Below are 57,671 nucleotides of genomic sequence, written 5' to 3'. Positions count from 1 at the left end.
CTGGTTGGGCTGCGGCAGGTATTGGTTTTACACTTGAAAACAACATGTTGATCGTTGCGGGTTCTCTCGTGGGCTCATCTGGTGCGATTCTGTCGTACATCATGTGTAAAGCAATGAACCGTTCGATCATCAATGTATTGTTTGGTGGTGCAATGGGTGGTGCAGCGGTTGCTACTGCTGCCAAAGGTGAGCAAGTTCAACGTAACCATCGTTCTGGTTCTGCTGATGATGCTGGCTTCTTGATGTCAAATGCTGACAGCGTTGTGATTGTACCAGGTTATGGTATGGCGCAAGGCCGTGCACAAAATGCTGTAAAAGAATTGTGTGAAATTCTAAAAGAGCAAGGTGTTCGCGTTCGTTTCGCAATCCATCCTGTTGCTGGTCGTATGCCTGGTCACATGAACGTATTGCTTGCAGAAGCAGACGTGGCTTATGAAGACATCTTGGAAATGGATGAGATTAACTCAGATTTCCCTGCAACAGATGTAGTGCTTGTAATTGGTGCAAACGACGTTGTAAACCCTGCTGCGAAAGATGATCCAAGCTCGCCGATTTATGGTATGCCGATTCTTGAAGCTCATAAAGCGCGTACAATCATGGTGATTAAGCGTTCTATGGCAACAGGTTATGCTGGTCTAGACAACGATTTGTTCTATAACGAAAAAACAATGATGATCTTTGGTGATGCTAAGAAAGTTGTTGAAGATATGACAAAAGCAATCAATGGTGGTGGTCACTAATTTGACCTCAATCAGAATTGTAAAAGCCACCCTCGGGTGGCTTTTTTATTTGGCTTATTTGTTTAAAGAAATTTTTCTACAAGGTTTAGAGATTGTTGATAGAGGTCGCGTGCTAATTGCTGATTTTTAGCATGTGATGATTTCCAGTCTGGCATATGTGCGCTGACATATTCGCCATTACGGTTTTGCCATGAGTCTCCAATCGCCATCTCTGTTATGAGATTTGCAGGAACTGAAGTTGGTACTAATCCTAATTTCATCGCTGCATAAACCGGTTTTGGTAAGTCACGATAAATATCGGAAGCAACCCCACCGGGGTGTAATGCATTATTGGTAATTGAACTTCCAGCTAGCTGTTCTGCTAATGCATTGCTGAATAATAAATTTGCAAGCTTCGATTGCCCATAATAGAACAGGGGATTGTAAAAACCTTCTGCACGAAACTTGTTGGGTTTAATTGAACCCACCCAGTGGGCAATAGATGCAAGGTGGATAATACGTGCTTTCGGAGATTGTTTTAAAACTGGAAGTAATTTTTGAGTAAGTAAAAAATGACCTAAATAGTTAACCCCAAATTGTTGCTCAAAGCCTTCATTAGTCAATTTTTTGGTTTTGGCAAATAAGCCTGCATTATTAATAAGTACGTCAAGGCTGCCATAGCGATCAGCAATTGCAACTGCTGCTTTTCGGGTTAACTCAAGACTGTTTAAATCAAGAGAAACGATATCGACTTGGCCTTGATTAAGTGAACGGAGTTTGTTCTGCGCATCTTGGGCTTTTTGTGGATTTCGGCACGCTAGAATGACATGTTGCCCTTGTTTAACGAGTTGTTCTGCTGTAGCAAAGCCAATGCCCGTATTGGCGCCTGTAATTAATATCTTCACTTTCTGTACTCCGGTTATGCTATTTATTGGTGAGAACTTTCAGAAAATATATAGTGCTGCAAATCTGACAATTTGTCATGTCAAATTTGGTTGTAAGTGATGATTGGTATTTGTGGGGGAGATGATGGGATATTTGAAATAGTTAAAATCTTTGTTTAGTAAATAAAAAAGCGGCTCAAAAGAGCCGCTTTTTTTAAAAGCAAAATTTTAAGCAACCGACTCTGGAGCGGTACGCCATAAGCTTTCTAAATCATAGAATTTACGAGCTGTTGGTAGCATCACATGTACTACAACAAAGCCGAGATCAATTAAGATCCATTCTGCATCTCGTTCACCTTCAACGCCAATCGGGCGGAAACCGGCTTTTCGAGCTTCTTCTGCAACATTGTCTGCAAGTGCTTTCACATGACGAGTAGAAGTACCGCTCGCAATTACAATAGCATCAGCGACATTGCTAATTGAGCTAACATCTAACTGGAGAATATCTTTTGCTTTTACATCAACTAAAGCGTCGTGGACGACTTTGAGACAAGTTTGTACGTCTTTATTTGAGGTATTCATTGCGAAATCGTGAGAATTAGACACGCTGGGCGATGGTTCTAAATTCATATAGGGTATATTTTCCTGACAATTACTCACTATCTAATATAGTGGTTTTCGCGCTAAATTTCAAACAAAACTCGTAACAGTTTATATATTTACATCATCCGAAAAATACTTTTTCTTCCATGTAAATGACTGATTTGAAGTGTTTTCAGGCTTATATTCCGCTGCAATATAGTTTTGATAAGAACTTTGTTTTAACCAAGAAAAAATTTGTTCATAAGGAATTTCAGCTGTATCTGGTTCATGACGGCCCGGACAGTCCGCAAACTGAATGTGTCCAATTGAGTTAATATTCTCTTGTAAACCCTCAAGAACGTCTTCGCCCATCATTGCCATGTGATAGCAGTCATATTGCATTTTTAGAGTAGGGTCGTTGACCGCTTCTAACATTTCTTGTGCCTGCGCAATATTTTGTACTAAAAAGCGGGGCATATCTGTACCGTTAATCATTTCAAAAACGGGTTCTATATCGTGTTCACTGAGTAAGTTACACGCAAGTTTTAAATTAGCTGCTAAGGTTTTTAAACAAGGTAGTAAGTCAGCATCGAGCGGTTGTTTACCCGCTAAAATATTAACACGAGGAACCTTTAAAGCTGTGGCATAGCTAATGGCTAACTCTAATGCCTCATGGAAAGCTATTTCTTGGCCGGGAATGCCTGCTAAACCGTTTCCGCCTTGCATAAGGTCACCCGCAGGCACATTAATTAGACAGAGACTAAGATTATAGCGTTCGAGTTGAGTTTGAATATCTGCAATAGTTAATTCATAAGGGAATTGAATTTCTACATATTCAAAGCCCTGTGCATGGGCCAGAGCGAAGCGTTCAATTAAAGGAACTTCGGTAAAAATCATGGATAAATTGACTGCAAGACGACCCATACTCAAACTCCGTTTATTTTTGCTCTACTAATTGAATCATAGTAGCTAAATCTTTCTCAGCAAAGCCATTTTTTTGGTGAGTTTGTAGCTGTAATAGAGCTTTTTGTGCAACTGGGATGTCTAAATTAACATTGTTAGCCAATGTTACTGCGTTATTAAGATCCTTAGATAATGTTTGAACTTTCCACTGAACTGGCTCAAAGGTATGAGTTGCCATACGTGGAGTTAGAATTTGAAAGGGTTTAGAGTCCGCAAATCCGCCTGCTAAAGCTGGAGCGAGTAAAGTCGTATCTACACCAGCTCGGTCTGCAAGCGCGACAGCTTCAGCAATAAGGGCGCTGTTGGCTGCAACAATCAGTTGATTACAAATTTTGGTAGCTTGGCCAGTTCCAGTATTGCCCATTCGGGTTACACGTTGAGATAAAACATTATAAACAGGCGTTAGTTCTGTAATCGTTTGAGCATTACCGCCTGCAAAAATGACAAGTGTGCCTTGTTCTGCTCCAGCTGTTCCACCTGATACAGGTGAATCAATCCAAATAACGTCATGTGTGGCAGCTGCTTGAGCAAGCGTTTTTGTTGCAGCAACAGATAAGCTTGAGAAATCCACAATAACTTGCTCAGCTTTTAAGTTAGGCTGAATTTTTTCAAATACTGCCTCTACGGCTTTGTCATCTGCCAGACAGATTAAAATAATAGGATAGTCACCAATATTTGAAAGTTCTAAAGGTTGGGCGCCGATATCAATCAGTTCTTCACATGCAGAGAAGGTTCGATTCCAAACCGCAACTTGAAAGCCGGCTTGAATAAGGCGGGTTGCCATCCGACTTCCCATAAGCCCCATACCTAAAAAAGCAATAGGGGTATTACGATCAAAATTCATAATCTAAGCTCTTTATTTATATTGGCGTGGTAAAAAGTTAACTTCCGGATGTTTGTCTTTTTTACGAGCAAGTTTGCTATTTTTACCAAGTAATAATTTAAGTTGCCAGATTTTTTCTAGACGCAATGATTTTTCTGGTTGATGCTCCATTGCATCAAGTACACGTTTTGCCGCTGTGAGGGCATCAGGTGAGCGTTGTAACATTTCAGCTGCAATCTCATGTGCTCTCTCTAGAGGCGAGTCACTTAAATGAGTCACAAGACCGATTTCTTTTGCATAATTTCCGTCAAAAACACGGGCAGTTAAGGTGAGTTCTTTTGCAAGGTCAACGCTAATTAAACCTTTTAATGAGCGAGTAAGACCCATATCAGGAACTAAACCCCAACGGCTTTCCATAATCGACATTTTTGTTTCTGGGTGAGAAATTCGGATGTCGGAAGCCAAGGCAAGTTGCATACCTGCGCCGAAACAATATCCTTCTAATGCAGCAATAACTGGGACAGGTAAATTCTGCCAAGTCAGAAATGCTTTTTGAAAAAGACTTTGTCCGGGTTTTACAAGTTCCCAAATGGCAAAAGCAGAGTTTTTCGGATTGTTTAGGTCGGATAAATCAATTCCAGCACTAAACACATTTCCTTCGCCTGTCAAAATAACACAGCGAATATCTCTATCCTTTTTAATTGCTTTCGCAGTTGAAACTAACTCTTTTAATAAGGCAAAACTCATTGCATTGCGTTTGTCTGGACGGTTTAAATATACCGTTGCAATGCCATTATTTTTTTCAATACGTAAGAGTGCCATGAGATTCCCGCTTCTTTTTTTATAGATGAACGGAGCATAACATGGCTGTAATTTGGAAACATGACAGCTCAGTCATGCCTCTTTGATAGAGATGTTAGTCAGGAATCACCAAGATTTGATGGGCTGCACTTTCTACTTCTTTAACGACAAGACCTAGTTCATCAAAGCGCTGCATAACTTCTTCAATGAAGCCTTCATCTGCTATACGACGTTCTTTACGCAGCGTTGAAATAAATTGCTCAAAGTCACCAGTCACTTGTTGTAGTTTTGGGGCGCCTACATAGCGAGTAGCCCCATAGAGGCGATGTAAAACATGCTCAAGTTGAGGGAAGTCTTCAAGCTCAATGAGCTGTTGCATTTCATCTAGCTCAGTCGGAAAACTATCTACTAACATTTTAAGTAGATCTTGTGCTAAGTCTTCTTTATTCGCTGCAAGCTGCAAACTTTGTTGCCAATTTAAAATTTGTGGGTCTAAAGCTTCCGCGACTACATGGTGGTCTTTGTTTAAGGCTTTTGCTGTGAAGTTGTTTTTAGTCCATTGCGTTAAGATCTGGATGATTTGTTCCATTTGAATTGGCTTGGTGACATAGTCATTCATGCCTACTTTAAGGAGTTTTTGTTTTTCATCGGCAAGTGCGTGGGCGGTGAGTGCAATAATTGGAAGTTGCATTTCTCCGTCTAGTGTCGACTCTAAAGAACGAATAGCACGAGTGGTATCAATGCCTGACATGACAGGCATTTGAATGTCCATAAACACTAAATCAAATGGTTTAAGTTTCTGGTCAATTCGTTCTTGGATCAGGTTAAGAGCTTCTTGGCCACTGAGAGCTTTAGTTGTTTTAACATTAAGTTCGCCGAGTAAGGCTTCTAAAACAATTAAGTTAGGGAGATGGTCATCCACTGCCAGAATGTGTAGCCCCTGACCATTAAAGTCTTGTTGTTCCTCTTCAAAAATAGGTTGATCATTTAATAATTGAATGAGTCCACTTCGACTTAATGGTTGATAGAGAGGGCGAGCACGGTATTCATTGAGCATGTTTGGCTCAAGTGTCATTTGATAGCCATAGACGGCTAAATTACCTTGATAACGACTGCGAATTTCTTTTAATAACGCTTCAGTGTCGCCACTATGGTCAACAATGAGCCATGTATTATCTTTCTGATCAAGATGTTTTAATCGGCTAAACAAGTCCAGAATCGATTGTGTTTCGATATGAGGAACATGGTAGTTTTCAAGGTAGTAACGTAAAACACTTGCTGTAGCAGGATGAGCAAGATACGACACCACTTGTAAATGTTCAAAGTGTGGATGTTCGATTTCGTAATCTTCATCTACCACAAATTGTGCGGTAAACCAGAAGGTTGAACCTTTTTCAGTTGGCGCACGTTCTTGGTTATCTTCAAAACCAATTTGACCATGCATGAGATGAACAAGCTGTTTGGAAATAGCTAAACCTAAACCTGTACCACCAAATTGACGTGTAACTGAGGCATCGCCTTGCGAGAATGATTCAAATAGTTTTTTACGGTCTGTGCCACTTAAACCAATACCACTATCTTGAACACTGAAATGAAGCAGACATTGCCCAATATCATCATGTTCCATACGAACACGAACAATAATTTCACCATCTGGAGTGAACTTGATCGCATTAGAAATCAAGTTAGTCAAGATTTGCTTGAAGCGTAAAGCATCGCCAATCACTTCTTGTGGAATGTTGTCGGCATAGTAAAAAGCCATGGCGATATGTTTTTGAGCAGCCAATGGAGATAGCATATCCATGACATCAAAAATAGCTTCTTCTAAATCAAAGGGTGCTGTTTCAAGTTCTAACTTACCTGCATCAATTTTCGAGAAATCTAATACATCGTTAATTAATGCTAATAAATGGGCAGATGACTTGCGAATGGTTTGCAAATAAAGATTTTGTTCATTATTTAAATTTTGTTGACGAAGCAATAAATGAATAAAGCCATCAATACTGTTGAGAGGTGTTCGAAGCTCATGACTAATATTTGCCAAGAAAACTGACTTCGCTTGGTTTGATGAAATCGCTTGGTCACGTGCTTGACGATAAGTAATGTTTTGGACTTCTAAGGTATCTAGTGTTCTGCGTAAGTCTTCTTCTGTTTGTTCAGTGTGTTCTTTTAATTCTAAAAAGCTAAAGTGTAATCGCTTAACAACATTTGCAATATCACGCTGTAGTAAGCGTAGCTCCCCAGTACTGTTAATAACTAGGTGCTGATCTAAAGTATCTGCATTGAGGCGTTGTAACTGCATGCGAATTTCATACATCGGCGCAATCCAGCGACGAGAGTAAAAATTCAAGCAAAGTAAAAGTAATAGTAAGGTCATTAATCCAGTAATGACGAGGGCAATCATAATGCGATAGCGTGCCAACTCTAGAGGCTGGTTATCCATTTCAATCATTAACCAAACTGGGGCTTTTCCAGCTTTATTGCTAATTTGCAGTCCATAAATATTATTGTGGTTATAAGAGATGGGACCAAAAAAACTATTATTACTAGGAAAGCTAGGCCAATAACGATTATCACGATAACCAATGCTTAAATAAGTCTGTCCATTGTTATCAATTAATACCGCGCGTTTAAGATTTTTTTCGCTAAACATGCTTTGCATAATGTGCTGAGCATGATCGTATTCATCGGGCTCTAATTCGACTAGCGTATATAAATCTTTCGCAATTTGATTGTAGCGAGCTAAAATTGCTGAGGCGTGATGTAGCTGTTGTTGTTTTACCGAATGTGACGTTTCAGTTAAAACCAGAAAAGCACCGACCCCTGTTAAAATCATAATCGGCACAAAAATTAGAGCAATCAATTGCCCATATGCATGATTCAGACGTAAGCGTTTCGATAAGGTTTTATTGAAATTAGACATGGCTACATCAGATTTATCTCTCTGTACGGCATCTTATCACGCTTTATTTTAAAACAGACGGCATTTTATAAATGACCGAGCTTTAATCGCTTTCATGAAAAAGCATATTGAAATGGGTGCAGTAGCGAGCATTTTTTCATACAATAGGCGCACCTCGATATAGGTATTGATCATGAGTAATACACAACCTGACTTTTTAGCCGACGAATTTTTGTTAGATCACTATGTAGGTAAGACACCTCTAGTTCGTTTGCAGCGATTAGCTTCTCATACGCAAGCGACGGTTTTAGCAAAATTAGAAGGTAATAATCCGGCAGGTTCTGTAAAAGACCGTCCTGCATATAACATGATTATGCAGGCAGAAAAACGTGGTCAAATTAAGCCAGGCGACACCTTGATTGAGGCAACCAGTGGAAACACAGGTATTGCTTTGGCAATGGTTGCTGCAATGCGTGGCTATAAAATGAAACTTATTATGCCGAACAACATGAGTCAGGAGCGTAAAGATGCGATGCTGGCTTATGGCGCAGAGCTGATTGAAGTAACGCCGCAGCAAGGTATGGAAGGTGCACGTGATTTAGCCTTGCAAATGGAAAAAGAAGGTAAGGGGCACGTTTTAAATCAGTTTGGTAATCCTGATAATGTTGAAGCTCATTACTTAACAACTGGTCCTGAAATTTGGAAACAAACAGGTGGGAAAATCACCCATTTTGTAAGCTCAATGGGTACGACTGGTACCATCATGGGTGTTTCTAAATATTTAAAAGAACAAAACCCAGATATTCAAATTGTTGGTTTGCAACCAGCAGATGGATCAAGTATTGCTGGTATTCGCCGTTGGCCAAAAGAATATTTACCTACTATTTTTGATAGTAGCCGTGTAGATCGTACTATTGATATTCCACAAATTGATGCTGAAAAAACCATGCGTAAATTAGCGCGTATGGAAGGCATTAGTGCAGGTACATCTTCAGGCGGTGCGGTATGGGCATCTATCAAGATTGCAGAAGAAAATCCAGATGCTGTTATTGTTTGCATTATCTGTGACCGTGGCGACCGCTACTTGTCTACAGGATTGTTTTCAGTACAGGACGATAACTCATAATTGAGAGAAATAATGCGTTTCCCTACCTTAGTTTTTGATATTGAAACTTTAACTGATTTAAAAGCGGGAGCGCATTTATATCATCTTGATTTGCCAGAGGCTGATGTAGAGCAAGCATTGACTAAACTCCGTCGTCAAGAATCAGGCATGGATTTTCAGCGCTTACCTTTGCATGAAATTGTTTGTATTTCTGGTCTATGGCTTGATGAGTCTGGTTTCAGATTGTTTTCTTTTAGTCGTGAACAATATTCTGAAGCTGAGATTTTGCAAAAGTTCTTGTCAATTTTTGATAAGCGTCATCCGACTTTAGTGAGTTGGAACGGCTCACAATTTGATTTACCCGTTATTCTGTTTCGCGCGATGTATCATGGGCTTTCTGCACCGGGCTTGTTTGATCAAGGTGAGATTGATAGCCAGAAGCGTTTTAATAATTACCAAAACCGTTATCACCATCGCCACATTGATTTAATGGACGTGATGGCAATGTTTAATGGGCGTAATTTTCAAAAGCTTGATGATATTGCCTGCATTTTAGGTTTGCCGGGTAAACGCGGTGAATCGGGTTATCATGTGCCTGAATATGTTCGTAATCAACAATGGTTAAAATTGACTAGCTATTGTGAAGGGGATGTACTCAATACATGGTTTATTTATTTGCGTTGGCTGATACTAAAAGGCCAGTTGAGCGTAGATGAACATAACCACTGGATTAGTTCGAGTATTGAATATTTACAGACTATGCCGCAGCAGTCTGACTTTCTTGAAGTATGGGAACGTACTTCGAAACATACTGAATTTACTTCTCACTATTTTAATCCTTCAGATTTTTAGGTTCATCCTTTGAAACAACAAGCCAAATCTCGTAAGCCTCAACAACCTGAATATATTTTTCAAGTTGAAACACTTTCTCATGAGGGGCGAGGAATTGCGCATTATGGTTCTCATCCTGATCATCCAGCAGATAAGCATGGCAAGAAAGTTTTTATTCGCTATGCATTGCCTGGAGAAATTGTAAAGGCTCAGATTACCCATCAAGCAAAGCGTCTTGAAGAAGCTGAGATGGTGCAGTTGTTAGGAGAGCCTTCAACTCATCGCATAGATGCAATTTGTCCTCATTATGGTATTTGCGGTGGCTGTAGCATGCAGCATATCCATCCTGATGAACAAATCCGGTTAAAGCAAAGTGTGCTCCAATCGCATTTACAACATTTTGCAGGAATTCAGCCTGAACAGTGGCTTGAGCCAATTCGATCTTTACAAACAGATTATCGTCGTCGTGCTCGAATAGGGGTGCGCTATCTGCCAAAGCCAGATCGCTTAATTATGGGGTTTCGTGAACATCATAGTAATCGGCTAACTTCTATCCACACTTGTAGTGTTTTGGATAAAAAACTATCAGATAGCTTGCCTGAGCTGCGTACTTTACTCCAAAGTCTAAAAGGCAAAGCGCATATAGGTCATGTAGAATTAGCAAAAGGTGATCATGAAATTTCTTTGTTGGTTCGTCATGTAGAAAAATTAAACAATTCTGATGTCAACCAATTAAAGCAATTTGCGTTAGACAAAGGGTGGCAGTTGTATTTACAGCCTAAAGGGCCTGAAAGTATTCATCGTATTGATGATGAAAAAGGTGCTTTACGTTTACACTATGCTTTAGAGCGGTTTGATGTAAATTTTGCTTTTTCGCCATTGGATTTTACTCAGGTCAATGCCACAGTAAATGAACAAATGGTTCAATTGGCATGTGAATTGCTTCAATTGCAACAAGGTGAAAAGGTACTTGATCTATTTTGCGGTTTAGGCAATTTCTCACTCCCGTTAGCACGATGTATTGGTGAGAGTGGTCAGGTTGTCGGTGTGGAAGGGAGTGAAGAAATGGTGCAACGGGCAACAGCTAATGCAAAATGCAATAGTTTGGTGCAAGCAACCTTCTTTTCACAAGATTTAACAAAAGATTTTTCGCATCATTCTTGGGCAAATCAAGGATTTGATGCATTATTGATTGATCCTCCTCGTGCTGGTGCATATGAAATTATGCAGTATGTATCAAATTTTGGAGCAAAAAGAATCGTTTATGTATCATGTAATCCAGCTACACTGGCAAGGGATGCGGGTGTTTTGGTCCAATATGGTTACCAGTTAAAAAAAGCAGCTGTAATGGACATGTTTACGCACACAGAACATGTTGAATCCATTGCACTATTTGAAAAAATTCAAGAGATAAACGATTAAAAACATGAGTTACATATTGAGGAGAATGGTATGGTCACAGTACGTGAACAGTTACCTGAACAACTAACTGAGTTGTCCGAGGAAACGACTGTAGAGCATGCCGCCGAAACGCAAATCGGTTTAGCCTCATGGTTGGATCGGGTGCGTGAAATATTAGATGGGGCGAAGCTTGAACAGCTTGAGCAGGTTGCTCATTTAACCCTGCAAAAAGAGTTGGACTCAACGGTTAATCATCGTTCAAATACTTTCGCTACAGGCGTTGGAATGGCTGACATTCTGGCGCATCTCCATGTAGATGAAGATACTCTATCGGCAGCAATGCTCTATCGTAGTGTGCGTGAAGACATTACTGATATAGAAGAAGTAAAACAGAAATTTGGGGAGCAGGTCTATAACCTTGTCAAAGGTACTTTGGCAATGGGTAAGCTCTCGGAACTCATTGAGAAAAATAAACGGTTAGAAGATCATTTTAATAATAATCAACGAGAACATTTAAGTGGCATTTATAAAATGCTGATTTCGGTTACCGAAGATGTTCGTGTTGTTTTAATTAAACTTGCTGAACGTACCTATTCTTTACGAGAACTAGCAAATTCATCTCGTGAACGTCAAGAACGCGTAGCACGCGAAATTCTTACTATTTATTCGCCATTGGCGCATCGACTCGGTATTGCTCAGCTTAAATGGGAACTTGAAGATCTCGCTTTTCGCTATTTAGCTCCAGATCGTTATAAAGAAATTGCGTCATTACTGAATGAAAAACGATTAGAGCGCGAACACTATATTCAGTTCGTGATTGATCGTTTAAAAAATGAGTTAGCATCTTACGGAATTGAGTCAGAAATCACAGGTCGAGCGAAGCACATTTATTCGATTTATCGAAAAATGAAAAGCAAAAACCTGAGTTTTGATCAGCTTTATGATATTCGTGCCTTACGTGTATTGGTCAATAGTGTTCCTGAGTGTTACCATTCTTTAGGTATTGTTCATCAAATCTGGCGTCATATTCCGCATCAGTTTGATGATTATATTACCAACCCGAAAGCAAATGGTTATCGCTCTTTGCATACTGCTGTAATTGCCGAGAATAAATCGCTTGAAGTACAAATTCGTACTCATGAGATGCATGACGAAGCAGAATTAGGCGTATGTTCGCACTTTAACTATAAAGAAGGTTCAAAGAATACTGACCATTCCTTTAATCATCGTTTGCATTCATTGCGTGCTGTTTTAGAACACTATCAAGAGCGCAATGAAACGACGGTACATCAAAACGAAGATGAAACTGAAGGCTTTGAACAGTTACAAGACTTTGAAGGCTTTGAGAAGATTTACGTTTTTAGTCGTGATGGTGATATTAAGGAATTGCCACGTGGCTCAACAGTTTTAGATTTTGCTTACCATGTGCATACGGAAGTAGGCAATAAGTGTTATGCAGCGCGAGTTAACCAGCGCTATGTGCCACTTACCTATACTTTAAAAACTGGTGAGCAGGTTGAGATTTTAACTAAAAAAGATCGTGATCCAAACCGAGATTGGTTGGTCAATTCTTTAGGTTATATTAAAACCTCTCGTGCTCGTGACAAGCTGCGTCATTGGTTTAGACAGCAAGATCGTAGTAAAAATCTTGAAGTTGGCCGTGAACTTCTTAATAAAGAGTTAGCTCGTCTAGCGATTCACCCAAAAAGTATCGACCTAAATGATTACTCATCACATTTTAACGTGAAAACGGGTGATGACATTTTGGTGAGTCTAGTAAGCGGTGATATTAGCTTACATGCCTTGATTAATCAGGTGAATCGTCAAATGCATCTAGATCAGGATGAACCTGAACTAGTGCTTAAACCAGCATTAAATCCACGTGCTAGCCATACGTTGTCGGCTCATGGAATCTTAATTGATGGTTTAGACAATGTAGAGCTGCACATCGCGCAGTGCTGTCAGCCCGTACATGGTGAGTCAATCGCTGGATATATTACTTTGAACCGTGGTGTTAGCATCCACAAAGTCATTTGTTCAGACTACCAACGTATGATTAAGCAAGAACCAGAGCGTGCTGTTGAAGCCGATTGGGAAATGCAACCAACACGTGGTCAAAGCGTTCAAATTGTGGTGGAAGCTTATGATCGTCGTGGTCTGCTTAAAGACTTAACTCAAGTGATTTTCTCTGACCAAATCAATATTCGTCAGGTCAATACAATTTCTGAAGCAGATGGTATTGCCAATATGAAGTTGTTAATTGAGGTTAAGGGTTTAGCGCAGCTTTCTCGCTTATTGGCTCGCTTAGAGCAACAGCCTGGAATTATTAGTGCGCGACGCATGATTCAAGGTGTTTAAATAAATTGAGTAAAAAGGCTGTCAAATGACAGCCTTTTTTATATTGGATTATTTTCTCGATAAATAAATGTTAGTGAGCCGATTTAAAAACTGAGGGCTTAAAGTTGAGAGTTGATAAAGCAGTTTGGTTTTTATGCCAACTGGAGTGTGAGTAGGTGTCCAGAAATGAGCTTTTTTCTCTACAAGCGCAAGCACCTGCTGAGCAATATCATTTGGAGTTAAATCTATCCCCATATTTTGAATAGTGCCTGCATCCATATTGTTAACCATTGCAGTTTGCACAAACAGCGGCATCACATCTAAAACGCGAATACCATATTTTTTCCATTCCACATCTAAACCTTCAGTAATTCCGCGAACAGCAAATTTACTGGCTGAGTAAGAAATAAGGTCAGCTTGCCCGTAAATTGCAGAAGCTGAAGATAGATTGATAACACGTGCAAAAGACGCTTGCTTCAAATAAGGTAGGGCAGCATGACAGCCATTGATGACACCGTTTACATTAATATTTATTGTTCTTTGGTGAGCTTTAATATCAGTTGTTTCAAATGCACCAGAATATAAAATACCGGCATTATTTACCAAAATATTGAGTTCGCCAGCCCATTCAGTAAATTCTTTTAATATGTGTTGCCATTGGTCGTAATCACTTACATCTAGATAGCCGGCACGGGCATTTGGCCCTAAGTCGTTTGCCAATTCTTGAGCAAGCGATTCATTAATATCATAAATGCCTACTTTATATCCTTGTTTGTAGAATATGCGTGCAATTTCAGCCCCAATACCTTGAGCGGCACCACTAATCAGAATACTGTATCTCATCTTTTTTCTCTTTGTCAGTACAATAGTGCGACTGATTTAATCGCTTTGATTTTGATCATAACAAATTAAAATCTTAGTTTTACTGACCGACTTTTTAAACTTGAGGGTTACCATGGATAAATTGCTTAACATCATGCAAGAGTTACGAGAAAAATGTCCATGGGATCAACAACAAACCCCAATGTCACTGACTAAATATGCGATTGAAGAAGCATATGAAGTTGAGGCTGCTGTTCGTCAGGGGGATATCAATGAAATCAGAAATGAGCTAGGCGATTTGTTATTACAAGTTGTGTTTCAATCACAAATGTTTAGTGAGCAAGGTGCTTTTAACTTTCAAGATGTTGTTGAGGCAATAAGTGAAAAGTTAATTCGCCGCCATCCACATGTTTTTCAGGCAGATCAATTTAATAACTTAACGCCAGAGCAAGTAAGTGAGCTTTGGAAACAAATTAAACAGCAAGAAAAACAAGGCAAGCCGCAATCAAGGTTGGACGAAATTAAGCATGGACCAGCTCTATTGCAGGCACAAGAAATTCAAGAAAATGTCGCAAAAGTTGGGTTTGACTTTGAAACCGTAGAAGATGCTTATGGAAAACTAGAAGAAGAGCTAGATGAGTTTAAGCAAGCACTAAAAAATCAAAATATTGATGAAATTCAAGATGAATTTGGAGATTGCCTGTTTTCATTAGTCAATGTAGGACGTAAACTTGCGATTTCAAGTGAAACATCACTTTTATCAACAATACATAAATTTAGAAGCCGTTTTGCTTTTATTGAAGATCAAGCACGAAAACAGCAAAGAACATTAGAAGATATGACCTTGTCTGAAATGGATGAATTGTGGAATCAGGCAAAGCGGCAGTTAAGATTAGGGGAAAAAACACATGCATCTCAGCATGAATCTTTGGAAGAGTAAGTCTTATATTTTTATTGTTTTATTTTGGAGCCTGATTTCTTCAACCTTTGTTCAGGCTCAATCTTTTGATCAAAATTTTAAGGAGTGGAAGGCTAAACAGCAGATGTATGATCAGAAGTTGAGCATGCAACACGCCTCGCATTCTAGCGTTCCAAAAAGCTCAGCCATGACTGACTCTTCGGGACAAGTTCACTTGAATCAAGCCAATATTGATGAGCTTCAAAAGCTAAAAGGTATTGGTGAGAAAAAGGCTCAAGCGATTGTAGAATACCGTCAAAAGAATGGTGGCTTTAAAAATATTGATGAATTTAAAAGCGTAAAGGGCATTGGTCCAGCCATTTTTGAAAAGAATAAAGCGCGTTTGACTTTATAAATCATCTGTTTGTCAATTGTCATTTCATGCGCAAACTACAGAGAATCAAATTGCCCTTTGTGTGCGTTAGAGCTATGATTAGCGACAACTTGTTATTTACGTCCTGACGTAGGAGACAGCGTCTTTTGCAAACCTTGCGAGCGTCAAAATGTGGTTTGTCCACAGCCCAACTTCCTTCTTCGATTTTAGATGTGATCGATAGCCTGACTAAAGCTGGCTATGAAGCTTATATTGTTGGGGGTGGTGTCCGTGATTTAATGCTAGGGTTTAATCCTAAAGATTTCGATGCAGTGACCAATGCGACACCTTCTCAAATTAAAGAAGTTTTTGGCAGACGTTGCCGAATCATTGGTCGTCGATTTGAATTAGCACATGTCTATTCAGGGCGTGAGCTTATTGAAGTTGCTACATTCCGTGCTCCTCCTAAAAAAGCAGTCACTAGTGCTTCAGGCATGATTTTACGTGACAATAATTGGGGTACTATCGAACAAGACTTTGCTCGACGTGATTTTTCAATCAATACGCTATATTACCAACCGCGTAAGAGTATTGTGCTCGATTTCTGCAAAGCAATTGACGATGTAAAAAATAAAACTCTACGTTTATTGGGCGATCCTGCACAGCGCTTCGAAGAAGACCCAGTGCGTATGCTGCGAACTCTACGTTTTGCAGCCAAGTTAAATTTCAAAATTGATTCAAATATTCTCGATATCTTTGATGCTGAAATGACGCAATTACTGCGTGATGTCTCTCCGCATCGTTTATACGATGAATCTCAGAAGCTGTTCACAATGGGGCATTTGGCGCGTGTTTTGCCAATGTTGATTGAGTTTGGTGTTTGGAAGCAACTCTTTGCAGATATTCAGCCTAACCTCACTCCATTTATTTTAAGAGCAGCAAAGAATACAGATCAACGTATTCAGGTTGGGAAAACAATTAACCCAGCATTTTTCTATGCTGTGTTATTGTGGCAACCATTTTTAGAGCGTTGTGAGTTTTATTTATCTAAAGGTATTGTGCCGGCTGAAGCCCGTGCACAGGCTGGTTTAGATGTCTTAAAACGTCAAGCAACACGTACAGTTATTCCTCGCTTTGCAGAAACTTTTATTCGTGAAGTTTGGGAAATGCAGACCCGTTTGCTCAATCCAAAACCACAGCAAATAGAAGCATTGGCTGGACATGCTCGTTTCCGTGCAGGTTTTGACTTCTTATTACTTCGTGAAAAGTCAGGTGATGACACAACACAAGGAATGGGAAGCTGGTGGGAAGCCTACCAAGAAATGTCAAATGACGAAAAAGAAGCTGCGATTAGCCAATATAATCGTCAGAAAGCTAGAAACCGTCGTAAAGCTGCTGCTGAACCTATTGAAAATAATAAAGTTGACACGGAAATTGAACCTTTGGTTGATATTCCGGAACCACGTACTCGCCGTGGGAAAAAAGAACGTACTAGACAAGATCAGGCAGTTGGCCGATTTGTTGAAAAAGCGACTACTTCTGAAGCAGGCGTGATGGGCGATCATCCAATTTTAAAACGTAAGCGAGTACAACGTGATTTAAGCCAAGTCGTCTTTGGGCCAACGCAATGACAATAACCACTTATATTGGTTTAGGAAGTAATTTAGGCGATTCACGTCAAATTTTATCTGAAGCCATTGCTAAGCTTAAGACGTTAGGAATGGTTAAAGTCTCTAGACTTTATCAAAGTCCGCCTATGGGACCTCAAGATCAGCCAAATTATTTAAATGCAGTTGCAGAATTAAATACCGATCTTGCGCCTTTAGATTTGCTGGATCATTTACAACGTTTTGAGCAAGAAGCTGGTCGTGTACGGCTTCGTCGTTGGGGTGAGCGAACCTTAGATCTGGATTTGCTTATTTATGGCAATGAAAAAATTCACAATGAGCGCTTAACTGTGCCGCACATAGGCATTCTACAACGAGATTTCGTTGTGATTCCTTTATTAGATTTAGATGCTGATTTACAGATTAATGATCAGCCACTTAAAAATTTAGAACTGATACAGCAGCCAACGCTGACTGTACTTGCGGATGAGTCTTGGGCTTAAGCTCTCGATTCATTATGTTCTGCAAACTCCTGTAGAGGATATCATCATGATTAGTCTAAGTGACTTAAGAAAATTTAAAGCCGAAGGACGTAAGTTCTCTTGTCTAACTTGTTACGATGCAAGCATGGCAAAAGCAATGGAACTTGCTGAAATTGATACAATCTTAATTGGTGATTCTCTTGGAATGGCAATTCAAGGGCGAGATTCAACTTTGCCAGTAACCGTTGAAGATATGGCTTATCATACGGCAGCGGTACGCCGTGGTAATCAACATGCCTTGATTATGACAGACTTGCCATTTATGAGTTATGCAACCTTGAATGATGCTTTGCAAAATGCAAGAACAGTCATGCAAGCTGGTGCTCAAATGGTGAAAATCGAAGGCGGTGCATGGTTAAGTGAAATCGTGCAGGTTTTAACCCGTAATGGTGTACCTGTTTGTGTACATTTAGGCTTAACACCTCAATCTGTACATGTATTCGGTGGCTATAAATTACAAGCTAGAACACGTGAAGCAGCAGATCAGCTTATTGCCGATTGTACAGCAGTGGTTGAGGCGGGTGCAGCGGTATTATTACTTGAATGTGTTCCTGCTCAATTGGGTCAAGAAATTGCTGAATTATTCCCAAATACGCCTGTAATTGGTATTGGCGCAGGTAATGCAACTGATGGTCAAGTATTGGTTGTACAAGATATGTTGGGGTTAACTTTTGGTCGAGTTGCGCGTTTTGTACGTAACTTTATGAAAGAGCAATCAGGTGAAACTGCCATTTTAGATGCCTTTAAATCTTTTCATGCTGCTGTGCAGGATCAGTCATTCCCTGCCAAAGAACATACTTTTCACGTTGAGCTGTAATTCATGAAAACAGAAACCACCATACAAGGTCTTGCAGCTTCTTTAAATCCTGCTAGAGCTGCACGTAAAATTATTGGTTTTGTCCCAACAATGGGAAATCTACATGAAGGGCATCTCACACTTGTTCGTGAAGCGAAAAAGCTATGTGATGTTGTGGTTGTAAGCATCTTCGTAAATCCGACGCAATTTGGTCCAGGTGAAGATTTTGACAGCTATCCTCGTACTTTAGAGCAAGATAGTCGCCTACTTGCTGATGTTGGCTGTGACATTATTTTTGCACCATCAGTTGAGCAAATGTACGGTACACAACCACGTTTAACGAACATCAGTGTCAGTCAGATTACAGATGCTTTATGTGGTAGTTCACGTCCAGGACACTTTGATGGTGTAGCTTTGGTTGTAACTAAGCTCTTTAATATTGTGCAACCGAATTACGCTTTCTTTGGACAAAAAGATTACCAACAGTTAGCCGTTATTCGTCAGTTTGTACAAGATTTAAATATTCCTTTAGAAGTGATTGGCGTGCCAATTGTTCGTGCAGCAGATGGTTTGGCACTTAGCTCAAGAAATGGTTATTTAAGCGCTGAGCACCGTCAGATCGCTCCGGTTATTTATCAAAGTTTGAAGCAGGCTGAGCAACAGTTACATCAAGGCAAAGATTTGCAACAAGTTGTAGAAGATATCAAAACTCAGTTGACAGATAATGGTTTTGTTGTTGATTATGTCGAAGCTCGTCAGACAAATCTGTTACCTGCTACTCAATTTGATCGTGATATTGTGTTGTTTGTCGCGGCAAAACTAGGTGCAACTCGTTTGATTGACAATTTAGAAGTTGCCTTTACACCCCAATAAAAGAGATCAAAGGACAGCCATGCCATGAAGCGTATACTTATCGTGACAGGACAGTCTGGTTCAGGAAAATCTTCGGCCCTTCAAGTATTAGAAGATTTGGGCTATTACTGTATTGATAATTTGCCTTTGGCATTGCTGCCTGAAATTGTGGCAAAGCTAGATCATGAAAACAATCTAGAGCAATTAGCTTTAGGTGTGGATGTAAGAAGTACTCGGGCAGATATGCAAGAGTTCGATCATGTGTTTGAGCAATTACAAAGACATGGAACTGTTGATGTTATTTACTTGACGACACAAGATCAGGATCTGATTGCGCGTTTTAGTGCATCGCGTCGCCCGCATCCATTAGCTAATCGTTTTAAAAGTCTGTTGCAATGTATTCATGAAGAAAAGCAGTTACTGCTTCCGATTCAGTTTCGCGCTACGGTTCATATTGATACAACGGATAAAAGCGTTCATGATTTAAAGCATATTTTACTGTCTAAATTGGGGCAGTCAGATAAGCTTATTGTCATATTGCAGTCATTTGGATATAAACATGGCATTCCTTTGGATGCCGATTATGTTTTTGATGTACGGCATTTACCAAATCCGCATTGGGATTTAGAATTAAGACGTTTTTCTGGTTTGGATGAGCCAGTAAGACTATTTTTAGAAGCAAGTCCGCAAGCAAACGAAATGTTTGATGATATTCTTCACTTCTTAAAAAAATGGCTTCCCGCATTTGCTGAAGGACATCGTCACTATATGACGATTTCTATTGGTTGCACTGGGGGGCAACATCGTTCGGTTTATATCGTAGATAGACTAAAACAAGCACTTGAGGCAGAATGGTCTGTTCAGGTCTTACACAGAGAAATGAAGCACTGGTCATGATAGACACAACTGTTGATGTAATTAATAAACTCGGTTTACATGCTCGTGCATCAGGAAAACTGATCGAGGTCACTACAAAGTTTCGTTCGTCGATCCAGATTGGAAAAGGCGATCATTTGGTAGATGCAAAAAATATTATGTCTTTGCTGATGTTAGGTGCAGGTAAAGGGACCACTTTGCGATTGGTCATTGATGGTACCGACGAAGAGCAGGCATTAAATGAAGTACTGGCGTTATTCGCAGCAAAATTTTATGAGGCAGATTAATCGTGGCACGTGGTTCCCAACGTTATACTGAAGAAGATTTCGGTTCTTTAGAAGGACGTGCAAGTAAAACCGAACAGAAAAAAGCAGTGCAACGCATGGCTGCTTTAGGTGAGCAACTTGCGCAACTTTCTATTAAACAAATTCAGAAACTTCCAGTTGATGAGCGTTTAATTGATGCTTTAATGGAAGTGCAGAACATTAGTTCTTTTGAAGCACGTCGTCGCCAATTTCAACGTATTGGTAAGTTATTGCGCAATGAAGATGAGACGATTATTTTGTCTTATTTAACTCCGCAACAAGGCGCAAAAAGACAGGCTCAATTAATGCGTTGGGTTGACCGTATGATTGAGCAGGGTGATCCTGCAATTAATGAATTTAGTAAAATTTATAATGCATCGGAACGTCACACCTTGCGTCAGCATGTGTTGAGAATCAACCGCGATAAAACTCAACAGGCGAGTGAAGCAGATATTGAGGCATCAAAAGTTAAATTTGTTAACTATGTGCAGCAAATCGCATTATTGTCTGATCAAGGCTAAATGCGCTTAAATAAAAAAAGCGACGCTCGAGGCGTCGCTTTTTTTATTTATATATTCTCAGCACGTTCTTTTGCCCATTCCCGCAAAATAAACTTCTGTAATTTGCCGGTCGATGTTTTTGGAATTTCTGTAATAACCACATCTTTAGGAACTTTAAAGCGGGCTAACTCTTTTTGGCAATGTTCAATAATTTCTTCCGGTGTTGCTGTAGCACCCATTTTTAATTCAATAAATGCGCAGGGTACTTCTTGCCAACGAGCATCGGGTTTAGCGACGACGGCAGCAGTTAAAACAGCTGGGTGTCTATACAACACATCTTCTACTTCTAAAGATGAAATATTTTCTCCACCTGAAATAATAATGTCTTTTGATCGGTCAGTAATTTTTGCATAACCATCTGGATGGCAAACGGCTAAGTCTCCCGTGTGGAACCATCCGCCAGCAAAAGCTTCTTGAGTTGCTTGAGGGTTCTTTAAATAGCCTTTCATGACAATATTGCCACGAAACATAATTTCTCCCATGGTTTGTCCATCATTTGGTACAGGCTGCATTGTTTCGGGGTCTAACACACGCATACTGTCTTGTAATGGGTAGGGTACACCTTGACGGGAATGAAGCTGAGCTTGTTCAGCAATTGAAAGCTCATTCCATCCAGATTGTGAAGCACATAAGGCAGAAGGACCATATGTTTCTGTTAAGCCATAAACATGGTTGACGTTAATTCCCATGTTTCGCATACCTTCAATAATAGCAACTGGAGGAGCTGCTCCAGCAACCATAACTTCAACATGGTGATCAAAGTTGGTTTGTTTTTCTTTAGGTAAGTTAATAATCATTGAAAGAACAATCGGTGCACCACAGAAATAATCAACTTTATGTTCTGCAATGAGTTGCATGACTAATTCTGGGTCGACTTTGCGCAAACAAATATTCGTTCCACCGCTTGCTGCGATACTCCATGCGAAACACCAGCCATTACAATGGAAAAGCGGTAATGTCCATAAATACACAGCACGAGGTTTCATGCCACAGGCTAAGATATTGCTTGCAGCATTGAGATAAGCCCCACGATGATGATAAACAACGCCTTTAGGATTACCCGTTGTTCCAGATGTGTAATTTAAGCTAATTGCATCCCATTCATCTTCTGGTAAATGCCATACAAAGTTAATATCGCCTTGGGCTATCCATTCTTCATATTCAAAAGAACCGATAAACTGATTTTCACCTTCATATTCATCATCAGCTACATCAATCACAATAATGTGTTGGTCAGGAATAAGAGAGAGGGCTTCTCTTGCCAAATTAACAAATTCAGGGTCAACCAACAGCACTTTACTTTCAGCATGTTCAAGCATGAAAGCTATGGTTTTTGCATCTAAGCGAGTATTGAGTGTATTAAGTACGGCACCAGCCATTGGAACTGCGAAATGTGCTTCAACCATGGCAGGAATATTTGGTAATAAGACCGACACCGTATCATTTTTTTTAATTCCCAGTTGTTTGAGCTGAGAAGCAAACTGGCAACAACGTTGGTAAGTTTCTTTCCATGAAATTTGGCGCTTACCATGAATAATTGAAGCTTGATTTGGATAAATATAAGCTGCACGCTCTAAGTAGCGTAGAGGTGACAATGCAACAAAGTTTGCGGGTGTGCGTGGTAACTCATCATAAGCACTAACCATGGTAAACAACTCCGTGTTCTATTTTTAATTCATTCTTTGAAAATATGACTTAATACGCATCAAAGCATCTATGCTTTAGTCTTAAACAGAAATACCCTTCAGTCAGAAAATGAGCAAAAATGCTATTTTCTTCATCTTAAACCACTTGCGCTGAGTGTGTTTAAAAAATCTTCCCAATATATTTTTAAGTCATTTATTGCTGTTTACCTGATAAGCAAAATGTATTTATGATTTTGTGGGCTCAAAGGTTTTCACTTTGCTTGAACAAGTGTAAAATCTTTCAGGTTTTTTAATTTTGATTTACACCGTTTTTATATTTTGAGGTTCGCCTCGATCATAATCTCGCGGTGAAATGCTCCTTCGTATAGGGCATCACTCCTTAAGGATTTTTTTATGCCAATTATCACATTGCCAAATGGCGATCAAAAAAGTTTTGATCACGCTGTATCTGTTATGGAAGTTGCCCAAAGTATCGGGCCTGGTCTAGCAAAAAATACTGTTGCTGGCCGTGTAAATGATCGCTTAGTTGATGCATGTGACTTAATTACCGAAGATTCGACCTTACAAATTATCACTCCAAAAGATGAAGAAGGTCTTGAAATTATTCGCCATTCTTGTGCACACCTTGTAGGACATGCTGTTAAACAGCTATTCCCTGAAGCCAAGATGGTGATTGGTCCAGTCATTGAAGAAGGTTTTTACTACGACATCTGGATGCCTCGTCCGTTTACATTAGACGATATGGCAGCGATCGAAGAGCGCATGAAAAAGCTCATCGATCAAGATTACGATGTCGTTAAAAAAATGACACCGCGTGATGAAGTAATTGCTGAATTTACTACACGTGGCGAAGAATACAAATTACGCTTGATTGCAGACATGCCTGAAGAAACACAAATGGGCTTGTACTACCATCAAGATTATTTGGATATGTGTCGTGGTCCACACGTACCAAACACCAAATTCTTAAAATCATTCAAGCTGACAAAAATCTCTGGCGCTTACTGGCGTGGCGATGCGAAGAATGAACAACTTCAACGTATTTATGGTACAGCATGGGCTGATAAGAAACAGCTTGCTGCGTACATTAAGCGTATTGAAGAAGCTGAAAAGCGCGACCACCGTAAAATTGGTAAAGCCTTAGACTTGTTCCATATGCAAGAAGAAGCACCGGGTATGGTGTTCTGGCATCCAAATGGTTGGACGATTTACCAAGTTCTTGAACAATACATGCGTAAAGTTCAGCAAGACAATGGTTACCTCGAGATTAAAACTCCACAAATCGTAGACTTTACGCTTTGGGAAAAATCAGGTCATGCGGCAAACTACGCTGACAACATGTTTACGACTCATTCTGAAAGTCGTAATTATGCGGTTAAACCAATGAACTGCCCATGTCACGTGCAAGTTTTCAACCAAGGTTTGAAGTCTTACCGTGATTTACCAATTCGTTTAGCCGAGTTCGGTTCTTGCCATCGTAACGAACCATCTGGTTCTTTACACGGTATTATGCGTGTACGCGGTTTTACACAAGATGATGCTCATATCTTCTGTACTAAAGAACAAATTGGTCAAGAAGTGGCAGATTTTATCAAGCTCACTTTAGATGTTTATAAAGATTTTGGCTTTGAAGAAGTGCAAATGAAATTGTCTACACGTCCAGAAAAACGTGTGGGTGATGACGCGCTTTGGGATATGGCTGAGAAATCTTTAGCAGATGCTTTAGATGCTGCGGGTCTTGAGTGGGAATTACAGCCAGGTGAAGGCGCGTTCTACGGTCCGAAAATTGAATTCTCATTGAAAGACTGTCTCGGACGTGTATGGCAATGTGGTACTATTCAATGTGACTTCAACTTACCAGAGCGTTTAGATGCGTCTTACGTAACTGAAGACAATGATCGTGATCAGCCTGTTATGTTGCATCGTGCAATTCTTGGCAGTTTTGAACGTTTTATTGGTATACTAATTGAACACTACGCTGGTTTCATGCCACCTTGGTTGTCGCCGTTACAAGCATGTGTTATGAATATTACTGACTCACAAGCTGAAGCTTGTGAGAAAGTCGTAGCAAAACTCAAAGAAAATGGTCTTCGTGCTATTTCTGACTTGAGAAACGAAAAAATCGGATTTAAGATTCGTGAGCGTACTTTAGAGCGTATTCCTTACCTGTTAGTTCTTGGTGATCGAGAAGTTGAAGAAGGTACAGTGAATGTACGTACGCGCTCAGGAAAAAATTTAGGTACTATGTCAGTAGATGCATTCATTGACTTAGTGAAGTCTGCCGTCGCCGAACGCGGCCGGTATATTGTGGAGTAAGAAAGATTAAACAGCCTGACCGTAACCAACAACAAGGTGCAAAAAGCAACCGTCCAGCAATTAACGATGAGATCCGTGCAAAAGAAGTACGCCTCGTCGGTGCTGAAGGTGAGCAAAAAGGAATTGTTTCATTAAGTGAAGCACTGCGTGCTGCTGAAGAGGTTGAACTTGATCTTGTTGAGATCGTTGCAAACGCCGAGCCGCCTGTTTGTAAAATTATGGATTACAACAAGCACTTGTTTGACCTTAAGCAGAAGCAAAAAGATGCGAAGAAAAAACAGCATCAAGTGCAAGTGAAGGAAATCAAACTGCGCCCTGCAACTGATGTTGGTGATTATCAAGTTAAGCTTCGTGCTATTTTGAAATTCCTTGAAGAAGGAAACAAAGTGAAGATCACTTTACGTTTCCGTGGTCGTGAAATGGCTCATCAACAACTTGGCTTAGCTCAATTGCAAAAAATTGAAGCAGACGTGGCTGAGTATGGGGTTGTGGAACAAGCACCAAAAATGGAAGGCCGTCAAATGGGTATGTTACTTGGACCGAAAAAGAAAAAGTAATACTCAAAAAAAAGCACTGCAAAAGCAGTGCTTTTTTTTACTCTAATATTAATAAAAAATATCACTTAACTTTTCTTTGTTCAGTTTTATTTAAGACAATTGCTATATTTTTTTAAGAAATTCAATTCACGAATTTTATGTGTTTTTTAGTGTTGGAAATCTCATCGCTCCTCTTAAAACATGATATAACGCAAGACGCAGTCATGATAACGATGAATAGGAAAATAGAATGATTGATCTATATTATTGGGGCACTCCCAATGGACATAAAATCACAATTGCCTTAGAAGAAATGGGATTGGATTACACCCTTTACCCAATTAATATTTTAGAAAATGATCAATTTCAACCAGATTTCCTGAGAATTTCTCCAAATAACAAAATTCCTGCGATTGTTGATCAAAATGGACCTCGTGGTGAGCCGATATCTATATTTGAATCGGGTGCTATCTTGCAATATCTAGGTCGAAAAACTGGATTATTTTATCCAGATGATGAACAAGAGCGAGTTGAGGTTGAGCAGTGGCTCATGTGGCAAATGGGCGGGTTAGGACCTATGCTTGGGCAAAATCATCATTTTAATCGTTTCGCCCCAGAAAAAATTCCCTATGCCATAGATCGCTATGTAAATGAAACTAAACGTTTATATGGTGTACTTAATAAACAATTAATTGGTCAGAAGTTTGTTGCTGGTGAGTACTCGATTGCTGACATGGCAATTTTACCTTGGATCTTGCGTTATGAATGGCAAGGTATTCAACTTGAAGACTATCCATATGTACAAGAATATATTGTGCGCTTAACAGCACGTCCAGCAGTTCAGAAAGCACTATCAATTAAAGTAGCTTAATTTCTTGCCTAGATTTAATAAATGCTTAAAGCAAAAAGTCATTTGGTATAATTGCTTATGCTGAGTTACTTTTTGCTTTTTATCAGTGCTTTTGGTGCTGCCACATTATTACCTCTACAGTCTGAAGCGGTGTTGGTAACTTTATTATTAAAGGGACAATATTCAGCTTTGCTTTTAATCGGTACTGCTACTTTGGGTAATGTCTTAGGTTCTTGTGTCAATTGGTGGTTAGGCCTAAAGATAGAGCAGTTTAAACATCGAAAGTGGTTTCCAGTTTCTGAAAAGCGTTTAGAACAAGCCCAGCGCTTTTATCATAAGTATGGCTTTTACTCTTTACTTTTAAGTTGGGCGCCTATCATTGGTGATCCAATTACTTTGGTTGCTGGACTCTTCAAAGAAAATTTTTGGCGCTTCCTTAGTATTGTTATTATTGCTAAAGCAGGGCGCTATTTGTTTATTTACTGGGTGGTGATGGGTTTTATTTAAAATAAAAAAGCATCCGAAGATGCTTTGATTTATAACTATTTAAATTAATCTTCTGAGCTTCTGGTGATATCAACTTTAAATAGATCGTTCGTTTTGATCCAACAGAAAGTCACAACAACCAGCGTCATGCAGCCTCCAAAAATTGTAGCGGTAATCGTGCCTAAATATTTAGCCGCTAAACCTGATTCAAAGGCTCCTAATTCATTACTTGAAGATACAAACATACCATTTACGGCAGCAACGCGGCCTCGCATATTTTCTGGTGGGAAAATTTGCAAAATGGTTTGTCTTACAACAACAGAAATACTGTCACAAGCGCCTGTCATAGCAAGAGCGAAAAGAGATAACCACATATTGTTTGAGAAGGCGAACAGAATAGTAAATATTCCAAAACCTGCTACAGCAAGTAGCATGTTACGCCATGCATGCTGAGTTGGTGGAAAGCGAGTCAAAGCAATCATCGTGATAAGTGCGCCAATAGACGGAGCAGCTCGTAAATATCCAAGCCCTTCCGGACCGACTTTTAATATATCTTCTGCGAAAATTGGTAATAACGCGATAACCCCACCAAATAAAACAGAAGCTAAATCAAGAGAAATCGCCCAAAGAACAATTTTGGTTTTCCAGATAAAACGGAAACCGTCTCCTAGGCTTTCTAAAATATTGTCCGTTTCAATTTTGGGGAAATCACGTTTATGCAATAAGTTAATTAAAATAAAGCAAATACCAAGCAAAACAGCAACGCTAAATAAGCTGGTTTCTCTACCTAAATAAGCAAGCATAAAACCACCCAGCATTGGTCCAATAATTACACCACTTTGCCAGCCGATGGTTGTCCATGTCGCACCATTTGCATAAAGTTCGCGTGGAATTAAAAATGGTTTTAAAGATGTTGCAGAAGGATTGTAGAAACCGCGGATTGTTCCTAAGCCAAAAATAACAGCATAAATGCCCCAAGAAAGGAAGCTTACACTGATATGCCCTAAACCATGTAAGTGGAAAAGTAGCCATAAAACCAGGGGAAGGGGAACCGAGAAAAATAAACAGATTTTCATAATAATCTGTTTATTAAACCTATCTGCAAAATAGCCTCCCCAAAGAGAAAGGGCAATAAAAGGAATGGCTTCTGCAAGTCCGATTAAACCTAAAGTCAGTGGGTCTTTGGTGATTTGGTATAATGAATAGGCAACAATAATTTCTTGAATCAAAATTGCGAGCGTTAAGCAAAACTGATTGATCGTAACGATAGAGAAGTCTCGATACCGTAATGCAGCGAAAGCATCATTTTGTATATTCATATTCTTTTGAATTTAAGAGATTGCACTTATTATAGGCGATGATTTTGTGGATTTTCTCGTAATTTGATAATTGATTATAGAAAATATCGTTTATATAAAATAGACAATTTACTATCAAAAAATGAGCATTTTACTTTTGTTTTAAGTTGGGATGCTTTAGAATATCGGCTCCCTTACCTGCAGGTCGTTTTTGCAATGGTGCAAACGTTCCGAACAGGTGTTCAAAAGAGGTTGTTATGCCTAAGATGAAAACTCGCCGCGGTGCTGCTAAACGCTTCAAGGCGACTGCACACGGTTTCAAGCGCAAACAAGCATTTAAGCGCCACATTTTGACCAAAAAATCTGCTAAACGTATCCGTCAATTACGCGGCTGTGTAATGGTTCATGTTTCTGACGTGAACTCAGTTCGTCGTATGTGCCCATACATCTAAGGAGATTATAAATGGCTCGTGTAAAACGTGGTGTAGTGGCTCATCGTCGTCACAAAAAAATTCTTGCTCGCGCTAAAGGTTACTATGGTGCTCGTTCACGCGTTTACCGCGTAGCGTTCCAAGCGGTAATCAAAGCTGGTCAATACGCTTATCGTGACCGCCGTCAAAAGAAACGTCAATTCCGTGCTCTATGGATTGCGCGTATCAATGCTGGTGCTCGTCAAAACGGTTTGTCTTACAGCCGTATGATCGATGGCTTGAAAAAAGCTCAAGTGATCATCGACCGTCGCGTATTAGCTGACATCGCTATGCATGATGCAGTAGCATTTGCTGCTTTAGCTGAAAAAGCTAAAGGCGCATTAGCTGCATAAGCTTAGAGATTCAAAAAGAGGCCGCTTTTTAGCGGTCTTTTTTATTTTTAGTGGTTCTATTTTAAAAAAGAAAATAATCAGAGATAAATGATGAAAGACGAAAAATTTCTAAAGGACTTAATTCAAAAAGTACAGCAAGACCATCAGTCTAAATACTTATATTTCTGGGGGCATACTCCTAAACAAGCTGATCTTGTTGATAAAAGCTGTTTTAGCCAGTGGTTTCCTGCGCAATTTAAAGTGGAAGGTGATGAATACTTTACTGCTGAGCACTATATGATGGCGCAAAAAGCAAAATTATTTAATGATGAAAAAGTTTTTGCACGGATCTTGCAAGTTAAACATCCGAATGAGGCGAAACAGCTAGGTCGTAAAGTACGTAATTATGATGAACAGATATGGCGAGAAAAACGTTTTGACATTGTCGTACAGGCGAACTTTGCTAAATTCTCTCAGCATCATAAATTGAAAGAATTCTTATTAGCTACAAAAGATCGTATTTTGGTTGAAGCATCTCCAGTTGATAAAATTTGGGGAATTGGTATGGCACAAGACCATCCACATATTCAAGATCCATTTCAATGGCAAGGCTTAAATTTGTTAGGTTTTGCTTTAATGCATGTTCGAGAGCGGTTTTTAGCTGAATAAGTTTGTATGAAACAAATTGGTGCTTCACTTTAAAAGTAGTGACAGGAGGAGAACGAATTGCAATCACTAAACGAAAGAGAAATTCGTATAGCTACTTTTAAGGATGCATTATCTATTGCAGAAGTACATGTGCAGTGTTGGAAAGAAACCTATACAGGTATGCTTAAGCAGGAAATATTAGATGAGCTTAACGTGCTAGATAGGGAACAGTTATGGAAAGAAATCACCAAAAGCCCTGATCATAAGTTATTTATCTATACTGAAAATGGAATAGTGAAAGGCTTTCTCGATGGTTATTTAAATCCAGAAAATAATATTGCTGAAATTCTTGCTTTTTATCTTTTAAGAGAAGTTCAAAAACAAGGCATAGGCCGTGAGTTATTCCAAAATTTCTATCAATGTGCTTTAAATCAGGGATGCAGTTTTATTCGTTTAGAAGTTTTTAATAAAAATCCAAGCCGGTTTTTTTATGAAAAAATGGGAGCCAAAATAATTGGCGAAACCGAACTACCGGAGTTCGGCTTCGAAATAACAGAATTACTTTATCAATGGAAACTCTAATCTAAGTTAAAGACCAAAATAATAAGCCAGAGCACAAATAATAATCGTTAGAATAATCAGCTTAATAACGCCTGAACCAGTGCCTTTATGGTGATGAGATTTCAAATGTTGTGGATTTTCATTTGATTGCTCGAACGGAGAGGCTTTAATTACAGGTACGATCTGAGCTGTTTGGTAGTGATTTGCAGCCTTAACAATAAGTTTGGCAAACAAATCATCAGTTTTTTGCGTAAAATTTCTTAAATTAATGAGTTGTTCTTGGTCTAGCTCTTCTCCTAATGGATCATTTGCAAGGCGTTTCTTTTGTTCTAAATAATTGGCCAATGCTTGAGTACGAGATAAAAGCTGATGAGCATAATCTGCTGGATAATTCTCTGGAATTAAAGCAAGTCTTGGTTCTTGGCTCGTAATGTTTGTACCATCAAAATGAGTTTTTTGAAATTCTGGTTCCTCAAACCCTGCTGCATATTTACTACGAAATAATTCACTCTCCATAAAGTCAGCTATTTCTTGCCATGGCGGATTTTTTAAATCAGTTTCAATTTTTTTTGATAATTTTTCATTGAGTTCAAAACGCCAGAAAGTTTCTAAACGAAGCTCACAGGTTTGTGAAGCAGGAGCTTCAAACTCATTATCACTGTTATACCATTCAGCAAGTTCATGTCCAAAAATCCATGCAAATTTCTTATCATTTTGATGGCTAACGATAAAATGAGTGTAAGGCAAAAGCTCAACGTTGCTGTTTGGATTTTGCTCTTCATTGAGAAGGCTTGATAAATGTAAACTGAGCTGAGTGGTGCCTTGTTTTTTTAGCGCTTCTAGCCAAACTTGGAAGTGTTGAGCGAGTAAATGCTGAGAAGCTAAGTCACGAAACTGAAAACTATGGTGGTCAAAAATATGATGTTGTCGCCATTGGGTAAAGCTTAAATTCTGACGGAGGTATTCATTACCATACGTCACAAGCGTAAGTTGTTGTTTCCAAATTTGATTGAGCGCCATAATAGTTGATCTCATTGACGATGCTATTATCTTATACGTTTTATCTTTTTGTTGCCTAATACATTTTTCATGATGGATAAACTTCATCAATCTGATGAAAAACTGTTAGAATGCAGTGTTTTATTATATTTTTTAATTTGTTGCTTTGAGAGTTAATATGTCACTGGAAGCCCTGACCACAGAAGCGCTTGCTGCCATTGCAGCAGCTCAAGACCTTGTTGCACTTGATCAGGTGCGTGTGCAATTTACAGGGAAAAAAAGCCAGCTTGCAGAACAATCGAAAGCATTAGGGAAAATGGACCCTGAAGAACGCAAAGTACAAGGTGCTGCGATTCATGCTGTTCGAGAAACAATTAATACTGCTTTAACAGAACGTCAAGCGGCATTACAACAGGCAGCACTTGAGCAAAAGCTAGCAAGCGAAACGATTGATATTACTTTGCCGGGCCGCGGTCAACGCGTTGGTACAGTTCACCCTGTTACTCAAGTACAAGAAAGAATTTGTCAGTTTTTCACTAAAGCTGGTTTTACAGTTGCGACTGGTCCAGAAGTTGAAGATGACTATCACAATTTTGAAGCATTAAATATTCCTGGTCACCATCCAGCGCGTGCTATGCACGATACTTTCTATTTTGATGCCACTCATTTACTGCGTACGCACACGTCTGGTGTACAGATTCGTACAATGGAAACAAGTGAGCCACCAATTCGTATCGTATGTCCAGGCCGTGTTTATCGTTGTGACTCAGATCAAACGCATTCACCAATGTTCCATCAGATCGAAGGTTTATACGTTGCTGAGAACACCAGTTTTGCTGAATTAAAAGGTTTACTCATTAACCTGCTAAATGAGTTTTTTGAAAAAGATTTAAAGGTACGTTTCCGTCCATCATATTTCCCGTTTACTGAGCCAAGTGCAGAGGTAGATATTATGGATGAACGTGGCCGTTGGTTAGAGGTTTTAGGCTGTGGCATGGTGCATCCAAATGTATTAAGTGCCGCGGGTATTGATCCTGATAAATACAAAGGCTTTGCTTTTGGTTTAGGGGTAGAGCGCTTTGCTATGTTGCGTTATGGCATTAATGACTTGCGTATGTTCTATCAAAATGATGTGCGTTTCTTACGCCAATTTGCCTAACAATTTTTCAGGATTAAAAAAGGTTTATAAAGATGAAGATTAGCGAAAATTGGCTACGTACATGGGTTAATCCAGCAATTGATAGTGATACATTGTCTGATCAGTTGACGATGCTTGGTCTTGAAGTTGATGAATTGGCACCTGTGGCTAAACCATTTACCGGCGTTGTAATTGGTGAAGTGCTCACTGTTGAGCAGCACCCTGATGCAGACCGTCTACGTGTTACAACAGTAAATATTGGTTCAGGTGAGCCTTTACAAATTGTATGTGGTGCACCAAACGTTCGTGCTGGAATGAAAGCTCCAGTTGCAACCATTGGTGCAGTTTTACCTGGTGATTTTAAAATCAAAAAAGGTAAACTTCGAGGAGTTGAGTCACAAGGCATGCTTTGTGGTGCTTCTGAGATCGATCTTGAAGATAAAATCGATGGTTTGCTCGAATTGCCAGCTGATGCTCCAGTAGGAGTAAATATCCGTGAATACCTCAAACTTGATGATAATGTCATTGATATCAGCATTACGCCAAACCGTGGTGACTGTTTTAGTATTCGTGGTATTGCGCGTGAAATTGCAGTTATTAATAAGCTACAAATGAATGAGCCTGTAATTAACTCGGTTGATGCCACCATTGCTGATGAGAAAAAAGTAGTTATCAGTACTGAAGGTGCTCCGCGTTATCTAGGGCGTGTAGTTAAAAACGTTAATGTAAAAGCTGTGACTCCTGAGTGGATGGAACAGGCTTTATCACGTTCAGGAATTCGTACACATAGTATTTTGGTTGATGTGACCAACTATGTCTTAATGGAATTGGGTCAACCAATGCATGCCTTCGATTTATCTAAAATCGAAGGAACTGTACATGTTCGTCAAGCAACACAACAAGAAAAATTACAACTTCTGAATGATCAAGAAGTTGAGTTGCAAGAAGATATAATGGTGATTGCTGATGATCAAAAAGCTCTGGCAATTGCTGGAATTATGGGTGGTTTAGCATCAAGTGTAACTGATGATACGACTGATATTTTCCTAGAAAGTGCTTTCTTTGCACCACTTGCGATTGCTGGTCGTGCTCGTCGTTTTGGTTTACATACTGACTCTTCGCAGCGTTATGAACGCGGTGTAGATTTCGAATTACCTTTAATTGCAATGAATCGTGCTTCTCAACTTATTCAAGAGTTAGCAGGTGGCGAGTTTGGTCCAATTACTGTAGCTGAAAAAACTGATCTACTTCCTAAGCGTGAAGCAATTGAACTGAAACAAGCTCAGGTAGACCAATTATTGGGATATCAAGTTGCGGGTGAGTTTATTGCGGATGCTTTAACTCGACTAGGGTGTAAGGTAACAGTTAAGGCTGAGAGTGAATGGAGTGTAGTACCACCATCACATCGCTATGACATGGCTATTTATCAAGACTTAATTGAAGAAGTAGCGCGTATTGATGGTTATGACAATATCCAGATCAGCTTACCAAGCATGGATGTTAAATTTGCTAAATATCAAGATCGTTTTGAACTCGCTGAGCTGCGTCAAACGATCGTGACTTTAGGTTATCAAGAAGCAATTAGCTTTAGCTTTGCTGATGCAAAACTTGAAAAGCAATTAAATCCAGAAGTTCAGCCACTCATGCTAGCAAATCCAATTTCAAGTGATTTGGCTGCAATGCGTAGTACTTTACTTTCTAGCTTAATTCCTTGCGTACAATATAATCTCAACCGTCAACAAAGTCGTGTTCGTTTCTTTGAGTTCGGACTGCGTTTTGATTATCAAAATGCTAAGAGCATTGAAGATTTAAAACAGACTCCTACGTTGGCTCTGGTTGCAGTGGGCTCGCAAGAACCAGAATCATGGCATGTAAAGCCTCAACCAATGGATTTCTTTGATTTTAAAGGTGAGGTGGAGGAAGTTTTAGCTGCTGGTCGTGTTAAGGCTGAATATGTACGTTCTGAGCGTGCTTGGTTACACCCAGGACAATCAGCTGAGATTTTAGTTGATGGTAAATCCATTGGTTATTTAGGTCGCTTGCATCCCTCTCTAGAAAATGAGCTTGATTTAAGCACGACGTGGGTAGCTGAACTTGATCAAACAGCTGTTTTGCAATCTTATGTATCTAATTTTACAGAATTATCACGTTTTCCTTCGGTTAGACGTGATATTGCGCTTTTAATCTCTGATAATATAAATGTTAGAGATATTCAGCAGTTAATCGAACAAACTGGTGGAGAGCTTTTAGACTCTACATGGTTATTCGATGTGTATACGGGGCAGGGTGTCGAAGATGGTAAGCGCTCATTAGCGTTTGCACTTTTGTGGCAACATCCTTCACGTACGCTTGAAGATGCTGAAATTAAATCTGGTATGGACAATATAATCCAAGTGTTAGAAAACACTTATCAAGCGACATTGAGGGCCTCATGACAGCATTAACTAAAGCAGACATGGCTGATCATTTAAGTGAGTTAACCAGCTTAAATCGCCGTGAAGCAAAACAAATGGTCGAGTTGTTCTTCGACGAAATTAGCCAAGCACTTATTGCAGGAGAGCAGGTTAAGCTTTCTGGTTTTGGTAATTTTGAGTTAAGAGATAAACGCGAACGTCCAGGACGTAATCCTAAAACAGGTGAAGAAATTCCAATTTCAGCACGTAGGGTTGTGACTTTTAGAGCAGGTCAAAAGTTTAGACAACGCGTTGGAAATGAGCAGATCGATTGATCTGCTTTTTTTTATATTTAGATAGCTTTATTCAACTACGATGTGATATCAATTTATCTAGATAGTTTAAGCGAAATGATTTTTGGAATATAAAATTTAGGCGTAAAAAAGAGGACATAATGTCCTCTTTTTTCTAACCTAATATATAGATTAGTGTGCAGCAGAAGCAGCAGCGTCAGAAGCAGCAGCAGCAACGTCAGAAGCAGCAGCAGCAGTTTCAGAAGCAGCAGCATCAACAGCTACAGCAGCTTCAGAAGCAGCAGTAGTAGCTTCAGAAGCAGCAGCTACAGCTTCAGAAGCAGCAGCAGCAGGAGCTTCTTCTTTCTTAGAACAACCAACGAAAGCTAAAGTAGCAGCTACAGCAGCAACGGCAGCAAATTTTTTGAATAACATGGCATCACTCTCACAAAAAAGATTTGAGATTAAAAAAACCTAAGTTGGACTGTTTTGCTTTTATTATTCCTAAAACGTAGCTAGGTAACAACGCATGGAGCAGTCTAACTGGTCTGCCGCTATGCTATCACTGCAAATGCTGAAATACTACTGTCGTCTGTCAAAAAAATGTATGAAAAACAGAAAAACAGTCTGTTTTTTAACAGAAAAAAACAATCAATCGGCTCGAGTGTATTGGAAAAGGTAGAGGTAAACTACTAAAAAACTTATTTTTTTTAATTCAAAAATAATTATTATCAAAAGCTTATAAGTAAAATTACATAAAAAACCGCAAAATGTATTTTTGTGTAAAGCTTGTCAACCAAATAAAAAGCCACTCAAAAGAGTGGCTTTTTATTGAAGATTAATCGATTAAGTTGAAGCTTTACGCTTCATCTGATCGAAGAAATCATCATTTGTTTTGGTTTCTTTCATACGATCAAGTAAGAATTCCATTGCCGCCAATTCATCCATAGGATGTAGAAGCTTACGGAGGATCCATACTTTACGTAAGTTATCATCATCCATTAAACGCTCTTCACGACGAGTGCCAGATTTCTTAATATTCATAGCAGGGAAGACGCGTTTTTCAGCAATACGGCGATCAAGTGTAATCTCTTGGTTACCTGTACCTTTGAATTCTTCATAAATTACGTCATCCATTTTACTGCCTGTTTCAATCAAAGCAGTTGAAATGATCGTAAGAGATCCACCTTCTTCAATATTACGTGCAGCACCGAAGAAACGTTTAGGGCGCTCTAATGCATGAGCATCTACACCACCAGTTAATACTTTACCTGATGACGGGATAACGGTGTTGTAAGCACGAGCAAGGCGGGTAATAGAGTCAAGAAGAATCACAACGTCTTTTTTATGTTCAACAAGACGTTTTGCTTTTTCAATTACCATTTCTGCAACTTGTACGTGGCGAGCAGGAGCTTCGTCGAATGTTGAAGCAATGACTTCACCGCGAACAGTACGTTCCATTTCAGTTACTTCTTCTGGACGCTCGTCAATTAATAGAACAATCAGGAATACTTCTGGATTGTTTCTAACAATCGATTGAGCAATATTTTGGAGTAACATCGTTTTACCCGCTTTTGGCGGTGCAACAATAATAGAACGTTGTCCTTTACCAATTGGCGCAACTAAGTCAACAACACGAGCAGTTAAATCTTCTGTCGTACCATTACCGAGTTCCATAACCAATTGTTCAGTTGGGAAAAGGGGGGTTAAGTTTTCAAATAAAATTTTATTTCGAGAATTTTCTGGCGTGTCGTAGTTAATCTGGTTAACTTTGAGCAACGCGAAATAACGCTCACCTTCTTTTGGAGGGCGAATAGTACCTGTGATGGTATCACCTGTACGCAAGTTAAAGCGTCGGATTTGTGAAGGACTCACATAAATATCATCCGGACCTGCTAAATATGAACCTGCCGCAGAGCGCAAAAAACCAAAACCATCAGAGAGAATTTCAAGAACGCCATCACCAAAAATTTCTTCGCCATTCATTGCATGGCGTTTCAAAATGGCAAAGATAATATCTTGCTTTCGGTTACGAGCCATACCTTCCAGGCCCATAAATTCAGCAATTTTAATTAATTCACCAATTGGTTTTTTCTTGAGTTCAGTTAAATTCATAAGGGTCAGAATTAGGAAAGAGTAGAGTGTGGTTTAAAAAGAAGAAAAATCGCTCGCATACAAAAAAGATTATCGCAATTGTATTTACACAATAACAATTCAGAAGTCTGATTGATTGTTTCGAAGAAAAATGTGAAAAAACAATTTCTGTTGCCGAGTGGCGATCTTTATGTTTGTGTCTTGTAAGAAGCCGGACGAAGATGATTCCCTTCAGTGCCTCTTGAGCATGCAATATAAGCCAGCTTAGTTAATTTGTCAATTTATAGCCGAAAAAAATACGCTATAAAAAAGTATAGCGTATTTTCATTCTTAGCATTTTGACTTAAACATTTTCATCAATAAAGCTAACAAGTTTAGAGCGAGGTACAGCACCAATTTGTTGAGCTACAACTTCACCATTTTTGAAAAGTAATAAAGCAGGAATATTACGGATATTGTATTTCACCGCAATATCTTCGCAAGAAGTTACATCAACTTTAACAATTTTTACTTTACCAGCATATTCACTTGATAGGTCTTCAAGAACAGGTGCAATTGCTTTACAAGGTGCACACCAACCTGCCCAGAAGTCAACAAGCACAGGTGTTTCAGCGTCTAGAACATCTGCTTGGAAGTTATCATCAGTTGTATTTACAATAGTCGCAGACATGGTACGGCTCCAATTTTTAGAAAAAGTGCTATTACTACAGGAGAAATTATCTCTATCAGTATTACATAGCTACTTAGTTCAATGTAAGGGTTTGATGCTATTATTCAAGGCTTAACTCAATTTGTCTAATGGATGCTCACGATATTCATCATCGGCTTGTACAATCGTTTAACAAATAGAAAAATATCGATGGCTATTAATTGTTGATGAAAATGGCTTTTCAATTGCATTCTTGTGAATTACTCTAGGCGTGAATTGTTATGGGTTTAGTTCAATAATGTCTGACTTTCTGATTGATGAAGAATTACTTGCCGCCATAGATATGGGGTCGAACAGCTTTCACCTTGCAATTGCACGGGTAGATCATGGCGAAGTTAAAAAAGTTGCTTCGATGTCAGAAAAAGTACAGCTTGCAGCTGGTTTAGATGAAAATAAAAATTTAACAGAAGCCGCGCAGCAACGTGGTTTAGCGTGTCTAGCCCGTTTTGTTGGAAGATTGAGCTCTGTTCAGCCTAATCGTTTACGAATCGTGGCTACGAATGCCTTGCGTCAGGCAAAAAATGGTCATGAATTTATTCAAAAAGCTGCAGAAATTTTACCTAAACCTATTGAAATTATTGCAGGACGAGAAGAAGCCCGTCTGATCTATTTAGGTGTATCGCATACCATGGCCAATGGTGGGCGTCGCTTAGTTGTTGATATTGGTGGTGGTTCTACCGAATTCATTATCGGTGAAGAGTTTGAACCTATTTACACCGAGTCATTACAAATGGGTTGTGTGGCTTATACAACGGCCTATTTTTCTGATGGCGAAATCACACAAAAAGCATTTGATAAGGCCGTAGTTGCTGCTCGTAAAGAACTTTCTGCTATTGCAACGACTTATAAAATGGAAGGGTGGGATACAGTCGTTGGTTCGAGTGGAACGATTAAGGCCTGTCGCCAAATTATGGTCAATATGGGCTTAAGTGATGAACAAGAAAATGTCACTCGAGAAGGACTATATAAACTTAAAGATAAATTACTTAAGTTTAAAAATGTTTCTGAAATTGATTTTGAAGGCTTAAGAGAAGATCGACGAGCAGTTTTGCCAGCCGGATTGGCAATTTTGTACGCAGTTTTTGAAGTTTTAGAAATTGATCGTTTGGCATATTCTGATGGTGCATTACGCGAAGGTGTGATGTATGACCTGTTAGGTCGATTTAAACATGAAGATATCCGTGATCGTAGTGTACAGGCCTTAATGGGGCGTTATAACGCAGATCCAAAGCAAGCAGAACGAGTTGTAAATACAGCACAACAATTATTTGATGGTGTTGCGAAATCTCTTAATTTAACGAGTGAAGACAGTGACTTACTGCGTCGAGCTGCCTATTTGCATGAAATTGGTTTAGCAATTAGTCACGGTGGTTATCATCGCCACGGTGCTTATTTATTACAGCACTCAGATATTCCAGGTTTCTCGCAAATTGATCAAAATCATCTTTCACATTTAGTTGCTCACCATCGTCGTAAATTGCGAAATGATGTAAAAAACGAAATTTTGAAGGCTGGTGGTCATAAATTACTTTACTTAAGTTTATTACTTCGCCTAGCAGTTTTACTCAACCATAGTCGAAGTGATCAGATGCTTCCTGCCATTGAACTGACCATCATAAATGATCAACAATGGCAGCTTAGTGTTTCTGGTGATGCCAAACAATGGCCATTGTTAGTTGCCGACTTGCACGATGAGCAAGAGCAGTTTAAGCATTGGGACATTGAATTGAATATTCAGTCGGAAAAATTTATCGATTAAAGGGATAATATTCGACCTATGAAAAAATCTACTCAGTCCAAAGCTTGGACAACGGTTCAAATTGCACGTCATCCTGAACGTCCGCAGTTTCTAGATTATGTCGGTGAAATCTTTACAGAGTTTGACGCCTTGCATGGTGATCGTTTGTTTGGTGACGATGGTGCGATGGTAGGTGGTCTTGCTCGTTTTGACGGTCAACCTGTGATGGTCATTGGACAACACCGTGGTCGTAGTACCCGTGAAAAATTAAAGCATAACTTCGGTATGGCTAACCCTGAAGGTTACCGTAAATCTCAACGCCTATTAGATATGGCTGAGCGTTTTAATCTTCCGGTCTTCACGTTTATTGATACGATGGGTGCTTACCCAGGTGTTGGTGCTGAAGAGCGTGGACAAGCCGAAGCAATTGCAACGAGTCTTGCTCAACTTTCAAGCTTGAAAGTTCCTGTTGTTGCAACAGTACTGGGTGAAGGTGGTTCTGGTGGTGCTTTAGGTATTGGTGTTGCTGACAGAGTTATTATGTTATCGCACAGTATTTATTCTGTGATTTCACCAGAAGGCTGCGCATCTATTTTATGGAAAACTGCTGAAAAAGCGGCTCAAGCGAGCGAAGCTTTAGGTTTGACAGCAGACAAATTACAATCTCTAGGTATTGTTGAATATGTAGTAGATGAAGGCGAGGGGGCACATTTAGACCCTGAGCAAGTCATGCAAAACCTAAAAGTAGTTCTGAAGCAAGCTTTGGATGAATTGCTACCACTGGAAGCAAATGAACGATGCGAAGCACGTTATCAACGTTTAATGAAGTTTGGCAGCGCAAATTTAGGCATAATGTCTTAAAGCAGGCTCAACTATTTTCAGAAAATAGTTCTTTTCTTATTGGATGTAGTGGCGGCATGGATTCTATGCTGCTGCTACATTTGATGTCTCAAATTTTCCCTCAAAAGATCCGAGTAATCTATATCGACCATCAGCTGCAATCACAAAGTGCAGAGTGGGGGAAACTAGTCGCTGAACAGGCTACTCATTTAGATATTCCTTTTATTATTCAAAAAGTTCAGGTTACCAATGGTAATTTGGAAGCTCAAGCACGTCAGGCACGTTATCAAGCTTATCGACAGCATTTGCAATCGAATGAAACTTTAGTACTTGCTCATCATCAGCAAGATCAGGCTGAAACGCTCATACTACGTTTATTATCGGGCGCAGGTGTTGATGGATTAGCTGCAATGCAGTCCATTGATTACCGTGTAGACATGACGATTTGGCGTCCTTTTTTAGATTTATCTCGTGAGCAAATTACTGATTGGACTACTCAACTTGAAATTGAGTATGTAAATGACCCGACAAATTACGATATTCATTATGATCGGGCGTGGTCGCGTGAGGAACTTTGGCCATTTTTACAAAACAGATTTCCTAAAATGCAGCAAGCACTGAGCCGAACCAGTTATCTCATGCAAGATGCTTCTGAAATTTTAGAAGAAGTTTTGAAAGCTGATTTAAAACATTGTGGTACTGCTGAGTGTTTAGACTTAACTAAACTTTTAGATTTATCAGTTGCCCGTCAACGTCAATTATTTTCGGTTTGGATGAAAGGTGATGGGCAATATCGACCTGCATTTGAAATGGTTGAGCGTTTAAAAAATGAAGTGATTGATTCAAAGTCCGATGCACAAGCAGCATTACACTGGAATCAGTTTTACTATGTCCGTTATCAACACCATCTTTATAGATTGAGTAAGCAAGTTTTTCTTGCTGAAAAATTAAACCCAGTTGAAGCTGAGTCAGAGCATCATTTCCAAATGGGGGAAATAGTGCATTACGCTTCAGGAAATTTTCAGATCACACAAAAAAATATCGGTTTGAGTCCATCTTTATTAAATAAAAAATTGACAATAATTCGACGTCAAGGTGGAGAAAAAGTCCATTTATATGGTCGTGTTGGGCAATGGCCATTAAAAAAAGCAATTCAAGAAGCACATATTTTGCCTTGGCTTCGTCATACAATTCAAATATTAGTCATAGATAATGTTATGCTTGGGGTTTTTACACCGAAAGGATTTTGGTTGGCTCAGTCTCCGTATTGTGAGCAAGGAGGATGGCAACCGGATTTAATTTCTCATTCTTGTAATCTGGTAAATGGCGAATATGGTTATGGCAAGTGCAGTAAATTGTAATATCTGTTTTATTGGTGGCGGTAATATGGCCCAAGCGTTAATTGGCGGGCTCATTTCAAGAGGTTTACCACCGACACGTATTACTGTTTCAGATCCTGTTGAGCAGATCCGTCAATTATTACAAGAGAAAGAAGTCCACGTAACACAAGATAACGTGGCTGCAATTCAAAATGCTGATGTTGTCGTACTAGCGGTAAAGCCGCAAGTTTTGGCGACTGTGTTACGTCCGTTGAAAGGTCTTTTATCAGATAAATTGGTCATTTCAATTATTGCTGGTGCTGAAATTCAAACGATATCAAACTTAATTGATAGCAATCGAATTGTTCGCGTTATGCCGAATACACCAGCTCTGGTTCAAACTGGCGCGCACGGTATCTATGCAAATGATGTAGTAGGTACTTCGGATCGTGAATTAACAAGTCAGATTTTAGCGGCCACAGGCTTAACAATTTGGGTAAACTCCGAAGCTCAAATTGATGCGGTAACAGCAGTTTCTGGTTCAGGCCCTGCATATTTTTTCTATCTGATGGAAAGTATGATCCGTGCGGGTAAAAATTTAGGACTGGATGAAAAAGTTGCAACTGCGTTAACTCTTCAAACGGCGTTAGGTGCAGCTCAAATGGCAATTACTAGTTCAAATACTCCATCTGAACTTCGTAAGAATGTGACATCGCCAAATGGTACAACACAAGCTGCACTTGAAGTTTTTGACCGTGCACAAATCTCCCAAAATATTCAATCTGCATTGGCTGCTGCACAGAAGCGTAGCCAAGAATTGGCTCAAGAATTGAGTGACAGTGCGAAATAGCTTAAATAGGATAAGACAACTATGGGTGCAAATTCTGCGCTAATTTTTGGAATTTTAATTAATGTCGCGATTTTATTGGTCTTTTTCCGTTTTTTAATGCAATTGGCGGCAGTAAGTCCTTATAATCCTGTGGTTTTATCGACCGTAAAGGCGACTAAAATTGTTGATATTTTTGGCCGAATTTTTCCGACGGTCGCAAAAGGCCGGTTTAATTTAGCTGCGTTAGCTCTTTTAATTATTTTATATTTACTGAAAATTTTCGGTGTGATGTATCTTTCTGGTTCTATGCCAAATAGTCCGATTCATTTAGTGATTCTGACATTTGTGACTATGATTCAGGACTTGATTCGTTTCTGCCGTTATTTAATTTTTGCAACAATCATTTTGAGTTGGGTAGTTATGTTCACTCAATCTCGTTCACCTTATATTGAGGTGATTCAAGATTTGGCTGAACCATTACTCGCTCCATTCCGTCGTTTATTGCCTAATATGGGAATGATTGACTTATCGCCAATTTTGGCTTTTTTGGCACTTTATATTGCCGAAATTTTAATGAATGAAGTTGCTAAAGTTCTCTTAACTGGTCTTTAAGCTAACTCAATAAAAAAGGGCTGTATTTCACAGCCCTTTTTTATTTCTATTAATTAATGTGCGTCATCCCAGTTTTGTCCTTGTCCTACTTCAACCACTAAAGGCACGGAAATTTCTACAACAGATTCCATGACTTTTGCGATTTGTTTGGAAAGTTCTTCAGCAATGTTCTGATCGGCTTCAAAAACTAATTCATCGTGTACTTGAAGAAGTAACTTGGCTTGATCTTTTGGCAAGATTTTATCAACTTCAATCATCGCAATTTTAATAATATCAGCTGCACTACCTTGTAAAGGCGCATTGATCGCCGCACGTTCAGCAGCCTTACGCACCATCACATTTCGTGCATCAATATCTGGTGTATAAAGACGACGGCCTAAAATAGTTTCAACAAAGCCTTGCTCTGATGCAACTTGACGCGTGCGTTGCATATATTCATAGATGCCAGGATAGCGTTGGAAATATTGCTTAATATAATTTTGCGATTCTTGACGTGTGAAACCTAACTGACGAATCAAACCAAACTCAGACATACCATACAGTAGACCAAAGTTTACTGCCTTAGCTTGGCGACGTTGATCATTGGTCACATCTTCAATTGCAATACCCAATACTTCTGCAGCAGTACGGCGGTGAACATCTTGTCCGTGCTGGAACGCATGTACTAAAGCATCATCTTGAGAAAAATGAGCCATTAAACGAAGTTCAATTTGTGAGTAATCGGCTGCTAGTAAAACTCGTCCTTCTGGTGCAATGAATGCCTTACGAATTTGACGGCCAATTTGTCTACGAATTGGAATATTTTGTAAGTTAGGATCAGAAGAGGAGAGGCGGCCTGTTGCTGTGAGTGCTTGGTGATAACTCGTATGTACACGATGCGTGTCGTTATGAGATTGCTCAACTAGACGATCCGTATAGGTACTTTTTAGTTTTGCTAAACCACGATGCTCTAGAATAATTTCCGCTAGAGGATGTTCAATTTTTTCTAAAACACTTTCACTGGTGCTGTATTGTCCAGTTGCAGTTTTTTTACCACCTTTGATTCCTAATTTATCAAATAGGATTTCGCCTACTTGCTTAGGTGAAGCAATATTAAAAGTTTCATCTGCAATTTCCATAGCCTGATTTTCAAGGCCTTCCATGGTTTTTGCAAACTCAACACTTAATTTATCTAAGAAAGCATGATCTAAACGAATACCATCTTCTTCCATGCCTGACAAAATTCGGGCAACCGGCATTTCGATGTTATATAAAATATTTTCTAACTCAGGAAATGGCTTAAGTTTGTTTGAAAGTACTTCATACAAACGATAGGTCACATGTGCATCTTCTGCTGCATAGTGAGCAGCAACTTCAATCTCAATTTGATTAAAAGTCTTCTGCTTTGCACCCTTACCAGCAATTTGTTCAAAGGTAGTGGTCAAGTGACTTAAGTAGACACGAGCTACATCATCCATGCCATGACGAGTTGCTGCTGCATTTAGTACATAAGATGCCAGCATGCTATCGAAATACCAGCCTTTAAGTTCTATGCCATGATTAGCAAAGATATGGGCATCATATTTAAGGTGATGACCAATTTTTTTAACTGCTTCATTTTCTAGCACAGGCTTAATTTGAGCCAGAATTTGTTCACGGTCCAGTTGCTGTGGTGCATTTTCATAATTATGCGCTAAAGGCACATAATAAGCGTCTTGTGCATCAAAGGCGATTGAAAAACCAACCATTTCGGCAATACGGTAATCAAGGCTTGTCGTTTCTGTATCAATGGCAAAATGATCAGCATTTTGCATGTGTTGCAAGAGCTGATCCCATGCTTCTTGAGTTAACACAGTGTGATAATTTGCAGTTCCAAGCTGGTCATCTTGACTGGTTAAGCTTGCCTGATCTTCGGTTTCTATAGAATCAGCTGGTTTAACTTCATCTTGAACGACTACTTGTGAAACTTGTTGTTTATAAGTAGAGCTGTTGGGATTATTCGGATGATCAAGCGACTGTAACTGATTTCTAAACTCAAGCTCAGTATATAAGTTGCGTAAGGCATCAACATTTGGATCGGTAAGCTTTAATTCATGCCAGTCGAGTTCTAAAGGAAGATCACAGACAATGCTAGCTAACTGGTGATCAAGCTTAATATTGTCTAAATTATCTTTAATATTTTGGCTAATCTTGCCTTTAAGTTGATCAGCATTGGCAATGATATTCTCTAAAGTACCATATTCGGTCAGTAACTTAGCGGCTGTTTTTGCACCTACGCCTGGAACACCCATAATACCGTCGGATGCATCACCCATTAGCGTTAAATAGTCGATAATCTGATTTGGCCAAACGCCAAATTTTTCAAATACACCATCGGTGTCCATTACGCGATCTTTAAAGCTATCTTCAAGTTTGACATGGTCATTGACGAGCTGAGCCATGTCTTTATCTCCAGTTGAGATAAGTACATGATGGCCTTCAAGCACGGCACGTTTAGCAAGTGTCCCGATAATATCATCAGCTTCAGCGCCTGGAAGACTATATAAAGGAATACCTTGAGCTTTAATCAATGCATGTAAATATGGAATCTGTTGAGATAACTCTTCAGGCATGGTTGGGCGATCACCTTTATAAATAGGTGAAAGCTTATGACGGAAAGTTGGCTCAGGCGTATCAAAAATTACGGCCATATGCGTCGGTTGCATACGACGCATAAGTTTTTGAATCGCAGAAATTGCTCCACGTATTGCATTTGTATGTAACCCTGTAGAGGTCGTCAATGGTGGTAATGCATGATATGCACGAAATAAAAAATAGGACCCATCAACCAAGACAAATGGTGGCATTGAACAATTCCTTAATTTGAATTACGGGTATTTTACGTGAAAACGACTATGAATGCAGGTTTATGATTTTTGCAGTATTTTGTATGTATAAATATACGCTTGTATTGGCTTGAAGTAAGATGACCTGTAATGAAGGTGTCATATTGCTAAGCCCATGTATAAAAAAGACAAACAGGGAATGATCATTGTTTTGATCGCTTTGACTTTGTTTTTAGCCATTTCAATTGGTTTTAAATTTCAGAGTGCTGTTGCTGCTTTATCTATTGCACTCGTGGTAGTACTGGTTCAGCTATTATCAAATCTGCATCAGCGTCTGACTCATTTAGAACAACAGTTTTCTCAGCAGAAAAAACCACTTTATTCTATTCATACGCAAACAATAGTAATTTATGCGGCCGCTTTGGTTGCATTAGTTGCTTATATGAATCACTGGATGTGGATTGCTGGTGGGGCATTACTGATTTTATTGCTATGTTTAGTCCAAACAATTAGTGCGTTTCATACTCGACTGTTATACCTCGAGTCGGCAAAACCAACTGCTCATGTAAACGAAACTCTACAAACAGAAATTATAACTCCAGCGGTAGTACAAGTTGATTCCAATAGTACAGACACGTTAATCCCTGTTGAAACATCAGTTTTAAATCACACAGAACAACCAACTCAAGTACAGAGTACATGGTGGCAACCAGCAGTTGACTGGATGGTTCATGGCAACCCAATTTTAAGAGTTGCTGTCGCTGTGTTGATGGTTGGGGTGGTGTTGTTATTGCGTTTCGCAAGCGAGCACTGGCAACTTAGTTTAGGTGTAAAACTTGGTTTTATTGCAATTGCTGGAGGTGTATTAACGGCATTTGGATATAGCTTGCAAAAGAAAAATCAGCTTTTTGCTGTAGCATTGCAGGGTGTAGGACTAGCTGTCGTATTCCTAACACTCGTGTTCTCGCATCATTTTGGTGTAATTGTCAATCTAACTACAGCGAGTATTCTGTTTACGATCTTATTGGCTATTACGGTATTCCTGAGTTTAAAACAACAAGCTATTTATTTGGCAATTTTAGCACTCGGCATGGCCTATGCAGCCCCTTTAGTTATTCCACAATATCGTCCAGATGTAGTCTTCCTATTCAGCTACTATTTGGTAATTAACTTAGCAGTTGCTGCGGTTAATTTTATTCAGCCTTGGAAAATCTTAAATCAGATTGCTTTCTTTGCCACGATGTTTATTGGTGGTAGTGCGATAGGTTTTTATGCAGAACCAGCAAAATTTGACACATTAGACTGGATTTTATGGCTACATATAGCTCTGTTTATTTGGCTTAGTGTCCGTTATAGCCAAAATATATCTCGAGTTTCAGCACGTGAACAACAAGAAGGCATTCGTTTACCTCCGCTCTTAGATGTGGGTCTTATTTTTAGTGTGCCTGTACTAGGCTTTACGCTACATGCCTATTTAGTTCATGAGTCTACTCAAGCGTTGACGATTGGTGCTGCTGTTTTAGCTGGTACCTATGCGGTATTAACGTTCTGGATCAAAAAGTCCCATCCTCAACTTTCAGTTCTTGCTAAAAGCTTTTTCATCCTCGCCGTTGCATTTTTTGCTTTAATTTTTCCACTCGCGAAAGGGGCACATTGGACTGCGATTGGTTGGGTTGCTCAAGGTACGGCCCTTATTGTATGGGGGGTAACTGAGCGGTACCGTTTAAGCCGATATATTGGTGTAATTTTAGTTTTACTCAGTTCGGTTGCATTGTTTTATCAATTTTGGGCGAATGCAGAGTTCCCGACTCTAAGCACAAGTATTTATGCAATTGCACAATTCATTTCGGCCTATTATTTATTGCAATACAACAGTAAAGAGCAACAGTATTTTAGCGCCAGCATGTTTAGCGGCATTTTCTTGTGTTTAGGGATGTATGCGGGTGCTATCGCTGGTATAGAAATTTTGACATGGCAACATCATGGCTCAAGCCCATATTTGATGATTGCGATACTATTATTATCAATATTTAGTGTAGTGGTTCACTACAAACTAAGAGTCCAATGGCAGAGCTTACAGTTAAGTTTAATTAGCCTATTATTGTTGTTAATTTTAGGTGAGGCCTTTACCAGTCAAGTATTCAGCCTGTTTAAATGGCCGAGTATATTACAGCAGGGTACTTTCCTCATCGCAGCAACGCTACTTAGTGCTTTATTCATTATGGCTCAACCGCAATCAGGTCAGTTTGGATCTTTGAAGGTCTGGTCTGGTTTGAGCTGGTTGGCATTAGCAACGGTTGGTTTGGCAATATTTCCACAAATGCCACTTGTTGCTCTGGCTTTTGTTCCTGTGGTTTATTCCCTTTGGACATATAAGGCTCATAAAACGACATTGCTACATCAAATTCCAGTGTGGTGTTTAAGCTTACTTTGGTTGCTGGTAGTGAGCGTAGACCGGCATTCTGCTGAGTACCTTTACTTTGTTCCTTTGATTAACTTAACTGACTTCCTTTCAATTTCAGTATTTGCTGGTCTACTCTTTATTATTTATCAGCATGTTTTTGATCAAGATAAATCACTGGAGTGGACTTTTAAAATTACAACAATTCTAGTGGGGTTGTTAGTATTCAGTAGTGTGGTGGTCAGAGGCTTGCACTATTACTGGGCAACACCACTCTGGAGTACTGCAATTTGGACAAATGGCTTGGTGCAATTAAGTTTGACATTGCTTTGGGTTATTTTGGCATTCATTTTAACTACATTCTCTAGCCGAAAAATGATTCGTCAATTATGGTTTGTAGGTGCTGCGCTTTTAGGGATTGTGGTATTAAAACTGATTTTGCTTGATCTATCGCAAAGTGCGACTTTAACTCGAGTCATTTCATTTATTGGCGCGGGTGGGGTAATGTTGATTATTGCTTATCTTGCGCCATTACCACCATCATCCGCTGTGCAGAAAAATGAAGAGCCTAAGCTTTAGGCTCTCGATTTAATTCTTTTTGATTACTGTATTGATCGATATCATCTTCAGCAAAAACACTAGATGGTCGATCAATCAAACCCATTTTAGGAACAGGAATTTCAATTCGGTTATCTAAAAATCCATTTCGAATTCGTTCTTGCATCTCATCTCGAACTTTTAAAGAGTTCTCTTGTCGACACCACATTGTAAATAAAAGCTCAATTGATGATTCTCTGAATGCGGTCACTGTAACAGCAGGCTTTGGATCATCTAATACAAGAGGATAATGAGCTGCTACATTCAGTAGAACCTCACGAACTTTAATAATGTCTTCATGGAAGTTGATTGCGAGCGTAATTGGAATACGCCGTATTGGGTATTTAGATAAGTTGTGCACGGGAGCACGAATGAGTTGTTCGTTTGGCAAACGAATATAGACATTGTCTAATGTAAGTAGCTTAACCGAAAGCAAATCAATCGAGATCACCTCACCTTCAATTGTATTTCCACGAATCAGCGTAATCTGGATCGTATCACCGACTTCAAATGAACCTTCACCAATCAAAAATAAACCACTAATCAAGTTACTGGCTGATGTTTGCGATGCAAAACCGAGCGCTACGGTTAAAATCCCTGCCGCGCCAAGAAATACACTCAGTTTAAAACCAGCTTCTTTTAAACTCGTCATAATGAAAAGTAAGAAAATAAAATAAAAAATACCGCGACGCCACACTAGGCGTTGATGAGCATTAAAACGTGAGCCAATGGTTCTAATAAATGTATTTGAAATAATACGGGCAAGAACAAAACCAATAAAACACAGCACAACACCGACTAAAATTTCACTAATACGTTCGGTATTGATATTGGTAAATATGCTTGTGAGGCTATCAGCGATATCCTTAGGAATACTTGTATCAGCCATATAAACCTCTTAAAAGAATGAATCAAACATATTGAATAATGCTCCACCAGGTGAACGTGGTGGGTGAACATAGGTCACTTCACCAGCAAGAGGAGGCGTACGGTTTTCAATACGAATTCGTGCAGGACGATCAGAACCTTCATAATAAACTTTAATTTGAGAAGTCCATAAACGGCCAGTACTTTCACTATAAAAAAGAGGCAGAGCGGTAACGGGCACGTTCATGCGGTCAAAACGCAATTGATGATTACTGGTGTTGTGAAAATCAATTGGTGTAACCGCACGAAAAGCACGTGGTGTTAACAGGTTCAAATCGGTACGCCCATCTACAGACGTGGCATAACAAATTTCACCTTGCTGGGCATTTGGACCAAACCACGTATCTTTAGGTTGAATCACAGGAATCTCAAACAAAGGCTCATGCTGACTTTCAACTAAACCTGCAATCCATAGGGGTGTACTAATATAAAGAGTTCCGCGTTGACCTGCTGGAATGTAGATAGGATCAACGGGTTTAATGACCACAGAACGGTCTGCCAGACGGGGCATAAGTAAAAATTCTGGATTAGTTTTCCGAAACATGTAGCGTTCTACTTGAACAGTATGCGGAAAGGCAAAATTCGGATCGGCAATTGGATGCCAATCTTGCTCATTATCATCTTGAAGAGATGGGCGATAATATTCGATACGCCATTCTTTTATACCGCGCGTTAGACGAAAAAGCATTGAACCAAATTGCCATGCTTTAGACTGATTAATTTCAAAGCGCTGTTCTCCCCACCATTTTAAGGAATTCTGGGGGCGAGGCTGATATTCATTATTTTCAAACAAGACGTAAAATTCCTCTACCGAGTTGTTAAACAGACTTCACGCTGTAATCTGCTTAGAGTACACTCAAAATCATCTTACTCATCATTATAAATTGTGATGCAAATATTGAAACAAATACAAGTTCCATATAGTTTTGCCAAGCGTCATGGTGTTTTATTTCGTTATGACGGTGATCAAGTATTTATTATTAGACGTCAAAATACTGAAAAAATTGCATTGCAGGAAGCAAGACGAATTCTAGGTAAGCCAGCTCACTTCCAATTATGTACTGAACAAGAATTTAATACGCTCTTAAGTACAAGCTATGCTGGCGATACAGGGGAATCACAACAAGTTGCAGCAGGTTTAGAAGATCATCCTGATTTATTAAGTTTGGCTGATCAGGTTCCTGAGACAGAAGATTTGATGGATCAGGAAGATGATGCTCCAATTGTTCGTCTGATTAATGCACTACTTTCAGAGGCAATTCGAGTAGGGGCTTCTGATATTCACATTGAAGCTTTCGAAAAGAAATTATCTGTGCGATTACGTGTAGATGGTCAATTACGTGAAGTTGTACAGCCGCGCCGTGAGTTGGCACCGTTGCTAGTTTCACGTATTAAAGTCATGGCAAAACTCGATATTGCAGAAAAGCGAGTGCCACAAGATGGACGTATTTCTTTACGCCTTGCTGGCCGAGAAGTAGATGTTCGTGTTTCGACTTTACCATCTTCACATGGCGAAAGGGTCGTAATGCGTTTGCTCGATAAACAAGCTGGACGACTTAATATGATCCACTTGGGCTTAATGGCAAATGACTATGAGCGTTTAACTCAGTTAGTACATCGTCCTCATGGCATTATTTTAGTCACAGGGCCTACAGGTTCGGGGAAAACAACGACTTTGTATGCAGCCTTATCTGATCTAAATGATAATACGCGCAACATCTTAACTGCCGAAGATCCGATTGAATATCAACTTGAAGGCATTGGTCAAACACAAGTCAATACCAAAGTGGATATGACGTTTGCTCGTGCTTTAAAAGCAATGTTACGTCAAGATCCAGATGTGGTGATGGTAGGTGAGATTCGTGATTTGGAAACGGCTGAAATTGCAGTACAAGCATCGTTAACTGGACATTTGGTTTTATCGACACTACATACCAATACAGCTATTGGCGCGGTTACTCGACTTAAAGATATGGGGATTGAACCCTTCTTATTATCAAGCTCTTTAATTGGGGTGATTGCTCAACGTTTGGTTCGTACCTTATGTCCACATTGTATGACATGGCGTGAAGCTGATACTTTTGAAAAACAGGTTTTTCAACATATTCATAATGAACCATTGTTGCAGTTACCTGAAGCCAAAGGCTGCGATCATTGCTCACATTTAGGCTTTAATGGACGTACAGCCATTTATGAAATCGTACCAGTTGATGAACCGATGCGTCGTCTCATTCATGGTAATGCGGCTGAATATGAATTAGAAAATCATGCTCGTGAGTATTCAGGTTCAATTCGTGATGATGGTCTGCGCAAAGTACTCGCAGGTAAAACGACACTTGAAGAAGTGCTTCGAGTAACCAATGAGGCAAGCGAAGTCTAATCTGTAACACGTAATAAAAATGCCCGATATGATTCGGGCATTTTTTTATATCGAAACTTATTCAGTCACAATATTAAAAGTTACATCAATATTGTTGCGAGTTGCATTTGAATATGGGCAAACAATATGAGCTGCTGCAACTAATTTTTCAGCTTCTTCACGGTCCATACCCACTAAGTAAACATTTAAAGTTACTTCGATGCTAAAACCTGTAGGAATTGGACCAATACCTACTTCACCTTCTACGTAAGCATCTTTACTAATGTTAAATTTATCGCGGTTTGCAACAAATTTTAAAGCTCCTAAAAAGCATGCTGAATAGCCAGCTGCAAATAATTGCTCAGGGTTTGTTACGGCACCACCAGCGCCACCCATTTCTTTAGGTACACCAAGTTGTACATCTAATACACCGTCAGATGAAGTTACACGGCCATCACGACCACCGGTTGCTTTAGCTTTTGCACGATAAACAACTTTTTCTAATGACATCGTTTTTATTCCTAAAATAAATTGAATACAAATATATCGTACACGACTTAATTATTTTGACAAGTATATTTTTTGAAAAAATTGCTGTTTATTTAACTAGGTTTGTACGGAGTTTGGTAAGTTGATCTTTCAAGCCTAATAGTGTTGTCATGTCACATGAACTTGCTTCTAGTACGCCTGCGGGAATATCCAATGCTTGATCTTTTAATTTTTTTCCTTCATTGCTAAGTGTAATAATCACTTGTCTCTCGTCTTGAGTTGAGCGGGTACGATGAAGCAAATGCAGCGCTTCTAACTTTTTCAAGATAGGAGTGAGGGTGGATGATTCTAAAAAAAGTTTAGCTCCAATTTCTGAAACAGTCACTTCATCCTGTTCCCATAAAACTAACATCACTAAATATTGGGGGTAGGTAAGCCCCAAAGGCGCGAGAAGTTTTCTGTAGAGTTGATTAAGCGCTAAATTTGTTGAATAAATGAGGAAACATAATTGATTCTCAAGCTTTAAGTTTTGACAGTCTTGGTCCATATATTCCTCAAAGAAACTCATATTGCTTTTGTAGTATATCGCGTTCTATTCAGTTTCTTAAATGTTCATCAGAATAGGTTATGAATAAAGTAAATTAAGAGACATAAAAAATGGAATAATTAATCCAATTATTCCATAACATAAAAATATTTTAGATAAAATTATCTACCACAGATCTGCAATTTTTTTCATTAAACGCGCACGATATTTGGCGGTAGGATTATTTGCATTGCGTTGTTGCTCTTGTTCATAAAAATCTTGCCATGCAGTAATCATTTCAAGCGTTGTTCCTTGTTTTTTAATCATAGAAACATCTGCTGGCTGAATATTTTCTAAACGTTGTCTTGCGCCTTCTGCACCCGTTCCCCATCCAATTATTCTCTGGCCAAATGCAGGCAAAGGAATATCTTTAGGAGTGGAGGGAAGAATATCTGATTTGAGCTGTGCCGTTGGTGAAACGAAATGATTCGTTGTCCCAAACTCAGCATAACAATGAATATTTGCCCCCAAGCAAAAAAAGCTAAATAAGTATTTCCACATGAATAATTAAACTTTTAATAGTGAATTAATTTACGGTGTGTCATTAGAGGCATTGAAGAGCGGACGAGATCTTGCGCCGTTAGATCAAAGGGCACAGTAATTAAACCATTTCCTTCATATCCAATCATACTTAAAATTTGGCCACGACTATCAGTTGCCCCAGAGTGTCCCCATGTCTGTCGTTTTTCACCATGCCAGCCCTGTTGTGCTGCACCTAAAACATAACATTGGCTATCCATTGCCCGAGCTTGTAACAAAAGCTGCCAGTGCATTTGTCCAGTTGTATAGGTAAATGCAGCAGGGGCAGTAAGAATATGAGCGCCTTGTTGTCTTAGCGTTAGAGCAAGCTCTGGAAAACGCAAGTCATAACATACCATTAAGCCAATATTGCCAAAAGGGGTAGATGTGACTACTACGTCTGTTCCTGGTTCAAAGAAACGAGACTCCTGATAACCACCGACAGCATCACCCACTTGTACATCAAATAAATGGATCTTGTCATAACGCGCTTCTGTACGCTCAGGGCTAATGCAGAGGCTAACAGTTCGGACGCGACCATCTTGAATAGTGGATCCATCTGGACGGAATGGGCAAGGTAAGGTGCCAGCCACAATCCAGATTTGATATTGATGTGCGAGTTTCTCAAGCCTTTGTTGAATAGATTCAAATTGCTCAGCAGTTTCACGTTGTTTTCCAGCAGCAAAACATACAAAGTTTTCGGGGAAAACAATCAAACTGGCATTTTGCGCCTTGCTCTGTTGAATCAAAGACTCAATGACTTGAAAATTATTTTCAATATCATCTTGAGAGTTCATTTGAGCAACAGAAACGAGGGTCATATTCTAATCCGGCTTAGTGTTGAAAATCAGGCATTTTGCTTGTCCGATACCTGTTCAAGAGTATCTTGTTCTTTCTGTAACTGCTTAACAAGTGGCTCAAACATATTCTGATTGTTTGCATTGAGTTTCATCAATGTCTTATGTGCATCCAGAACAGTTCTTAGCATTGCATTATGAGTGATTTGTTCATCTGTTAACGTTAATGTGCAAACGTTAGGATCACCACAATAATTCAAAATGACAAAAACCTGCCCTAGCCCCATACTGTTGGCTAAGGTTGTGATATCTGGATTGGTAGATAGCATCACAGCTTGAATATGATGAGTCTGTTTAAGCTTTAAACCCAGCTTAGCTAGGATGCCTAATACAGTACTATCAATAAATGTTGTTTGGGTTAAATCAACGATTGCACCTACAACATTCTCTTGCTGTTCAATTCTGTTTAAAAGTTTGTCTAGACTTATACAAGAATGGGCTCGCACTTCACCAATAAGTTTGAAAATATGCGTTCCATTTAAACTTGCATATTCAACATGACCTGTTGACATATAAATGCCATTTTCAGAGAAGGATAGAAAAATTATCACATAGTGCCATCCCAGACTCAAGAGTCCTTAAGTCGTATATTATGTAATTAATTGATTCGTAAATTAATTCATTCGACAAAGACTGAAGATGGCAATATCGTCGGCCACATGATCGGGTGCTTGAAATGATTGATTTTGCAAATGATGGACCAATTGTTGGAACTGATCGTTTAAACCGCCATCAAAAGGTTCGAGGGCTCCGTCCGAGCAAACAATGAAGCGAGCATGGCGATTTAATGTACAAGTATGCTCTTCAACTTCAAGTTCATCAGTTAAACCTAGTGGGAAACTGCTCGTTGTTAGAATCTTCGGTGCCTGATTAGGCTCAAAAATGATAGGAGGAGGATAGTGCCCAGCACTTGACCAGCGAAGAGTATGTGTTTCGAGGTTTAAAATACCCACCACAATCGTAATGTGCTTTTCGATATTCTCTTGAACTAACATCCCATTTAATTTTTTTATTAATTGTCTTGGGGTCTTAGAGCGACCATGAAATGCTGCCATCCATGATGTTAATAAACTACTGGTTACACCATGACCTGAAACATCAGCAAGATAGAATAAAACTTCTTTATCATTTAATTTCCAATAGTCGTACCAATCACCGGAAAGATAAGCTGAAGGCTGAAAGAAAGTTTCGACTTCATAATTTAATAGATCAATTGGATTAGGCAATAATCGTTTTTGCAGTTCAGCAGCCGAAGGTAAATCACGACTATCTTGATTACGCTTATATTGAGCATCAATTCTTGATAGGGCTTTATTTAAATCACTAGGTAATTGATTCCACACCCAGCCAGCAAGAGCACCTGCTTCCCATGCATGCGCTAAAGCGGTACCTTCATGTTCAAAAGCAATTACGACCGTTGGCAAATTCCATTTATAAGTCAGGAAATCTTGTACATCTGCAATTGCAATGATGGTTGGATCATATAAATCTAAATCATCTATGTTAATGACTTGTAAGCCTGGCAGTTTATCCAAAGCTTGCTCTAAATAAGGAATAGAGCGTGTCGGTTTAATAAAATACATAGAAGATATGGTAGTCCTTTTATATGATCACTTTATTCATCATAGAGTATGTATGATCAAAATCAAGGTATTGCCGAACTCTTAATCCAAGCAACACCTTTATTTCATGTTAAGGGTTTTGATTCTCATCTGGTGTATCTTCTGAGTCATCATCAATGAAAGACACATCGGCAGAATCGCCCTTTTTCTCTGCAATTTGGAATGCTTTACGCTGGAGGTATAAATCTCGAATCATAGCGTATTGATCACCTTGTAAGGTTTGATCTAAGTCTAGATATTGAGCACGTGTATCCACGGCTTGCAATAGATTACTCGACCAATAAAGACCTTCTTGATCATCCATAACGTATTTTTGTGGACGAGCTTGAGCATCTACTGCTAAACCAAAACCATCACGTAAGGTGCTTGGACCAAAAAAAGGCAACATAAGGAATGGGCCAGAAGGAACGCCATAGTAGCCAAGAGTTACACCAAAATTCTCTTCTTCAGTTGGTAAACCTAAGCGACTTGCAGGATCAGCCAAACCTAGAGTGGTTAAGGTGTTAATTGTAAATCGGCCTAAAGTTTTTGCTGCACGACCAGGACGGCCTTGAATAAGCTGATTGACAGCATTCCATGGCTCACCAAGATTTTTACGGAATTGGCGATAAGAGCCACGTACATCTTCTGGGGTTTTTTCTCTATATTGAACGGCAACTGGACGCAAAAAATTACGATCCAACATATCATTAAAAGAATAAATTGGACGATTCAATGATTGCAAAGGATCTTTGACAAGATCTGGTTGAGCTGCATTTGCGTTAATTTTTAAATCTTTAACTTTAATATTTTTTAGATCTTTAATAATTTGTGAACGGGGATGGTTTGGCCCTGTTTCTTCTAATGAACTCGCATTAGTAGATTCACTTACCGTGTTTTCTTGAGCATATATAGAGGTACAAACACCTACAGATAACACGCTTAGTAAAATTAAATTAGAATAATTCATATAATTCCTTAACCGCCAGCCAGGCTAATACTTAATGTGCAGTTGGGTGGAGATATGTTTTAATACAAAGTTGATAACCTATTATCAAGGTAAAATTGATCAAATAATATAGATAAAATGCTAAAATGACTAAAAAACGAACATGTGATAATATTAAATTAAAAAAGGGGTTGCTAAAGGAATTTAATGGTCTATAATGCACATCCATCGGCGGTGATGCAGATAAGAACTTGTTGAAAAACAGTTACTTGGAATTAGATTGGTTGCTTTAAGTGATGAATTTGATGAGAGGTTGGTTTTGAAAATAAGTTTTAAAGATATCGAAATTACCTGTTGACTTTTAAGAGATTAAGAGTAATATAGCCGACCTAGCTTGCTGGTGACGAACCAGGAAGAAGATCATTAAGAGAATTGAAGAACAACTTGTGTGGATTTTTACTGATTGATTGATCGAAATATTATCATTGATTGATTG

Annotated in this window: 56 protein-coding genes (1 of these 56 running past the window's edge); 33 read left to right on the top strand and 23 right to left on the bottom strand. The window is 39.2% G+C overall.

The annotated features are described in order from the left end of the window. Positions 1–740: the 3' portion of an NAD(P)(+) transhydrogenase (Re/Si-specific) subunit beta gene (locus tag AC1PJP_RS11380; RefSeq protein WP_004794591.1), read on the top strand. The gene continues 715 nt to the left of window position 1, outside the view; the window shows 740 of its 1,455 coding nt (coding positions 716–1,455); its start codon lies beyond the left edge, outside the window; its stop codon occupies positions 738–740. Positions 741–802: 62 nt separating this feature from the next. On the opposite strand, the gene AC1PJP_RS11375 is transcribed toward AC1PJP_RS11380, so the two are convergent. The 6 genes from AC1PJP_RS11375 to AC1PJP_RS11350 all read right to left on the bottom strand — a co-directional run bounded on the left by AC1PJP_RS11375 (position 803) and on the right by AC1PJP_RS11350 (position 7,695). Next, a complete protein-coding gene (locus AC1PJP_RS11375) occupies positions 803–1,624 on the bottom strand; it encodes an SDR family NAD(P)-dependent oxidoreductase (protein WP_479766995.1) in 822 nt (273 codons plus the stop codon). Between the two features lie 207 nt (positions 1,625–1,831). Then, a complete protein-coding gene (rsfS, locus tag AC1PJP_RS11370; protein ID WP_004794586.1) occupies positions 1,832–2,233 on the bottom strand; it encodes a ribosome silencing factor in 402 nt (133 codons plus the stop codon). A gap of 81 nt (positions 2,234–2,314) precedes the next feature. Then, positions 2,315–3,109: a hydroxypyruvate isomerase family protein gene (locus tag AC1PJP_RS11365; protein ID WP_004794584.1), complete on the bottom strand. Its 795-nt coding sequence runs from the start codon at positions 3,107–3,109 to the stop codon at positions 2,315–2,317. Positions 3,110–3,122: 13 nt separating this feature from the next. Continuing rightward, positions 3,123–3,992 (bottom strand): NAD(P)-dependent oxidoreductase, encoded by an 870-nt coding sequence (locus AC1PJP_RS11360; RefSeq protein ID WP_479766994.1) that lies wholly within the window; start codon positions 3,990–3,992, stop codon positions 3,123–3,125. A 12-nt stretch (positions 3,993–4,004) separates the two neighbouring features. Next, on the bottom strand, positions 4,005–4,793 hold the full coding sequence (locus tag AC1PJP_RS11355; protein ID WP_004794580.1) for a crotonase/enoyl-CoA hydratase family protein: 789 nt from the start codon (positions 4,791–4,793) through the stop codon (positions 4,005–4,007). Positions 4,794–4,887: 94 nt separating this feature from the next. After that, entirely contained in the window at positions 4,888–7,695 is a 2,808-nt protein-coding gene (locus AC1PJP_RS11350; RefSeq protein ID WP_479766993.1) for a GacS-like sensor histidine kinase, read from the bottom strand. Between the two features lie 172 nt (positions 7,696–7,867). On the opposite strand from AC1PJP_RS11350, the gene cysM reads away from it, so the two are divergent. Genes cysM through AC1PJP_RS11330 form a run of 4 tightly spaced genes read left to right on the top strand, consistent with a single transcriptional unit; the run spans position 7,868 to position 13,369 of the window. Beyond that, positions 7,868–8,800: a cysteine synthase CysM gene (cysM, locus tag AC1PJP_RS11345; protein ID WP_005036815.1), complete on the top strand. Its 933-nt coding sequence runs from the start codon at positions 7,868–7,870 to the stop codon at positions 8,798–8,800. 12 nt (positions 8,801–8,812) lie between these two features. Next, positions 8,813–9,631, top strand: a complete 819-nt coding sequence (locus tag AC1PJP_RS11340; RefSeq protein ID WP_479766992.1) for a 3'-5' exonuclease — start codon at positions 8,813–8,815, stop codon at positions 9,629–9,631. 9 nt (positions 9,632–9,640) lie between these two features. Next, a complete protein-coding gene (gene rlmD / locus AC1PJP_RS11335; RefSeq protein ID WP_479766991.1) occupies positions 9,641–11,032 on the top strand; it encodes a 23S rRNA (uracil(1939)-C(5))-methyltransferase RlmD in 1,392 nt (463 codons plus the stop codon). A 30-nt stretch (positions 11,033–11,062) separates the two neighbouring features. Next, positions 11,063–13,369: a RelA/SpoT family protein gene (locus AC1PJP_RS11330; protein ID WP_005302395.1), complete on the top strand. Its 2,307-nt coding sequence runs from the start codon at positions 11,063–11,065 to the stop codon at positions 13,367–13,369. Between the two features lie 48 nt (positions 13,370–13,417). Here AC1PJP_RS11330 and AC1PJP_RS11325 read toward each other — a convergent pair whose 3' ends face one another. Next, positions 13,418–14,191 (bottom strand): SDR family oxidoreductase, encoded by a 774-nt coding sequence (locus tag AC1PJP_RS11325; protein ID WP_479766990.1) that lies wholly within the window; start codon positions 14,189–14,191, stop codon positions 13,418–13,420. Positions 14,192–14,303: 112 nt separating this feature from the next. Here AC1PJP_RS11325 and mazG point away from each other — a divergent pair, with 112 nt between their 5' ends. From mazG to yjgA, 9 genes are all read left to right on the top strand, one after another. Beyond that, the gene (mazG, locus tag AC1PJP_RS11320; RefSeq protein WP_479766989.1) at positions 14,304–15,110 is read left to right on the top strand and encodes a nucleoside triphosphate pyrophosphohydrolase; all 807 of its coding nucleotides are present in this window, start codon (positions 14,304–14,306) and stop codon (positions 15,108–15,110) included. Next, positions 15,079–15,483, top strand: a complete 405-nt coding sequence (locus AC1PJP_RS11315) for a ComEA family DNA-binding protein (RefSeq protein ID WP_479766988.1) — start codon at positions 15,079–15,081, stop codon at positions 15,481–15,483. Before mazG ends, AC1PJP_RS11315 begins: the two co-directional genes overlap by 32 nt. A 125-nt stretch (positions 15,484–15,608) precedes the next feature. Next, the gene (gene pcnB / locus AC1PJP_RS11310) at positions 15,609–17,072 is read left to right on the top strand and encodes a polynucleotide adenylyltransferase PcnB (RefSeq protein ID WP_049837868.1); all 1,464 of its coding nucleotides are present in this window, start codon (positions 15,609–15,611) and stop codon (positions 17,070–17,072) included. Then, positions 17,069–17,551, top strand: a complete 483-nt coding sequence (gene folK, locus AC1PJP_RS11305) for a 2-amino-4-hydroxy-6-hydroxymethyldihydropteridine diphosphokinase (protein ID WP_013198930.1) — start codon at positions 17,069–17,071, stop codon at positions 17,549–17,551. Before pcnB ends, folK begins: the two co-directional genes overlap by 4 nt. Positions 17,552–17,597: 46 nt before the next feature. Then, a complete protein-coding gene (panB, locus tag AC1PJP_RS11300; protein WP_144734264.1) occupies positions 17,598–18,407 on the top strand; it encodes a 3-methyl-2-oxobutanoate hydroxymethyltransferase in 810 nt (269 codons plus the stop codon). A gap of 3 nt (positions 18,408–18,410) precedes the next feature. Then, a complete protein-coding gene (gene panC / locus AC1PJP_RS11295) occupies positions 18,411–19,259 on the top strand; it encodes a pantoate--beta-alanine ligase (protein WP_111855404.1) in 849 nt (282 codons plus the stop codon). Between the two features lie 24 nt (positions 19,260–19,283). Beyond that, complete coding sequence (gene rapZ / locus AC1PJP_RS11290; RefSeq protein WP_004794551.1) at positions 19,284–20,135, top strand: RNase adapter RapZ; 852 nt, start codon at positions 19,284–19,286, stop codon at positions 20,133–20,135. Further along, positions 20,132–20,401, top strand: a complete 270-nt coding sequence (locus AC1PJP_RS11285) for an HPr family phosphocarrier protein (protein ID WP_013198928.1) — start codon at positions 20,132–20,134, stop codon at positions 20,399–20,401. Before rapZ ends, AC1PJP_RS11285 begins: the two co-directional genes overlap by 4 nt. A gap of 2 nt (positions 20,402–20,403) precedes the next feature. Beyond that, positions 20,404–20,940 carry a ribosome biogenesis factor YjgA gene (gene yjgA, locus AC1PJP_RS11280; RefSeq protein ID WP_004794549.1) on the top strand — a complete coding sequence of 179 codons (537 nt, stop codon included), beginning with the start codon at positions 20,404–20,406 and terminating at the stop codon, positions 20,938–20,940. 47 nt (positions 20,941–20,987) lie between these two features. Here yjgA and AC1PJP_RS11275 read toward each other — a convergent pair whose 3' ends face one another. After that, complete coding sequence (locus tag AC1PJP_RS11275) at positions 20,988–22,625, bottom strand: acyl-CoA synthetase (protein WP_479760636.1); 1,638 nt, start codon at positions 22,623–22,625, stop codon at positions 20,988–20,990. 393 nt (positions 22,626–23,018) lie between these two features. Here AC1PJP_RS11275 and thrS point away from each other — a divergent pair, with 393 nt between their 5' ends. The 4 genes from thrS to AC1PJP_RS11255 all read left to right on the top strand — a co-directional run bounded on the left by thrS (position 23,019) and on the right by AC1PJP_RS11255 (position 26,834). Then, positions 23,019–24,941 (top strand): threonine--tRNA ligase, encoded by a 1,923-nt coding sequence (gene thrS / locus AC1PJP_RS11270; protein ID WP_479766987.1) that lies wholly within the window; start codon positions 23,019–23,021, stop codon positions 24,939–24,941. A gap of 5 nt (positions 24,942–24,946) precedes the next feature. Then, the gene (infC, locus tag AC1PJP_RS11265) at positions 24,947–25,498 is read left to right on the top strand and encodes a translation initiation factor IF-3 (protein WP_081399203.1); all 552 of its coding nucleotides are present in this window, start codon (positions 24,947–24,949) and stop codon (positions 25,496–25,498) included. 229 nt (positions 25,499–25,727) lie between these two features. Beyond that, on the top strand, positions 25,728–26,348 hold the full coding sequence (locus AC1PJP_RS11260) for a glutathione S-transferase N-terminal domain-containing protein (RefSeq protein WP_005302422.1): 621 nt from the start codon (positions 25,728–25,730) through the stop codon (positions 26,346–26,348). Between the two features lie 57 nt (positions 26,349–26,405). After that, on the top strand, positions 26,406–26,834 hold the full coding sequence (locus AC1PJP_RS11255) for a YqaA family protein (RefSeq protein ID WP_199943670.1): 429 nt from the start codon (positions 26,406–26,408) through the stop codon (positions 26,832–26,834). 44 nt (positions 26,835–26,878) lie between these two features. On the opposite strand, the gene nreB is transcribed toward AC1PJP_RS11255, so the two are convergent. Next, on the bottom strand, positions 26,879–28,132 hold the full coding sequence (gene nreB / locus AC1PJP_RS11250) for a nickel resistance MFS transporter NreB (RefSeq protein WP_013198924.1): 1,254 nt from the start codon (positions 28,130–28,132) through the stop codon (positions 26,879–26,881). 236 nt (positions 28,133–28,368) lie between these two features. Between nreB and rpmI the strand changes: the two genes are divergently transcribed. From rpmI to AC1PJP_RS11230, 4 genes are all read left to right on the top strand, one after another. Further along, complete coding sequence (rpmI, locus tag AC1PJP_RS11245; RefSeq protein WP_003655048.1) at positions 28,369–28,563, top strand: 50S ribosomal protein L35; 195 nt, start codon at positions 28,369–28,371, stop codon at positions 28,561–28,563. Between the two features lie 11 nt (positions 28,564–28,574). Continuing rightward, complete coding sequence (gene rplT / locus AC1PJP_RS11240) at positions 28,575–28,934, top strand: 50S ribosomal protein L20 (protein WP_000124858.1); 360 nt, start codon at positions 28,575–28,577, stop codon at positions 28,932–28,934. 90 nt (positions 28,935–29,024) lie between these two features. Continuing rightward, on the top strand, positions 29,025–29,582 hold the full coding sequence (locus tag AC1PJP_RS11235) for an NADAR family protein (RefSeq protein ID WP_479767050.1): 558 nt from the start codon (positions 29,025–29,027) through the stop codon (positions 29,580–29,582). Between the two features lie 57 nt (positions 29,583–29,639). Then, positions 29,640–30,143 carry a GNAT family N-acetyltransferase gene (locus AC1PJP_RS11230; protein WP_416704834.1) on the top strand — a complete coding sequence of 168 codons (504 nt, stop codon included), beginning with the start codon at positions 29,640–29,642 and terminating at the stop codon, positions 30,141–30,143. A gap of 6 nt (positions 30,144–30,149) precedes the next feature. Here the strand turns inward: AC1PJP_RS11230 and AC1PJP_RS11225 are convergent, their stop codons facing one another. Beyond that, positions 30,150–31,142 (bottom strand): hypothetical protein, encoded by a 993-nt coding sequence (locus tag AC1PJP_RS11225; protein ID WP_479767049.1) that lies wholly within the window; start codon positions 31,140–31,142, stop codon positions 30,150–30,152. A gap of 157 nt (positions 31,143–31,299) precedes the next feature. On the opposite strand from AC1PJP_RS11225, the gene pheS reads away from it, so the two are divergent. The 3 genes from pheS to AC1PJP_RS11210 are packed head-to-tail and all read left to right on the top strand — an operon-like array spanning position 31,300 to position 34,987. Beyond that, entirely contained in the window at positions 31,300–32,280 is a 981-nt protein-coding gene (gene pheS, locus AC1PJP_RS11220; RefSeq protein ID WP_004794529.1) for a phenylalanine--tRNA ligase subunit alpha, read from the top strand. Positions 32,281–32,312: 32 nt separating this feature from the next. Continuing rightward, positions 32,313–34,694, top strand: coding sequence for a phenylalanine--tRNA ligase subunit beta (gene pheT / locus AC1PJP_RS11215; protein WP_479766986.1), 2,382 nt, complete (start codon positions 32,313–32,315; stop codon positions 34,692–34,694). Further along, positions 34,691–34,987 (top strand): integration host factor subunit alpha, encoded by a 297-nt coding sequence (locus AC1PJP_RS11210; protein ID WP_000126166.1) that lies wholly within the window; start codon positions 34,691–34,693, stop codon positions 34,985–34,987. The genes pheT and AC1PJP_RS11210 overlap by 4 nt, the downstream gene beginning before the upstream one ends. Before the next feature lie 150 nt (positions 34,988–35,137). Here AC1PJP_RS11210 and AC1PJP_RS11205 read toward each other — a convergent pair whose 3' ends face one another. Next, entirely contained in the window at positions 35,138–35,380 is a 243-nt protein-coding gene (locus tag AC1PJP_RS11205) for a hypothetical protein (RefSeq protein WP_479760634.1), read from the bottom strand. Positions 35,381–35,474: 94 nt separating this feature from the next. Between AC1PJP_RS11205 and AC1PJP_RS11200 the strand changes: the two genes are divergently transcribed. Further along, positions 35,475–35,627, top strand: a complete 153-nt coding sequence (locus tag AC1PJP_RS11200) for a hypothetical protein (protein ID WP_107880773.1) — start codon at positions 35,475–35,477, stop codon at positions 35,625–35,627. Between the two features lie 164 nt (positions 35,628–35,791). On the opposite strand, the gene rho is transcribed toward AC1PJP_RS11200, so the two are convergent. Both rho and trxA read right to left on the bottom strand, forming a co-directional pair. Next, positions 35,792–37,060, bottom strand: coding sequence for a transcription termination factor Rho (rho, locus tag AC1PJP_RS11195; RefSeq protein WP_004794523.1), 1,269 nt, complete (start codon positions 37,058–37,060; stop codon positions 35,792–35,794). A gap of 322 nt (positions 37,061–37,382) precedes the next feature. Then, a complete protein-coding gene (gene trxA / locus AC1PJP_RS11190) occupies positions 37,383–37,709 on the bottom strand; it encodes a thioredoxin (RefSeq protein WP_003655060.1) in 327 nt (108 codons plus the stop codon). Positions 37,710–37,986: 277 nt separating this feature from the next. On the opposite strand from trxA, the gene ppx reads away from it, so the two are divergent. From ppx to AC1PJP_RS11165, 5 genes are read left to right on the top strand one after another with little or no spacing between them, the layout of a single operon-like run. Further along, positions 37,987–39,507: an exopolyphosphatase gene (ppx, locus tag AC1PJP_RS11185; RefSeq protein ID WP_004794521.1), complete on the top strand. Its 1,521-nt coding sequence runs from the start codon at positions 37,987–37,989 to the stop codon at positions 39,505–39,507. 18 nt (positions 39,508–39,525) lie between these two features. After that, positions 39,526–40,347, top strand: coding sequence for an acetyl-CoA carboxylase carboxyltransferase subunit alpha (locus tag AC1PJP_RS11180; RefSeq protein WP_013198918.1), 822 nt, complete (start codon positions 39,526–39,528; stop codon positions 40,345–40,347). Beyond that, complete coding sequence (gene tilS / locus AC1PJP_RS11175) at positions 40,284–41,687, top strand: tRNA lysidine(34) synthetase TilS (RefSeq protein WP_192455099.1); 1,404 nt, start codon at positions 40,284–40,286, stop codon at positions 41,685–41,687. Before AC1PJP_RS11180 ends, tilS begins: the two co-directional genes overlap by 64 nt. Then, positions 41,659–42,495: a pyrroline-5-carboxylate reductase gene (proC, locus tag AC1PJP_RS11170; protein ID WP_081399200.1), complete on the top strand. Its 837-nt coding sequence runs from the start codon at positions 41,659–41,661 to the stop codon at positions 42,493–42,495. Before tilS ends, proC begins: the two co-directional genes overlap by 29 nt. 21 nt (positions 42,496–42,516) lie before the next feature. Next, positions 42,517–43,086, top strand: coding sequence for a YggT family protein (locus tag AC1PJP_RS11165; RefSeq protein ID WP_004794512.1), 570 nt, complete (start codon positions 42,517–42,519; stop codon positions 43,084–43,086). Positions 43,087–43,139: 53 nt separating this feature from the next. Here AC1PJP_RS11165 and polA read toward each other — a convergent pair whose 3' ends face one another. Continuing rightward, positions 43,140–45,911, bottom strand: coding sequence for a DNA polymerase I (gene polA / locus AC1PJP_RS11160; protein WP_479766985.1), 2,772 nt, complete (start codon positions 45,909–45,911; stop codon positions 43,140–43,142). Positions 45,912–46,065: 154 nt separating this feature from the next. On the opposite strand from polA, the gene AC1PJP_RS11155 reads away from it, so the two are divergent. Continuing rightward, positions 46,066–48,870 (top strand): DUF2339 domain-containing protein, encoded by a 2,805-nt coding sequence (locus AC1PJP_RS11155; protein WP_479766984.1) that lies wholly within the window; start codon positions 46,066–46,068, stop codon positions 48,868–48,870. On the opposite strand, the gene AC1PJP_RS11150 is transcribed toward AC1PJP_RS11155, so the two are convergent. Beyond that, positions 48,860–49,777, bottom strand: coding sequence for a mechanosensitive ion channel family protein (locus tag AC1PJP_RS11150; RefSeq protein ID WP_049837853.1), 918 nt, complete (start codon positions 49,775–49,777; stop codon positions 48,860–48,862). The genes AC1PJP_RS11155 and AC1PJP_RS11150 overlap by 11 nt on opposite strands. A gap of 9 nt (positions 49,778–49,786) precedes the next feature. Then, on the bottom strand, positions 49,787–50,608 hold the full coding sequence (locus AC1PJP_RS11145) for a hypothetical protein (protein ID WP_004794502.1): 822 nt from the start codon (positions 50,606–50,608) through the stop codon (positions 49,787–49,789). A gap of 96 nt (positions 50,609–50,704) precedes the next feature. Here AC1PJP_RS11145 and gspE point away from each other — a divergent pair, with 96 nt between their 5' ends. Further along, the gene (gene gspE / locus AC1PJP_RS11140; RefSeq protein ID WP_049837851.1) at positions 50,705–52,195 is read left to right on the top strand and encodes a type II secretion system ATPase GspE; all 1,491 of its coding nucleotides are present in this window, start codon (positions 50,705–50,707) and stop codon (positions 52,193–52,195) included. 57 nt (positions 52,196–52,252) lie between these two features. Here the strand turns inward: gspE and AC1PJP_RS11135 are convergent, their stop codons facing one another. From AC1PJP_RS11135 to AC1PJP_RS11105, 7 genes are all read right to left on the bottom strand, one after another. Continuing rightward, the gene (locus AC1PJP_RS11135) at positions 52,253–52,684 is read right to left on the bottom strand and encodes an organic hydroperoxide resistance protein (protein WP_202745097.1); all 432 of its coding nucleotides are present in this window, start codon (positions 52,682–52,684) and stop codon (positions 52,253–52,255) included. A gap of 88 nt (positions 52,685–52,772) precedes the next feature. Further along, on the bottom strand, positions 52,773–53,210 hold the full coding sequence (locus tag AC1PJP_RS11130; protein WP_479766983.1) for a MarR family winged helix-turn-helix transcriptional regulator: 438 nt from the start codon (positions 53,208–53,210) through the stop codon (positions 52,773–52,775). Positions 53,211–53,375: 165 nt separating this feature from the next. Further along, positions 53,376–53,750 carry a DUF4951 domain-containing protein gene (locus tag AC1PJP_RS11125; protein ID WP_004794496.1) on the bottom strand — a complete coding sequence of 125 codons (375 nt, stop codon included), beginning with the start codon at positions 53,748–53,750 and terminating at the stop codon, positions 53,376–53,378. A 14-nt stretch (positions 53,751–53,764) separates the two neighbouring features. Continuing rightward, positions 53,765–54,589 (bottom strand): carbon-nitrogen hydrolase family protein, encoded by an 825-nt coding sequence (locus tag AC1PJP_RS11120; protein ID WP_013198911.1) that lies wholly within the window; start codon positions 54,587–54,589, stop codon positions 53,765–53,767. A 26-nt stretch (positions 54,590–54,615) separates the two neighbouring features. Then, the gene (gene gigB / locus AC1PJP_RS11115; RefSeq protein ID WP_002117273.1) at positions 54,616–55,137 is read right to left on the bottom strand and encodes an anti-anti-sigma factor GigB; all 522 of its coding nucleotides are present in this window, start codon (positions 55,135–55,137) and stop codon (positions 54,616–54,618) included. A 102-nt stretch (positions 55,138–55,239) separates the two neighbouring features. Next, on the bottom strand, positions 55,240–56,208 hold the full coding sequence (gigA, locus tag AC1PJP_RS11110; protein WP_192834179.1) for an RsbU family protein phosphatase GigA: 969 nt from the start codon (positions 56,206–56,208) through the stop codon (positions 55,240–55,242). A gap of 109 nt (positions 56,209–56,317) precedes the next feature. Beyond that, positions 56,318–57,196, bottom strand: a complete 879-nt coding sequence (locus AC1PJP_RS11105; RefSeq protein WP_225995796.1) for an MlaA family lipoprotein — start codon at positions 57,194–57,196, stop codon at positions 56,318–56,320. Between the last annotated feature and the right edge of the window lie 475 nt (positions 57,197–57,671).

The organism is Acinetobacter sp. V116_7 (assembly GCF_056735735.1).
Note: the sequence above shows the minus strand (reverse complement) of the source record. Positions and strands in the feature narration are given on the sequence as shown.

Excerpts from the sequence above, each read along its gene's own strand:
- rsfS (WP_004794586.1), bottom strand. The coding sequence starts at position 2,233 with ATGAATTTAGAACCATCGCCCAGCGTGTCTAATTCTCACGATTTCGCA.
- AC1PJP_RS11365 (WP_004794584.1), bottom strand. The coding sequence starts at position 3,109 with ATGGGTCGTCTTGCAGTCAATTTATCCATGATTTTTACCGAAGTTCCT.
- AC1PJP_RS11360 (WP_479766994.1), bottom strand. The coding sequence starts at position 3,992 with ATGAATTTTGATCGTAATACCCCTATTGCTTTTTTAGGTATGGGGCTT.
- AC1PJP_RS11355 (WP_004794580.1), bottom strand. The coding sequence starts at position 4,793 with ATGGCACTCTTACGTATTGAAAAAAATAATGGCATTGCAACGGTATAT.
- AC1PJP_RS11350 (WP_479766993.1), bottom strand. The coding sequence starts at position 7,695 with ATGTCTAATTTCAATAAAACCTTATCGAAACGCTTACGTCTGAATCAT.
- cysM (WP_005036815.1), top strand. The coding sequence starts at position 7,868 with ATGAGTAATACACAACCTGACTTTTTAGCCGACGAATTTTTGTTAGAT.
- AC1PJP_RS11340 (WP_479766992.1), top strand. The coding sequence starts at position 8,813 with ATGCGTTTCCCTACCTTAGTTTTTGATATTGAAACTTTAACTGATTTA.
- AC1PJP_RS11330 (WP_005302395.1), top strand. The coding sequence starts at position 11,063 with ATGGTCACAGTACGTGAACAGTTACCTGAACAACTAACTGAGTTGTCC.
- AC1PJP_RS11325 (WP_479766990.1), bottom strand. The coding sequence starts at position 14,191 with ATGAGATACAGTATTCTGATTAGTGGTGCCGCTCAAGGTATTGGGGCT.
- mazG (WP_479766989.1), top strand. The coding sequence starts at position 14,304 with ATGGATAAATTGCTTAACATCATGCAAGAGTTACGAGAAAAATGTCCA.
- AC1PJP_RS11315 (WP_479766988.1), top strand. The coding sequence starts at position 15,079 with ATGCATCTCAGCATGAATCTTTGGAAGAGTAAGTCTTATATTTTTATT.
- folK (WP_013198930.1), top strand. The coding sequence starts at position 17,069 with ATGACAATAACCACTTATATTGGTTTAGGAAGTAATTTAGGCGATTCA.
- panB (WP_144734264.1), top strand. The coding sequence starts at position 17,598 with ATGATTAGTCTAAGTGACTTAAGAAAATTTAAAGCCGAAGGACGTAAG.
- panC (WP_111855404.1), top strand. The coding sequence starts at position 18,411 with ATGAAAACAGAAACCACCATACAAGGTCTTGCAGCTTCTTTAAATCCT.
- rapZ (WP_004794551.1), top strand. The coding sequence starts at position 19,284 with ATGAAGCGTATACTTATCGTGACAGGACAGTCTGGTTCAGGAAAATCT.
- AC1PJP_RS11285 (WP_013198928.1), top strand. The coding sequence starts at position 20,132 with ATGATAGACACAACTGTTGATGTAATTAATAAACTCGGTTTACATGCT.
- AC1PJP_RS11275 (WP_479760636.1), bottom strand. The coding sequence starts at position 22,625 with ATGGTTAGTGCTTATGATGAGTTACCACGCACACCCGCAAACTTTGTT.
- thrS (WP_479766987.1), top strand. The coding sequence starts at position 23,019 with ATGCCAATTATCACATTGCCAAATGGCGATCAAAAAAGTTTTGATCAC.
- AC1PJP_RS11260 (WP_005302422.1), top strand. The coding sequence starts at position 25,728 with ATGATTGATCTATATTATTGGGGCACTCCCAATGGACATAAAATCACA.
- AC1PJP_RS11255 (WP_199943670.1), top strand. The coding sequence starts at position 26,406 with ATGCTGAGTTACTTTTTGCTTTTTATCAGTGCTTTTGGTGCTGCCACA.
- nreB (WP_013198924.1), bottom strand. The coding sequence starts at position 28,132 with ATGAATATACAAAATGATGCTTTCGCTGCATTACGGTATCGAGACTTC.
- rpmI (WP_003655048.1), top strand. The coding sequence starts at position 28,369 with ATGCCTAAGATGAAAACTCGCCGCGGTGCTGCTAAACGCTTCAAGGCG.
- rplT (WP_000124858.1), top strand. The coding sequence starts at position 28,575 with ATGGCTCGTGTAAAACGTGGTGTAGTGGCTCATCGTCGTCACAAAAAA.
- AC1PJP_RS11235 (WP_479767050.1), top strand. The coding sequence starts at position 29,025 with ATGAAAGACGAAAAATTTCTAAAGGACTTAATTCAAAAAGTACAGCAA.
- AC1PJP_RS11225 (WP_479767049.1), bottom strand. The coding sequence starts at position 31,142 with ATGGCGCTCAATCAAATTTGGAAACAACAACTTACGCTTGTGACGTAT.
- pheS (WP_004794529.1), top strand. The coding sequence starts at position 31,300 with ATGTCACTGGAAGCCCTGACCACAGAAGCGCTTGCTGCCATTGCAGCA.
- pheT (WP_479766986.1), top strand. The coding sequence starts at position 32,313 with ATGAAGATTAGCGAAAATTGGCTACGTACATGGGTTAATCCAGCAATT.
- AC1PJP_RS11210 (WP_000126166.1), top strand. The coding sequence starts at position 34,691 with ATGACAGCATTAACTAAAGCAGACATGGCTGATCATTTAAGTGAGTTA.
- AC1PJP_RS11205 (WP_479760634.1), bottom strand. The coding sequence starts at position 35,380 with ATGTTATTCAAAAAATTTGCTGCCGTTGCTGCTGTAGCTGCTACTTTA.
- AC1PJP_RS11200 (WP_107880773.1), top strand. The coding sequence starts at position 35,475 with ATGGAGCAGTCTAACTGGTCTGCCGCTATGCTATCACTGCAAATGCTG.
- rho (WP_004794523.1), bottom strand. The coding sequence starts at position 37,060 with ATGAATTTAACTGAACTCAAGAAAAAACCAATTGGTGAATTAATTAAA.
- trxA (WP_003655060.1), bottom strand. The coding sequence starts at position 37,709 with ATGTCTGCGACTATTGTAAATACAACTGATGATAACTTCCAAGCAGAT.
- ppx (WP_004794521.1), top strand. The coding sequence starts at position 37,987 with ATGTCTGACTTTCTGATTGATGAAGAATTACTTGCCGCCATAGATATG.
- AC1PJP_RS11180 (WP_013198918.1), top strand. The coding sequence starts at position 39,526 with ATGAAAAAATCTACTCAGTCCAAAGCTTGGACAACGGTTCAAATTGCA.
- tilS (WP_192455099.1), top strand. The coding sequence starts at position 40,284 with ATGCGAAGCACGTTATCAACGTTTAATGAAGTTTGGCAGCGCAAATTT.
- proC (WP_081399200.1), top strand. The coding sequence starts at position 41,659 with ATGGTTATGGCAAGTGCAGTAAATTGTAATATCTGTTTTATTGGTGGC.
- AC1PJP_RS11165 (WP_004794512.1), top strand. The coding sequence starts at position 42,517 with ATGGGTGCAAATTCTGCGCTAATTTTTGGAATTTTAATTAATGTCGCG.
- polA (WP_479766985.1), bottom strand. The coding sequence starts at position 45,911 with ATGCCACCATTTGTCTTGGTTGATGGGTCCTATTTTTTATTTCGTGCA.
- AC1PJP_RS11155 (WP_479766984.1), top strand. The coding sequence starts at position 46,066 with ATGTATAAAAAAGACAAACAGGGAATGATCATTGTTTTGATCGCTTTG.
- AC1PJP_RS11150 (WP_049837853.1), bottom strand. The coding sequence starts at position 49,777 with ATGGCTGATACAAGTATTCCTAAGGATATCGCTGATAGCCTCACAAGC.
- gspE (WP_049837851.1), top strand. The coding sequence starts at position 50,705 with ATGCAAATATTGAAACAAATACAAGTTCCATATAGTTTTGCCAAGCGT.
- AC1PJP_RS11135 (WP_202745097.1), bottom strand. The coding sequence starts at position 52,684 with ATGTCATTAGAAAAAGTTGTTTATCGTGCAAAAGCTAAAGCAACCGGT.
- AC1PJP_RS11130 (WP_479766983.1), bottom strand. The coding sequence starts at position 53,210 with ATGGACCAAGACTGTCAAAACTTAAAGCTTGAGAATCAATTATGTTTC.
- AC1PJP_RS11125 (WP_004794496.1), bottom strand. The coding sequence starts at position 53,750 with ATGTGGAAATACTTATTTAGCTTTTTTTGCTTGGGGGCAAATATTCAT.
- AC1PJP_RS11120 (WP_013198911.1), bottom strand. The coding sequence starts at position 54,589 with ATGACCCTCGTTTCTGTTGCTCAAATGAACTCTCAAGATGATATTGAA.
- gigB (WP_002117273.1), bottom strand. The coding sequence starts at position 55,137 with ATGTCAACAGGTCATGTTGAATATGCAAGTTTAAATGGAACGCATATT.
- gigA (WP_192834179.1), bottom strand. The coding sequence starts at position 56,208 with ATGTATTTTATTAAACCGACACGCTCTATTCCTTATTTAGAGCAAGCT.
- AC1PJP_RS11105 (WP_225995796.1), bottom strand. The coding sequence starts at position 57,196 with ATGAATTATTCTAATTTAATTTTACTAAGCGTGTTATCTGTAGGTGTT.